General features: G+C 64.5%; 44 protein-coding genes and 1 pseudogene. 14 read left to right on the top strand and 31 right to left on the bottom strand.

What is annotated here, in order from left to right:
• The 4 genes and pseudogenes from AC50YM_RS06200 to purU form a co-directional block, all read left to right on the top strand.
• Positions 1-300: pseudogene (locus AC50YM_RS06200) on the top strand (lipoyl synthase); the annotation flags it as partial.
• Between the two features lie 19 nt (positions 301-319).
• Positions 320-1144, top strand: a complete 825-nt coding sequence (locus tag AC50YM_RS06195) for a methylenetetrahydrofolate reductase (protein WP_494956092.1) — start codon at positions 320-322, stop codon at positions 1142-1144.
• On the top strand, positions 1141-2607 hold the full coding sequence (locus tag AC50YM_RS06190) for an amino acid permease (protein WP_494956091.1): 1467 nt from the start codon (positions 1141-1143) through the stop codon (positions 2605-2607). Before AC50YM_RS06195 ends, AC50YM_RS06190 begins: the two co-directional genes overlap by 4 nt.
• Positions 2604-3518, top strand: coding sequence for a formyltetrahydrofolate deformylase (gene purU, locus AC50YM_RS06185; protein WP_494956090.1), 915 nt, complete (start codon positions 2604-2606; stop codon positions 3516-3518). Before AC50YM_RS06190 ends, purU begins: the two co-directional genes overlap by 4 nt.
• 170 nt (positions 3519-3688) lie before the next feature.
• Here purU and AC50YM_RS06180 read toward each other — a convergent pair whose 3' ends face one another.
• Both AC50YM_RS06180 and AC50YM_RS06175 read right to left on the bottom strand, forming a co-directional pair.
• A complete protein-coding gene (locus tag AC50YM_RS06180; protein ID WP_494956089.1) occupies positions 3689-4039 on the bottom strand; it encodes a DUF3846 domain-containing protein in 351 nt (116 codons plus the stop codon).
• Positions 4040-4696: 657 nt separating this feature from the next.
• Positions 4697-5731, bottom strand: a complete 1035-nt coding sequence (locus tag AC50YM_RS06175) for an Lrp/AsnC family transcriptional regulator (protein WP_494956099.1) — start codon at positions 5729-5731, stop codon at positions 4697-4699.
• A 135-nt stretch (positions 5732-5866) separates the two neighbouring features.
• Between AC50YM_RS06175 and AC50YM_RS06170 the strand changes: the two genes are divergently transcribed.
• The 5 genes from AC50YM_RS06170 (at position 5867) to AC50YM_RS06150 (ending at position 11328) form a co-directional block, all read left to right on the top strand.
• Complete coding sequence (locus AC50YM_RS06170) at positions 5867-7111, top strand: M20 metallopeptidase family protein (RefSeq protein ID WP_494956088.1); 1245 nt, start codon at positions 5867-5869, stop codon at positions 7109-7111.
• A gap of 16 nt (positions 7112-7127) precedes the next feature.
• Positions 7128-8414, top strand: coding sequence for an MFS transporter (locus AC50YM_RS06165; protein ID WP_494956087.1), 1287 nt, complete (start codon positions 7128-7130; stop codon positions 8412-8414).
• A 156-nt stretch (positions 8415-8570) separates the two neighbouring features.
• Positions 8571-8852: a hypothetical protein gene (locus tag AC50YM_RS06160; protein ID WP_494956086.1), complete on the top strand. Its 282-nt coding sequence runs from the start codon at positions 8571-8573 to the stop codon at positions 8850-8852.
• Positions 8853-9065: 213 nt separating this feature from the next.
• Positions 9066-10049, top strand: coding sequence for a hypothetical protein (locus tag AC50YM_RS06155; protein ID WP_494956085.1), 984 nt, complete (start codon positions 9066-9068; stop codon positions 10047-10049).
• 85 nt (positions 10050-10134) lie between these two features.
• A complete protein-coding gene (locus tag AC50YM_RS06150; protein WP_494956084.1) occupies positions 10135-11328 on the top strand; it encodes an LPXTG cell wall anchor domain-containing protein in 1194 nt (397 codons plus the stop codon).
• 122 nt (positions 11329-11450) lie between these two features.
• Here the strand turns inward: AC50YM_RS06150 and AC50YM_RS06145 are convergent, their stop codons facing one another.
• Positions 11451-12308 carry a cell envelope integrity TolA family protein gene (locus AC50YM_RS06145; RefSeq protein ID WP_494956083.1) on the bottom strand — a complete coding sequence of 286 codons (858 nt, stop codon included), beginning with the start codon at positions 12306-12308 and terminating at the stop codon, positions 11451-11453.
• A 114-nt stretch (positions 12309-12422) separates the two neighbouring features.
• Positions 12423-12773 carry a DUF3846 domain-containing protein gene (locus tag AC50YM_RS06140; RefSeq protein WP_494956082.1) on the bottom strand — a complete coding sequence of 117 codons (351 nt, stop codon included), beginning with the start codon at positions 12771-12773 and terminating at the stop codon, positions 12423-12425.
• A gap of 207 nt (positions 12774-12980) precedes the next feature.
• Between AC50YM_RS06140 and AC50YM_RS06135 the strand changes: the two genes are divergently transcribed.
• On the top strand, positions 12981-15650 hold the full coding sequence (locus AC50YM_RS06135; protein ID WP_494956081.1) for a PEP/pyruvate-binding domain-containing protein: 2670 nt from the start codon (positions 12981-12983) through the stop codon (positions 15648-15650).
• Between the two features lie 13 nt (positions 15651-15663).
• On the opposite strand, the gene AC50YM_RS06130 is transcribed toward AC50YM_RS06135, so the two are convergent.
• Both AC50YM_RS06130 and AC50YM_RS06125 read right to left on the bottom strand, forming a co-directional pair.
• The gene (locus AC50YM_RS06130; protein ID WP_494956080.1) at positions 15664-16152 is read right to left on the bottom strand and encodes a GNAT family N-acetyltransferase; all 489 of its coding nucleotides are present in this window, start codon (positions 16150-16152) and stop codon (positions 15664-15666) included.
• Positions 16153-16287: 135 nt separating this feature from the next.
• Positions 16288-16545 carry a hypothetical protein gene (locus AC50YM_RS06125; protein WP_494956079.1) on the bottom strand — a complete coding sequence of 86 codons (258 nt, stop codon included), beginning with the start codon at positions 16543-16545 and terminating at the stop codon, positions 16288-16290.
• A 221-nt stretch (positions 16546-16766) separates the two neighbouring features.
• Here AC50YM_RS06125 and AC50YM_RS06120 point away from each other — a divergent pair, with 221 nt between their 5' ends.
• Positions 16767-17054 carry an NAD(+)--rifampin ADP-ribosyltransferase gene (locus AC50YM_RS06120; RefSeq protein WP_494956098.1) on the top strand — a complete coding sequence of 96 codons (288 nt, stop codon included), beginning with the start codon at positions 16767-16769 and terminating at the stop codon, positions 17052-17054.
• A 604-nt stretch (positions 17055-17658) separates the two neighbouring features.
• On the opposite strand, the gene AC50YM_RS06115 is transcribed toward AC50YM_RS06120, so the two are convergent.
• From AC50YM_RS06115 to AC50YM_RS06065, 11 genes are all read right to left on the bottom strand, one after another.
• Positions 17659-18594: a cytochrome b/b6 domain-containing protein gene (locus AC50YM_RS06115; RefSeq protein WP_494956078.1), complete on the bottom strand. Its 936-nt coding sequence runs from the start codon at positions 18592-18594 to the stop codon at positions 17659-17661.
• 71 nt (positions 18595-18665) lie between these two features.
• On the bottom strand, positions 18666-19640 hold the full coding sequence (locus AC50YM_RS06110) for an electron transfer flavoprotein subunit alpha/FixB family protein (protein ID WP_494956077.1): 975 nt from the start codon (positions 19638-19640) through the stop codon (positions 18666-18668).
• Between the two features lie 15 nt (positions 19641-19655).
• A complete protein-coding gene (locus AC50YM_RS06105) occupies positions 19656-20429 on the bottom strand; it encodes an electron transfer flavoprotein subunit beta/FixA family protein (RefSeq protein WP_494956076.1) in 774 nt (257 codons plus the stop codon).
• A 163-nt stretch (positions 20430-20592) separates the two neighbouring features.
• Positions 20593-21276: a FadR/GntR family transcriptional regulator gene (locus AC50YM_RS06100; protein WP_494956075.1), complete on the bottom strand. Its 684-nt coding sequence runs from the start codon at positions 21274-21276 to the stop codon at positions 20593-20595.
• A gap of 34 nt (positions 21277-21310) precedes the next feature.
• Positions 21311-22126 carry an HpcH/HpaI aldolase/citrate lyase family protein gene (locus AC50YM_RS06095; RefSeq protein ID WP_494956074.1) on the bottom strand — a complete coding sequence of 272 codons (816 nt, stop codon included), beginning with the start codon at positions 22124-22126 and terminating at the stop codon, positions 21311-21313.
• 34 nt (positions 22127-22160) lie between these two features.
• Positions 22161-23534, bottom strand: a complete 1374-nt coding sequence (locus AC50YM_RS06090) for an MmgE/PrpD family protein (RefSeq protein WP_494956073.1) — start codon at positions 23532-23534, stop codon at positions 22161-22163.
• Positions 23535-23547: 13 nt separating this feature from the next.
• A complete protein-coding gene (locus tag AC50YM_RS06085; protein WP_494956072.1) occupies positions 23548-24702 on the bottom strand; it encodes an acyl-CoA dehydrogenase family protein in 1155 nt (384 codons plus the stop codon).
• On the bottom strand, positions 24695-25870 hold the full coding sequence (locus tag AC50YM_RS06080; RefSeq protein WP_494956071.1) for a CaiB/BaiF CoA transferase family protein: 1176 nt from the start codon (positions 25868-25870) through the stop codon (positions 24695-24697). Before AC50YM_RS06080 ends, AC50YM_RS06085 begins: the two co-directional genes overlap by 8 nt.
• 64 nt (positions 25871-25934) lie before the next feature.
• Complete coding sequence (locus AC50YM_RS06075; RefSeq protein ID WP_494956070.1) at positions 25935-26465, bottom strand: MaoC family dehydratase; 531 nt, start codon at positions 26463-26465, stop codon at positions 25935-25937.
• A gap of 93 nt (positions 26466-26558) precedes the next feature.
• Positions 26559-27923 (bottom strand): MFS transporter, encoded by a 1365-nt coding sequence (locus AC50YM_RS06070; RefSeq protein WP_494956069.1) that lies wholly within the window; start codon positions 27921-27923, stop codon positions 26559-26561.
• Complete coding sequence (locus tag AC50YM_RS06065) at positions 27920-29377, bottom strand: amidase (RefSeq protein WP_494956068.1); 1458 nt, start codon at positions 29375-29377, stop codon at positions 27920-27922. Before AC50YM_RS06065 ends, AC50YM_RS06070 begins: the two co-directional genes overlap by 4 nt.
• Positions 29378-29821: 444 nt before the next feature.
• Between AC50YM_RS06065 and AC50YM_RS06060 the strand changes: the two genes are divergently transcribed.
• Positions 29822-30874: an MBL fold metallo-hydrolase gene (locus tag AC50YM_RS06060; protein WP_494956067.1), complete on the top strand. Its 1053-nt coding sequence runs from the start codon at positions 29822-29824 to the stop codon at positions 30872-30874.
• Positions 30875-31064: 190 nt separating this feature from the next.
• Positions 31065-32225 carry an MFS transporter gene (locus AC50YM_RS06055; RefSeq protein WP_494956097.1) on the top strand — a complete coding sequence of 387 codons (1161 nt, stop codon included), beginning with the start codon at positions 31065-31067 and terminating at the stop codon, positions 32223-32225.
• Between the two features lie 140 nt (positions 32226-32365).
• Here the strand turns inward: AC50YM_RS06055 and AC50YM_RS06050 are convergent, their stop codons facing one another.
• The 13 genes from AC50YM_RS06050 to AC50YM_RS05990 form a co-directional block, all read right to left on the bottom strand.
• The gene (locus AC50YM_RS06050; RefSeq protein ID WP_494956066.1) at positions 32366-32656 is read right to left on the bottom strand and encodes a PDDEXK nuclease domain-containing protein; all 291 of its coding nucleotides are present in this window, start codon (positions 32654-32656) and stop codon (positions 32366-32368) included.
• A 210-nt stretch (positions 32657-32866) separates the two neighbouring features.
• Positions 32867-33199 carry a DUF1016 N-terminal domain-containing protein gene (locus tag AC50YM_RS06045; RefSeq protein ID WP_494956096.1) on the bottom strand — a complete coding sequence of 111 codons (333 nt, stop codon included), beginning with the start codon at positions 33197-33199 and terminating at the stop codon, positions 32867-32869.
• Between the two features lie 151 nt (positions 33200-33350).
• Positions 33351-35717 (bottom strand): ATP-binding cassette domain-containing protein, encoded by a 2367-nt coding sequence (locus AC50YM_RS06040; RefSeq protein ID WP_494956065.1) that lies wholly within the window; start codon positions 35715-35717, stop codon positions 33351-33353.
• Positions 35718-35793: 76 nt separating this feature from the next.
• Positions 35794-36477, bottom strand: coding sequence for a TetR/AcrR family transcriptional regulator (locus AC50YM_RS06035; protein WP_494956064.1), 684 nt, complete (start codon positions 36475-36477; stop codon positions 35794-35796).
• Complete coding sequence (locus AC50YM_RS06030) at positions 36461-37660, bottom strand: acetyl-CoA C-acetyltransferase (protein ID WP_494956063.1); 1200 nt, start codon at positions 37658-37660, stop codon at positions 36461-36463. Before AC50YM_RS06030 ends, AC50YM_RS06035 begins: the two co-directional genes overlap by 17 nt.
• Positions 37657-39291, bottom strand: a complete 1635-nt coding sequence (locus AC50YM_RS06025) for an AMP-binding protein (protein WP_494956062.1) — start codon at positions 39289-39291, stop codon at positions 37657-37659. Before AC50YM_RS06025 ends, AC50YM_RS06030 begins: the two co-directional genes overlap by 4 nt.
• Before the next feature lie 10 nt (positions 39292-39301).
• Positions 39302-40492, bottom strand: a complete 1191-nt coding sequence (locus AC50YM_RS06020) for an acyl-CoA dehydrogenase family protein (protein ID WP_494956061.1) — start codon at positions 40490-40492, stop codon at positions 39302-39304.
• Between the two features lie 59 nt (positions 40493-40551).
• Complete coding sequence (locus tag AC50YM_RS06015) at positions 40552-41811, bottom strand: 3-hydroxyacyl-CoA dehydrogenase family protein (protein ID WP_494956060.1); 1260 nt, start codon at positions 41809-41811, stop codon at positions 40552-40554.
• A 256-nt stretch (positions 41812-42067) separates the two neighbouring features.
• Positions 42068-42307 (bottom strand): lipoprotein, encoded by a 240-nt coding sequence (locus tag AC50YM_RS06010; RefSeq protein ID WP_494956059.1) that lies wholly within the window; start codon positions 42305-42307, stop codon positions 42068-42070.
• Positions 42308-42467: 160 nt separating this feature from the next.
• Entirely contained in the window at positions 42468-43205 is a 738-nt protein-coding gene (locus AC50YM_RS06005) for a hypothetical protein (RefSeq protein WP_494956058.1), read from the bottom strand.
• A gap of 272 nt (positions 43206-43477) precedes the next feature.
• Positions 43478-44167, bottom strand: coding sequence for an HD domain-containing protein (locus tag AC50YM_RS06000; RefSeq protein ID WP_494956057.1), 690 nt, complete (start codon positions 44165-44167; stop codon positions 43478-43480).
• Between the two features lie 103 nt (positions 44168-44270).
• Positions 44271-44711, bottom strand: a complete 441-nt coding sequence (locus tag AC50YM_RS05995; protein WP_494956056.1) for a hypothetical protein — start codon at positions 44709-44711, stop codon at positions 44271-44273.
• A gap of 422 nt (positions 44712-45133) precedes the next feature.
• On the bottom strand, positions 45134-46177 hold the full coding sequence (locus AC50YM_RS05990) for an NAD(P)-dependent alcohol dehydrogenase (protein WP_494956055.1): 1044 nt from the start codon (positions 46175-46177) through the stop codon (positions 45134-45136).
• 189 nt (positions 46178-46366) lie between these two features.
• On the opposite strand from AC50YM_RS05990, the gene AC50YM_RS05985 reads away from it, so the two are divergent.
• Positions 46367-47245, top strand: coding sequence for a helix-turn-helix transcriptional regulator (locus tag AC50YM_RS05985; protein ID WP_494956054.1), 879 nt, complete (start codon positions 46367-46369; stop codon positions 47243-47245).
• A gap of 136 nt (positions 47246-47381) precedes the next feature.
• On the opposite strand, the gene AC50YM_RS05980 is transcribed toward AC50YM_RS05985, so the two are convergent.
• Positions 47382-48518, bottom strand: coding sequence for an acyl-CoA dehydrogenase family protein (locus tag AC50YM_RS05980; protein ID WP_494956053.1), 1137 nt, complete (start codon positions 48516-48518; stop codon positions 47382-47384).
• Positions 48519-48588: the final 70 nt, after the last annotated feature.

Here is a 48588-nt window from a genome sequence, read left to right as displayed (position 1 = left end):
GCAGGCTGTGACCTGATCACCATCACCCAGTACCTGCGCCCCTCCGAACGGCACCTCCCGGTGGACCGCTGGGTCAAGCCGCAGGAATTCGTGGACCTCCAGCACGAGGCCGACGAAATCGGCTTCCTCGGCGTCATGTCCGGACCGCTCGTGCGCTCCTCCTACCGCGCCGGCCGGCTCTGGGCCACCGCCATGCGCAAAAAAGGCCGCGAAATCCCGCCCCAGCTCGCCCATATCGAAAGCTCCGGCACCACCCGCCAGGAAGCCAGCTCACTCCTCGCCGCACATGCCGGCGTCTGACACCCGTAAAGGACCAACGATGTTCCCCACACGACTTGAAATCATCCCTTCCGAGGGAATCGTGGAAAAGGTCACCGCGGCCGTGCCGCCGGGCACCACACTGACCATCACCTGCCTGCCGCACCACGGCATCGGGCGCACCATGCGCGTCGCAGTCCAGCTCGCGGAGCTGGGCTACACGGTGGTCCCGCACCTCGCGGCCCGCGCCCTGCAGCAGCGCGCCCAGCTAGTCGAGATCCTGCGGGACTGCGACGCGGCCGGGATCCGGGAAGTCTTCGCCATCGGCGGTGACTCCACCCGGGCCGCCGGACCCTACGACACGGCGGCCGCGCTGATGGACGACATCGCCCAGTACTCCGGCGGCGGCATCTCCATCGGTGTCGCCGGCTACCCCGAGGGCCACCCCTCCGTCGCCGGGCTCGACCTGCTGGACGCCCTGCTGGCCAAGCAGCACCTGGCAAGCCACGTGGTCACGCAAATGTGCTTCTCCGCCCCGAAGATCGTCGACTATGTCGGCCTGCTGCGCCGCGAAGGCGTGGAGCTGCCGGTCTGGGCGGGGGTCGCCGGTCCCGTGCCGAGAACCAGGCTGGTCGCGCTGGGCACCCAGATCGGCGTCGGCGCCTCGCTGAAATTCCTGAGCCGCAAAGGCCCGCTCGCCCGCAGGCTGCTGAGCGGGGAACGGTACCAGCCGGCGTCGCTGATCTCCGAGCTGGCCGAACACCCGGACAGGGTCGCAGGCATCCACTTTTACACTTTTAACCAACTGAACGCCGAGACGGGCGAGGCAACAACACCGTCGAGCCCCGCAACCACCAAACTCGTGACCATTCGAGGAGCAGAATGAAAACCCAGACCGAAACCGCGGCGCAAGCCCCGCACCTTGAGCGACAGCTCAGCAACCGGCACATCCAGCTGATCGCAATTGGCGGCGCCATCGGCACCGGCCTGTTCATGGGCTCCGGCAAAACGATCTCGGCGGCCGGACCCTCCGTCATCTTCGTGTACGCGATCATCGGCTTTATGCTGTTCTTCGTCATGCGGGCGATGGGCGAGCTGCTGCTGAGCAACCTGAACTACAAGTCCTTCAGCGACTTCGCCGCGGACCTGCTGGGGCCCTGGGCCGGGTTCTTCACCGGCTGGACCTACTGGTTCTGCTGGGTCATCACCGGCATCGCGGATGTTATAGCCATCGCCGGCTACTCCAAGGAACTCTGGCCCGGCCTGCCGCTCTGGATCCCCGGCCTGGTGACCATCGCGATCCTCCTGCTGCTGAACCTGACCACGGTGCGGGCCTTCGGCGAGACGGAATTCTGGTTCGCGCTGATCAAGATCATCGCCATCGCGGCCCTGATCGTAGTCGGCCTGTTCATGATCTTCAGCGGCTTCAGCTCCGACGCCGGACCGGCCACCTTCAGCAACCTCTGGAGCCACGGCGGCTTCTTCCCGAACGAATTCATGGGCTTCGTCGCCGGTTTCCAGATCGCAGTGTTCGCTTTTGTTGGCATTGAACTGGTCGGCACCACGGCCGCGGAGGCCAAGGACCCGGAGAAGAACCTGCCCCGGGCCATCAACTCCATCCCGATCCGTGTGCTGCTCTTCTACGTGGGCGCCCTGATCATCCTGATGTCCGTCACCCCCTGGACCCAGTTCGCCGCCGGGCACAGCCCGTTCATCGCCATGTTCTCCCTGGCCGGACTGGGAGCCGCCGCCACAGTGGTCAACCTGGTGGTGCTGAGCTCGGCAATGTCCTCGGCCAACTCCGGTATCTACTCCACCTCCCGCATGGTCTACGGGCTGGCCCAGGAGGGCGACGCCCCCCGCATGTTCGGCGCGCTCTCCGGCCGCAAAGTGCCCCGGAACGCCCTCTTCCTGACCTGCATTCTGCTGCTCTCCGGCGTCGTGCTGATGTACGCGGGACAGGACATCGGCAAGGCTTTTGACATGGTCACCACGGTGTCCGCGGTCTGCTTCGTTTTCGTCTGGTCGATCATCCTGGCCAGCTACATTGCCTTCCGGAAGCGCCGCCAGCAGCTCCATGATGCGTCCAAGTTCAAGATGCCCGGCGGCGTCCCCATGGTCTGGGTTGTCTTCGCGTTCTTCGCCTTTGTGATCTGGACCCTGACCACGCAGCCGGATACGCTGCTGGCCCTGATGGTCACGCCGGTCTGGTTCATCCTCCTCGGCATCGCCTGGGCCATCCTGCGCCGCCGCCCGGCGCACCTGGCCCGCTACGCCACATTCCAGGCCGAGCTCGCCCAGGACATGGAACCGAACGCTGACGCGGACCTGGAAAGGCTGAAGCGATGAAAGCCACAACGACGACGGCTCCCACCCAGGAGCCGGTGGAGCCGGCGGAGCCGGCCGTAACGGCCGAGCACGTGCTCACCCTCGACTGCGCGGAATCCCCCGGGATTGTGCACGCGATCTCGGGATTCCTGCTGGAGCACGGCTGCGACATCATCGACAACAAGCAGTACGGAGACCGCGGGGAAGGGCACTTCTTTATGCGGGTCCATTTCTCCTCCGCCCCGGAGTCGTTCAGCACGGAGCAGCTGCGCGCAGACTTCACGGCCCTGGCGGATAAGTGGCAGATGAACTGGCAACTGGAACCGCATGGCCGCAAACGCCGGGTCCTGGTCATGGTGTCCAAGATGGGCCACTGCCTCAACGACCTGTTGTTTCGGGCGCGGACCGGCGATATCCCGGTGGAAATCGTCGCGGTCGTCTCGAACCACCGCGACCAGGAGGGCTTGGTGCAGTGGCACGGGATCCCGTTCTTCCATCTGCCGGTGACCAAGGACTCCAAGCCGGAGGCTGAGGCCCGGCTGCTGGAAATCGTGGACGAACTCGACGTGGAACTCGTGGTCCTGGCCCGCTACATGCAGGTCCTCAGCGACGGGCTCTCCGCGAAGCTGGCGGGACGGACCATCAACATCCACCATTCCTTCCTGCCCAGCTTCAAGGGCGCCAAGCCCTACCACCAGGCCTACGACCGCGGCGTCAAGACCGTGGGCGCCACTGCCCACTACGTCAACGCGGAACTGGATGAGGGCCCGATCATCTCGCAGCAGGTCATTGATGTGGACCACACCTACACCGCCGACGATCTGGTGGCGGTGGGCCGGGACGCCGAGTGCGCGGCCCTGCGAAACGCCGTGCGCTGGCACTGCGAGGGACGGATTCTGCTGCTCGGCAACCGGACGGTCATCCTGCGGTAGGCAGGCCGCCCTCCGACACATATGCACGACGCCGACGACGCCGACCGGGCACCTGAACAGGTGACCGGCCGGCGTCGTCGTTTCCAAATGTCCATCGATTGCTCCGCAAGTGCCCTTATCAGCCCCCCACAAAGGGCGTCTACGGAGCAGCCGATGTGCGGTAACCGGAGCTAGGCTGCCAGTGCGGTGTCGAAGAGCCGTTCGGCGAGCCGGATCAGGTGTCCGGGCGCGTCCGCTCTGTTGACGTGCCGTCCGTGGCCCAGGAACACGGCTGTTCCGTTAAACGTGTCCTCCAGATAAACACCGGCTTCCCGGATCAGCACTTCGGCCCGGCCGTTCCCGGGCAGATTGATGGCGTTTCCCTCGTCGTTCAGGTAAACGTGCCAGTCGCTGCTGGTGATTGCCTCGACGTTGCCTTCCACCAACTCCTGCAGGGTGGTCAGGGTCGGGTCGATGGTCTCGACGCGCACTGGCTGGCTGAGCCGGGCCGGCACAATCAGGGCTGCACAGGTGGTGCGCACGCGCTGTCCTTTCCGGAGTCGCAGGTGGCCGGGGACCAGGTGAGATCCTGCCCGCCGATCACCGACAATTTGTCAGCGCTGGTTTTTGCGCGGCTTCGCGAAGAGGTCATTTGTTTCTGATTTTGCTTTTTTATCTGCCCTTTTTTCGAGAATTGACTTCCCCGTTTTTTTGACACTGCCACTTTTAGGAGACTTTCCTGACAACGGAATCACTGCCTTTCTAGGATCGATCTTTCCAATACCATACAGACTTATATTTTTAATGCCAGTTATGGGATCCAAGTCGCATTGTGCGCCTGTCCCTGCGACGGGCACGATGACTGGCTCACCCGGATAGCCCGGGCCCTGACCGCCCGCGGACGCGCCCTGTCCTCCGGAACCGGGACCGCTCCCAGCCCGTCCCCGTCCCGTCCCCGCACCCACCCGGCCCTCCCGAAAAATTGCAGCGGATCGCATTCGGTCGAGCCGGCCTCCCTCGTCCCGATTCCGAAGGAAATAGGTTTATTTATGGGGTGTTCGCCAGTAAATTTTCCGCGGGCTTTCAGGCTCCGAACTTCCTCCGCAGAAAAAGAGATCTTTCCTCACCCACACACCGCCAGGCAAGCACAGAAATTTCCGCTTCAACGGAATGGAGCTCGAACTGCGGGACCGTGCGGCTCAGGCCGTCGGCGCCAGCTCGGCAACGGGCACGACGACGGCGCCGGTCGCCGTCGAGTCCGGGTTCAGCATCCAGCCGACCCGTTTGGCGGTGTTGAGCACCACCACGCTTTCCACCAGCTCGATGCCGGGGATCCGCAGCTGGAGCGCCTGTTCTGCGTTCATAACGTCCGCCAGGGAATGCAGCCACATCAGGATCACGAAGTTGGTGCGGCCGGTAGTGGAGGCACTGAGCCGGACGTTGCGGAAGCTGCGCAGTTCGGCGGCGGCGGCCTCATGCTGGCCCGGCGGGACGTTGGCGAACCACTGGCAGCTGACCGGATAGCCCGAGTACTTCTGCGCAATTTCGCAGCGGAAGGAGAGCATCCTGCTGGCCAGCACACGGTTCAGCTGCCGTTGGACCGTGGCTGGGTTCCGTCCCAGGGTGCGGGCAATATCCGCGGCCGCCGCGCGCCCGTCCTTGGCCAGGAAAGGGATCAGGTCCAGGTGGCTCTGCGGCAGCGGCGGTCCCTGGCTGCCGGCAGCTGCGGGGCCGGAAGCCTCGGGCCCGGCGAGCGCCTGAAGCGCGGCCATCTGCGACTTGTCCAGGACGTTCAGCCGCCACGCGTACCCGCCCGAGTGCAACCGCGTGCACAACGATGTCTGGTACTTGGTGAGCCCCGGGATCTCTTTGAGCTGCGCCAGCACGACGTCGCTGAACTGCGCAAGCGTGGGTGTAATGACGGTGAGCATGAGGTCGCGGTTGCTGGCGGCCTCCTCCACGGTGACCACTTCCGGGATGGCCGCCAGCGCGGCCGTGACGCCGGCGCGCGACGCCATCTCGCAGTCCACATCCACAAGCGCCAGGCACATCTGCTTCGGATCGCCCATCGAATGCGCCGTGCTCCAGGCGACACCGGAGGCTCTCAGCCGTTCCCAGCGGGCGGCCAGCGTGGTGGCGTGGGCACCCAGGATGCCGGCGGCGTCGGACCAGCTGATCCGTGGTGCGATCTGGAGCGCGTTGACCAGCTGAAGGTCTTCTTCACTGACTTCCATCAGGATCTCCCTTCGCTGCATGAATCCTGTGTTCTCAGCATAGAACTGCATTTTTCCAGCGATTCAAAGGCCTGTGACTCCAGTCACTTCACAATTGGGGGAAGCACTTACCAAACGTTCGGGAAGCGGGACCATATGTCGGTTACAGCAGATGCCAGGGAGTTGCACGGCGACATCGCCCGGCTGCGCCGCGAACTTCACCAGGAACCCGAGATCGGCCTCCAACTCCCCCGCACCCAGGCGAAAGTCCTTAAAGCACTCGACGGCCTGCCGTATGAGATCACCCTCGGTGAATCGACGACGTCGGTCACTGCAGTTCTGCGCGGCGGCGCAGCGCACGCCTCCGCGGACAAACCGATCGTCCTGCTGCGCGCGGACATGGACGGCCTTCCCGTCCAGGAGCGCACCGGCGTGGACTACTCCTCCAGGACCGACGGCGCCATGCACGCCTGCGGCCACGATCTTCACACCTCGATGCTGGCCGGGGCGGCCACGCTGCTAGCCGAACGCCGCGAACAACTTGCCGGCGACGTCGTCCTGATGTTCCAGCCGGGCGAGGAGGGTTACGACGGCGCCGGCCACATGATCCGTGAAGGGGTGCTGGACGCCGCCGGCCGGCGCGCGGACGCCGCTTACGGCATGCACGTCTTCTCCTCGCTGGAGCCGTACGGCCAGTTCGCCACCAAGCCGGGCGTGATGATGAGCGCCTCGGACGGGCTGTTCGTCACGATTCTCGGCGCCGGCGGCCACGGCTCCGCGCCGCACAAGGCCAAGGACCCCGTCACGGCAGCCGCCGAGATGGTGACCGCGCTGCAGGTCATGATCACGCGGCAGTTCAACATGTTCGACCCGGTAGTCCTGACCGTCGGCGTTCTGCACGCGGGCACCACAAAAAATGTCATCCCCGAATCAGCGCGCATCGAAGCTACCGTCCGGACGTTCTCGCATGCTTCCCGCGAACGGATGATGTCCGCAGTCCCGATGCTCCTGAAGGGCATCGCCAGTGCCCACGGCCTGGACGTCGACGTCGAATACCGCGCCGAATACCCGTTGAGCATCACGGACGAGAACGAGACCCTCACCGCGGAGAAAGCCATCAAGAACCTGTTCGGCGACGCCAGGTTGACCCGCTGGGCCACCCCGCTCAGCGGATCCGAGGACTTCTCCCGGGTGATGGAAGAGGTGCCCGGGACCTTCATCGGGCTCAGTGCCGTCGCCCCGGGAGCGGACCACACCGCCACCGCATTCAACCACTCCCCCTACGCCATGTTCGACGACGGCGTCCTCGCCGACGGTGCAGCCCTCTACGCAGAGCTTGCCATTGCCCGCATCGCGACCCTCGCCGCGGTCACTCCCACGTCCCCCGCTTCCCAGCCCTAACTTTCCGGAGAAAATCATGACCACCATCGTTGACCCGCAGCGCGCCAGCCGGGCGGCCACCCGGAAGACCCTCCTCGGTACCGGTATCGGAAACGCCGTCGAGTGGTATGACTGGGCGATCTACGCCACGTTCACGCCCTTCATTGCCGGCCAGCTGTTCAGCAAGGCGGATCCGGCGTCGGCAGTGCTGGCCACGCTGGCGATCTTCGCCGTCGGGTTCGTGGCACGTCCGGTCGGCGGATTCCTCTTCGGCTGGATCGGCGACCGCATTGGCCGCAAGACCTCCATGACGCTCGCCGTCGGCCTCGCGTCGCTGGGCAGCCTGATGATCGGCGTCGCGCCGTCCTTCGCCGCCGTCGGGGTCTGGGCGTCGCTGACGCTCCTGGTCGCCCGGCTGGTCCAGGGCCTGGCCCACGGTGGCGAGCTGCCGTCGTCGCAGACGTACCTCTCCGAAGTGGCCCCGAAGGAGAAGCGCGGCCTGTGGGCCACCCTGATCTACACCTCGGGCACGGCCGGAATCCTGGCCGGCACCCTGCTGGGCGCGATCCTGAATATGACCCTGAGCGCCGAGGCCATGAATGCCTGGGGCTGGCGCGTACCGTTCCTGGTCGGCGCCGTGCTGGGCCTGTACGCCCTGATCATGCGCTCCAAGCTGCACGAGACCGAAGCTTTCGAAGGCGAAACGACCACCGAGAAGCGCGCGCCGATCTGGCCTCAGATTGTGAAGCACCGCAAGCAGGCCCTCCAGGTCGTCGGGCTGACCGTGGGCCTCACAGTGATCTATTACATCTGGGGCGTTGTGGCGCCGAGTTACGCCGCCACCGTCTTGAAGATCGACCGCGGCGAAACCCTCTGGGCCAGCGTCGTCGCCAACATCGTGTTCATTGCCGCCCTGCCTTTCTGGGGCAAACTGTCCGACCGGATCGGCCGCAAGAAGGTGCTCTGGGCCGGAGCCATCGGCAGCGCCGTCATGCACTTCCCGATGACCTGGCTGCTGAAGGATTCGGCCTGGCAGCTGGCCGTGGGCATGTCCGTGATGCTGATCTTCATCGCCGCCAGCGCCGCGATCGTCCCGGCCGTGTACGCGGAACTGTTCCCGACCAGCATCCGGACCATCGGCGTCGGCGTCCCGTATTCCATCTGCGTGGCCGTGTTCGGCGGGACCGCACCGTACCTGCAGACCTGGCTGGGCACCATCGGCCTCTCCAACGTGTTCAACGTGTACGCCGTGGTCCTGCTGATCGTCAGCGCGCTGTTCGTCTTCACCATCCCGGAGACCAAGGGCAAGGACCTGACGCACTAGCCGAGGTTTCCCCGGGGCATAGGGTCCCGGTCAAATGATTCCCGGCGGTATGCCTCAGAATCGCCTCCCGAGTCCGGGCGACACCTTGCGGGGTGTCGCCCGGACTCGGTACGTTACGAAATGCACGACGGCGACGTCCCATGGAAGGTTCCCCAAATGTCAGATCCTGAACTCCCGGCCCTGCGGGAACAAGCCGCCCGCGGTGACCTCGACGCCGTCGCGGAACTGATCGAACGCGCCGCCGAGCGGGAGGACTTTGACGAGCTGCGCCGCCTCGCCGACGGCGGCAGCAGCGACGCCGCGGACCAGCTCGTTGAACTTGCCGCCGAAAAGGGCGATCTCGAGGAACTCCGGCGGCTGGCCGCCGGCGGCAACACTGACGCGGCGGACATTCTGGCCGAGCTTCGCGACGAAGGCGATGCCGGGAACGTGGAGTAGTTCCACCCTCCCGACGCCCTCTCAAGGCTGGCAGGGCCTCCCCACAGGAGGCCCCGGTTGGGGTCACGGGTGGTCAGCAAGGATGCCCAAGGGGCGTGGGTTAATTATCAATTCGGCGTACTTTCTCACCGGGAACCTCTGGACTTGCTCTCTGGAGTGGGTCTAGGGTGGGGCCAATTGCTGGTTCGGCGAGCTTGGGGGGAGGCGTTCTGAATGGAAGCTCCACGTTCCGTCTGGCGTTCACTCCGCCCCATCCTGCTCGCCGGCGCGGCCGCGACAACCTGGCTGGCATTCTCGGCCCCTGCCGCCACCGCCTCTTCCGACACGGGCGCCCTGACCACCCTCACCTCGTCGGTGACGGCGCTGGAGGCCGCCGCCGCGGACCCGGTGGGGGACATCCTGCTTCCGGCCACCGGTGATGCTCCCCGGAGTGCCGGCGAAGCCCCCGTTACCGCCGTAACTTCTTTTTCAGCCCCTGCTCTGAGCCCCGTCACCAGCGAAGTGACCCGCGCCGCAGACGGTCTTTTGCAGGGCGTTCCCGTCGTGACGGTTCTCGTCCCTGCGGAATCGCTGCCGCAACTGACGGAGCCCGTCGTGAATATCGCCGACGTAGTTGTTGCCGACACGGCAAACGGCCTTCTTGGCGGGTCCGGCGTCGTTCCTGAAATCGTGGACCCCGCACTTAAACCGGTCATCGACCTGGTGGAGGCCCCGGGCACCTCCCCCGTTCCTGGCACCGCCCTCGAACTACCCGTGGGAGTCGACGTCGGCGGCAAGATCAGCTCCTTGGTTTCGGCCAACGCAGATCCATCCGGCGGCGAGAACGAACCGCTGACGGCACTTGACGACTCCGATTTCGACGCGGACGTTAGCCGGGCAATGTTCTTGGCCCTTCCCCTCGCCGGCGTGTTTTCCTCGTCCGCACCTTGGGGGACGCTGCAGCCGCGTGCCTCTGCCGATGTTGTTCCGCCGACAAACCCCGATGGCGGCCCACTGGACGCCCTGCCCGATGTCCTGCCTGCCATGCCCGGTTCCGGATCGGCCGGAGGCAACGGCCCCGGCTCTGGACCTTCGACGCCGGCATGGTTGGCGGCACAAGCTTTTGAACTCCCTCGGACAACTGAGCTGCCCATCCTGGGTGCCCTGCTCCGGTCCCCCTCCCCGGTGTCGTTTGACCCCGGTTCATCCCCTGACTAGTTGCGCCCCGTCCGCGCCACGGCGTGGAACTTCGGCCCTCGGGTAGCTTCAGGCGCCCGCCAACAACTTTTTCAGGAGATTCATCATGCATCAAAATATCCGCAGAGGGCTGCTCGGCACCCTCTTTGCCGGAGGCCTGCTGGCCCTCGGATGCACTGCTGCCAACGCGGCCGACAACACGTCCGGCTCTGACGGGCTGCTCTCCGGCACCCAGGCTGTGGCACCGGTAACGGCCCCAATCAGTCTTGGCGCCACGTCGTTGGGTCTGCTCGGTGACTCAACGGCCACGACCAACAACACGGGCGGAACCGCGGGCAACCCCGGTTCCTCCCCCTCCGCCGGATCCACCACTTCCGGCTCTGACGGAATCCTTTCGGGCACGCAGGTGATGGCACCGGTAACGGCCCCGATCACCCTGGGCGCCACGTCGCTGGGTCTGCTCGGCGACTCAACCGCCACGGCGAACAAAACCGGCGGAACCGCGGGCCATTCCGCGAATGCCCCGGCCACTACCGGATCCACCACTTCCGGCTCTGACGGAATCCTGTCGGGCACCCAGGTGGTGGCGCCGGTAACGGCCCCGATCACCCTGGGCGCCATGTCGCTGGGTCTGCTGGGGGACTCAACGGCCACCACCCACAACAGCGCGAACACCGGCACGACCGAAACCGCGGGCGACCCCGCTACGGGGTCCACGACTTCCGGCGCTCACGGAATCCTCTCCGGTACCCAGATCGTAGCGCCGGTAACCGCCCCAATCACCCTCGGCAGCACCTCAGTTGGCGTACTCGGTGACTCGACGGCCACGACCAACACCACCGGCGGAACCGCGAACAACACCACATCTGCACCCGCCGCCGGATCGACCACAACCGGCTCTGACGGCACCCTTTCCGGCACCCAGATCGTAGCGCCCGTAACGGCCCCGATCACCCTCGGCACCACCTCAGTTGGCGTACTTGGCGACTCAACTGCCACGACCAACACCACCGGCGGCACCAGCGGCACGACCGAAATCGCGGGCAACCCCGCGGCCGCCGCCGGGTCGACTCCGAACGGCTCTGACGCAGTTCTCTCCGGCGCGCAGATCCTCGCACCTGTCTCCGCTCCCCTCTCTCTGGGTGCAGCATCGGTGGGCGTTTCAGGCAAGTCGACGGCCACCGTGGCTACGCCCAGGCTCGCCAAGACGGGCGCCGATACGAACCTGCTTATGGTGGCGTTCCTCTTCCTTGGAGTCGGTCTGTTCATGATGCTGGTGGCCCGCAGGAGGAAGGCCTAGTTACGCAACGGCGTTCCGACAGAACATGTACGGCAAATAGATGCCGTGCATTGCAGGTTCCCGGACTCTGTGAGTCCGGGAACCTGCAAGTCCCAAAGGCACTCCAGACCCATGAAGTGGCATTAGTATCTCCGGCGAAACCTGAAGTGGTGAAGGACCCGAAGGAATTCGTCGGCTGACAGTCCTTCGAGGGTTAGCCCGAAAACGCCCCCGCGTCCGACGAAGAGCTTCGCGACGAGTTCCGGATCGGATGGCGTTTCAGTTAGGAGCCAGTGGGCGAAATTGGGAGTCAGGTGCTGGAGATGTCGACATCGTTCGTGCATCTCATCCCCTGCGCTATAACCGGTGCCGACCACCAGGCCGTGCTGCCGACCCCGCTGGACCGAACGGAGAGTCTCCCCGATGAGCAGGAGATCCTCGACCGCTTGCAGTGAGTACCACTCAGTGGCCAAATCGGTCAGGCCTGCGGGGTTGTGCAGTCCGAGCGCCCCGTAGGCATCGAGAATAATCTCGTGGTTTTTGGGCCTGAATGCCAGGAAATCCCAGATGAACCGCTCCCCGGAAAATTTGGTCTGGAAGCGGCGCACAAAGCCCTCGGTGGCCCCGTGAGGATAAGTGGGACTCGGGTTCGGTTTGCCGTCACGCAGGCTGATGCCCATCTCTGCGGAGAATGGTCCGTCGGACTGAAGGTCGTCGTCGAAGGCCGTCAGCGCTGCCGTAGAGAATGTGCCAAAGAATTGGAGTCCTTTCGCTATGCAGGCGCTCTCGTGGGCGCGTTCCTGTTCCTTTTGCAGCGCTATTGACTGACGGGCCGCACGGCGGCGTTCCGCTACTTCGGGAGCCAAAGGTGCCTTCTCCCGAGCGGCTGACCGCTCGGCCGCCAGCCGGTCCGCGACCTCCTTTTTCAGCCGGTGGTCCTCCCACGCGCGTTCCGCCAGCCCGGCCAGGATCCGGCTCCGCTCCCCATCAAGTTCCCCCATGGCCATGATCCTAGAGGCCCTCCAGTTCTTCGTCCACCGGCCGCACGGCCGGCAAGTCCGCCGACGGCAGCGGAGCCGGACACGCTGGTGTGGCAAGCAACTCTGGGTCCCGCGTCAGGCAACCAGCTTGGTCTCCCAGAGGTCTTCTGCAAGCCGGATCAGGTGCGAAGGGACGTCGGCTTCCTCGCCATGATCGCCGTGGCCGAAGAAGACCGCGGTGCCCCGCGCCACGCCCGTAAGGTCCAGCCCGCAGTCGCGGATCAGCTGGGCGGCGCGCAGGTTGGGCGGAAGGTTGGTGATCACACCTTCGGCGTTGAGGTAGACACGCCAGTCACCGCGGGTGACGGCTTCAATGTCTCCGTCGACCAGACCCTGCAGGGTGTGCAGATCCGGTGAGACTGTCTCGACCCGGGCGGGTTCGCTGATCCGGGCCGGAATTATGAGTGCTTTGCATGTGGTTCGCATTTTAGGTCTATTACTTATAACAACAGTGCAATTTCGAGTGTTCCCGCCAGGGCACAGGGGCCCATGGAAGCGAGCAGGCGGTAGCGGCGGCGACCGCAGCCGGGCCCCCCGCCTCCGGAGTAGCTCTGGCATCTTGCCCCCGGCAGTGCCAGCATGTTGGGCATCAGGCTCACAGCGCCCCAACTCCGGGCAGAAGGAGGCACGGTCATGACCTACATCAGGAACTTCCGCGATGTGGGACCGGACGCTCTCGCCCTGGCCGGCGGCAAGGGCGTTGGACTGGGCGGGCTGGTTCAGGCCGGGATGCCTGTCCCTCCGGGGTTTGTGCTGACCACCGCCGCCTACGCGGATTTTGTCGAGGCCAACCACCTCGGGGCCGGCATCCGGGAGCTCGCCGCGAGGTCTCCGCAGGCCACGCCGCAGGACTATGAGGACGCCTCGAAACGGATCCGCGTCCTGTTCTCCGGCGGAACCATGCCGGCAGCGATCGCAACAGAACTCGACGCCGCCTACCGCCACCTCGGCGACGGCGACGGCGACGGCGACACCGCCGTGGCGGTGCGCTCCTCCGCCACCGCCGAGGACCTCGCCTCGGCCAGCTTCGCCGGGCAACAGGACAGCTACCTCAACATCCGCGGGCCCGAAGCCCTGGCAGTGGTCGTGAAAGACTGCTGGGCTTCGCTGTGGACGGCACGTGCCATGGCCTACCGCAACCGCGAAGGCATCGCACCGGACACGGTCCGCCTCGCCGTCGTGGTCCAGCGCATGGCCGACGCCGAGGCAGCCGGGGTGATGTTCACCGCCAATCCGGCCAACGGCCGACGCGACCAGCTCGCGATCAGTGCCGCGTGGGGCCTGGGCGAGTCCGTGGTCAGCGGCACGGTGAGCACTGACGACCTCGTCGTCGAAGCAGGGACGGGCAGGGTGCTCTCGCGCCGGACAGCAGACAAGGAGGTTATGACTGTCTACGCGGATCACGGCACCCGGGAGCAGCCGGTGCCGGCGGGCCGCCGTCGGGAGCCCGTCCTGGACGACCGCGCGGCGGCCGAGCTGGCCGGCTACGGAACACGGATTGCGGAACATTTCGGGGCGCCGCAGGACGTCGAGTGGGCGCGGGACGGCGGCGGGTTCTTCATCCTGCAGTCCCGGCCCGTCACCGCGCTGCCCGAACCGGCCGCCGACACCCCGGATACCTGGCCGGTGCCCTACCCGCACGGGCTGTACTTCCGGGCGAGCATTGTCGAGCAGTTGCCTGACCCGCTCTCGCCGCTGTTTGCCGACCTGATTGACGGCTCGGTGTCCCGGTCGCTGCGCGCCCTGCTGGCCGAGGCCGTCGGCAAGAACGTCATCCGGGACGACGACGTCGGGCTGCCCACCGTCAACGGGTACGCCTATTACTACTACCGCACCTCGGGAATGTGGCGGGTGATGGGCAAGTCGCTGAACGCGGTCCGTGCGCTGATCCGGGGCGAGGCGCACATGGGGGTGGCCGGGTGGCGGGACTTTTCGCACCCCCGCTACGAGGCGGTGATCAAGGACTGGTCGGCCACGCCGGTCGCGGAGCTTAGCGGTGCGGAACTGCTGGAGGGGGTACAAAAGCTGCTGGACGCCGGCACGGTGTACTACACGGCGGTTCAGTCGATCATTCCGCTCGCCGCAACAAGCGAAATCACGTTCCGGACCTACTACGACAAGTTCGTCCGCCGCGACGGCGATCCTCCCGCCCAAACGTTCCTGCTCGGCTACGACAGCGAACCCATCCGCGCGGAGAAGTCGCTGTACGACCTCGCGGTCTGGGCCCGGGAACTCCCGGGACTGGCCGCGGCGATCCTTGATGCGTCCACCCCGGCGCTGGTGGAGTCGCAGCGCACCGGATTCCCGCCCGCCGGGATGGCCCCGGCGCCCTGGACGCAATGGCAGGCCCGCCTGCAGGACCACCTCGACCGGTTCGGCCATGCGGTCTACAACCTGGACTTCGTCAGCCCGGTGCCGGCCGACGATCCCTCGGCACTGCTGGAGACGGTGAAGTTTTACCTGCGCGGGCAGGGCAACGACCCGCACGAGCGCCAGCGGCACTCGGCCGCCCGCCGGGAGGAAGAAACCAGCCGCGCGGCCGACCGGCTCGGCCCGCGCCGCCGGGCCGCGTTCCTTCGACTGCTCCGCTGGGCGCAGCGTGCGGCCCCCATCCGCGAGGATGCGCTGGCCGACGTCGGGCTGGCCTGGCCGCTGCTGCGGCGGATGCTGTTCGAGCTCGGACAACGGCTGGTGGACTCCGGTGTTATCGCCGGGCCCGCCGACGTGTTCTGGCTGCGCCACCGGGAGCTGCAAAGCGCCGTCGAGTTCGGCCTCGCCGCCCCGGGCGCGACGGCAGCCGTCACCATTACCGGGGCGGACCGGCCCGTCCGCGCCACCGCCGTCGAGGAGCGCAAGATGCTGTGGCGGGGCCAGGCCAGGGCCGCCGCGCCGCAACTGCTGCCGGAAAGCCGGTGGATGGAGCGGTCCTTCGGGGCCATGATGCCGGCGCGCCCGCAGGAGAAGACCGGCGACGTCATCAAGGGGGTCGGCGCCAGCTCGGGGCAGGTCACCGCGGCCGCCTGCGTCCTGACCGGGCCGCAGGATTTTGGCCGGATGGTGCCCGGTGACGTCCTGGTCGCGCGCATCACGACGCCGGCCTGGACCTCGCTGTTCGCGATGGCCTCCGCCGTGGTCACCGACGTCGGCGGCCCGTTGAGCCACAGCTCGATCGTGGCGCGGGAGTACGGCATCCCGGCCGTGCTCGGCACCGGCGTGGCCACCCAACGGATCACCAGCGGCCAGCGGATCCGCGTGGACGGCGACGCCGGCACCGTCACGATCGAGCGGCCGGACGTTCCCTAGGATGGACGCTTCCCTAGAGTGCGAGTTTGAAGCCCACGTGGGACGCTGCGAAGCCGAGGCGCTGATAGAACCGGTGTGCAGCGGCCCGGGACTCATCCGACGTGAGCTGGATGAGGGTTGCCCCGCGTCGGCGACCCTCGCTGATCGCCCACGTGATCATGGCGCCGCCAAGACCGTTGCCCCGAAGATCCGACCGAACGCGCACGGCTTCAATCTGCATTCTTGTGGCTCCACCTCGGGCGAGGCCGGGGATGAACGTCAGCTGCATGGTCGCAACGACTGCGTTGTCGCTGGAAACAACGGCGACCAGGAGTTGGGCAGGATCCGCGTCGATTGACTGAAATGCGAGGTCGTAGGGGCGCCGGTCCTCGATCGCAAGCGACTCGACGGCGGCTCTGAGCAGGTCGGCCGCCAGGAGCCCAACAATTGACCCGACATCGGAGGCTTCGGCTTTCCGTAGAGTGAAAGTGCCTCCGGGGAGCTCCAGTTTGGTGAGAGTCATGTCCCGAGTATTCCAGCCCGCGCTACGCCGGCCCGAGGGTGACCCGGCAGCCCGCCGTCCTCAGCGCCGCTGCCGGAGGCGAGCGCTAGCCCGATTGGCCCGGGCCATCCGGCAGGCTGGCATCGACCGGGAAGGTCATGAACGCCGGCGTCTCGTACGGGTGCACGGGTAAATGGCCTCGATCCGGGTTTCCGCCACTACCTCGGGGGAATTGATAACGCCGACGGCGGGGCTGGCGCCCGGCAGCGGCGTGAAGCGCCCGGTGCCTTCGAGGCTGAACGAGCAGTGCGAGTAGTTGCCCAGCCGGCCCGCCCCGGCGTTGCCAATGGCCTCCCGGACAGCCTGCGCCGCTTCGGTGGGAACGTAAATGACCAGACAATCAAATGGCTCCATGGCAGAAGTCTGCCACGGAGCGGTTGCGCGCAACGCCGGCGGTCGGCGAGCTTCAGTGGGAGCCCCCTTCGAGGAGGGGTGTGCGTGGAGACCCAACCGCCGTCGTCCAGGGCCAAAGATCACCGGACGTTCTACCACGGCACGAAGGCTGACCTGAGGCCCGTGGACTTGCTAAACCCGGCTAAAGCTCGAATTTCGGGGAGAGAAAGACGGCGAACTTCATCAACCTGACGGCGACTCTGGATGCGGCTACTTGGGAAAGCGGAACTCGGAGCGGGCGAGGGGCCAGGCAGTATCTACCGCGTGGAACCCACAGGCCCTTTGAGGACGACCCCAATCTGACGGACAAGAAGTTCCCGGGAAACTCGACGAGGTCCTACCGCACCCGGGCGCCGCTGAGACTAATCGACGAGGTCCTGGATTGGCAGCCACACTCCCCCGAGGTCCTTCAGACCATGCGGAACCACCTCGAAGAACTCAAGCAGCTGGGCATCGACGCAATCAACTAAACTCCCCGCGGACGTCTACGCCTTGGGAAAGGGGTCAAGCAGCGGGATCCCGGCCGCCGGCTCCGGGCCCCGCCGAACTAAGGCTCAGCAGCCCTACCAGTCCTTCTTATCGGAGGGGGAATGCCGATAAGGGCCGTTACGTCAGCCCCGGACCTTTTGGGGATTCTGGCCCGTTCGCAATTGCCGCTGGACGGCCTGGGCTACGCTCTTGCGGTGTACGGACTGGATCTCCGCCGATGCACCGATGAGGATTGTAGAGACCGACACAGTTGCGGGACTGCCCGCACCGGCCGCCAGAGATTTCCTGCGCCGGGTCAGAGTCACAGACTTTGATGAAGAATGGGCGCTATCCCTTTTGGAAACACTCGGTGCCAAGGACCCAAGATCTACTTTGGACAGTTTCGAAGGCGACCGGTACATCGAACGGGCGGATCGCTCCCCCGCCGGGTGCCGCTGGTGGGCGACGACAACTCTGGGCAATCCCTCGCAATGGCCAGCTTCGGGGAGCCAAGCACCCGGAAGACAGCGGATCGGCTGATCACTGACATGCTGGACCGGGCCCCGCTCCCGGCTATTACGAACCCCAGGTCTCGAACTACCGCCGTTACTTGCTGACTTTGCCGGTGAGTGAGGCGACGGGTCGCAGGAACAGCGGGCGAGCCAGCAACCCCGCTGCAACCATGACGGCCACTGAGGCGGCGAAGATCCAGAACCCGGTCCACCCGGCGCCGTCGTTGGAGGCGTACATATGGTTCAGATTGTGCAGCGCGCCTGTGGTGAACACGAGTGCCACGTGCACGATCACGAAGCAGACGAAGTACAGCATGACCGGGAAGTGGATCGCCCGGGCCACCTCTACCGGGTAGACACGATTCAGCGTTGTGGCATCCTTTGGCCACGCCCCACTCATTCGTAAGCCAGTGGCGAGGGCCAGCGGCGACGCGATGAACACAATCGAGAAATAGGCCAACACTTGCAGAGAGTTGTAGTTAACCCAGCCGTTCTCAGTCGGCCAGTTCAGCGACGCGTACTGGACGGCGGTAGAGAGGGCGTTCGGAATGACTTCCCAACGGGTCGGGACGATCCGCATCCATTGCCCGGTGGCCAGTAGCAAAATGACGAAGATAATCCCGTTGAGAACCCACAGCGCGTCCAGGGTTAGGTGAAACCATAGATTCAGGCTGATCTTCGCAGGCTTTCCCTTGGTCTTGATCAGCCCGGTGTTGTTCCGGGTCCAGTGCTCCTTGGGCCTCGCCGTGGTCCGCACCAACCACCCGGATCGTATGATCAGCAATAGGAAGAACGCGTTGAGGAAGTGCTGCCAGCCTAGCCAGGCCGGCAGGCCCACGGGGGCGGTCGCGGGCAGTTCGACCTGTCCCGGGTAGGTGGTCAGGAAGTCCTGGATCGCAGGGAGTGTCCGCATCCACTGGGCGAAGAGCACGACAGCCGCCAGTGCCACCACGGCTATGGTGATCGCCGCGGCCAGTCTGGCCCGCTTGTTCCCGGGCTTCGTTGGCGTGGTGCTGGTAGTCGTCGACATGACGGGTTGTCCTTTCCTGAGCGCGGGGGCTCCGCTGCTGTCCCGGCCCATGGCAATGCCATGGGGAGAGGTTAGTTGGAGCGGGCCTGGATGGCTTCGATCAGCTGGGGAACTACGGTGAACACGTCGCCCACGATGCCGAAGTCGGCGACGTCGAAGATGGGGGCGTCCTCGTCCTTGTTGATGGCCACGATGGTCTTGGCGGTCTGCATGCCCGCCCGGTGCTGGATGGCCCCGGAGATTCCCAGTGCGACGTAGAGCTGCGGGGAGACGGTGATGCCGGTCTGGCCGACCTGGGAGTTTTGTTCGATGTAGCCGGCGTCGACGGCGGCGCGGGAGGCGCCGACGGCGGCGCCGAGCGCGTCGGCGAGCTGTTCGACGAGCACGAAGTTCTCTTTGGAGCCCAGGCCGCGCCCGCCGGAGACCACACTGGTCGCCCCCCGCAGCGCCGGCCGTCCCGAACCGGAGCCCGCGGCGTGCACCGTGTCGATCCTGGCGGCGTTCCCGGCGTCGATGTCCAGCGCGACGGTCGTGACCGTGGGGGTTGCTGCGGCCGCGCGCTCATCCAGCGCGCCCTGGCGCATGGTGATGACGGCCGGGCCGGACGGCACCGTCGCTTCAACGGTGTAGGCGCCGCCGAAGACTGAATGGACACCGACGGCGGACCCGTCCCCGCCCGCCCGGACATCCACGACATCTGCCAGCAACCCGGCGCCGGTACGGACCGCAAACCGGGCCGCGACCTCACGGCTTTCAACCGAGTTCGCCACGATGACGGCGGACGGTTCCAGCGTCCGGGCCGCGGACGTGAGCGCCTCGACCTGGGCTGCCGCCAGCAGCCGGCCCACCTGTTCGCTCTCGGCGAGGTACACCTGATGCGCGCCGAGGGCCCCGAGCTGGGCAACCAGGGCGGCGCCCTCGCTTGGCTGCGTGGCCACGACAGCCACGGGCGTGCCGAGCTTGGCGGCCGCGGCAATCAGGGCCGATGCGCTGGTGGCGATGGCGCCCGCGGGCGAGATTTCAATCAGTGCCAGTACGTTGGACATGTCAGTCTCCTCGGGTCAGACCAGGCGACCGGCGACCAGGAACTCGGCGAGCTCCCGGGCTGCGGTTCCGTCATCGACGATTTTCTTGCCGGCAGTGCGTGCCGGTCGCTCGGAAATAGTGAGCACGGTTGACGTGCGACCGGCCACGCTCGGGTCCAAGCTCAGGTCCGCCAGGGACAGGGTGGCCAGGGGCTTGCGCTTGGCAGTCATGATGCCCTTGAAGTTCGGGAAGCGTGCCTCGGCGGACCGCTCCGTCACCGACACAATGGCCGGCAGTGCCGCGCTCACGGCTAGGCTCCCGGACTCCGCGGTGACCTCGCCGGCCACCGTGCCCGCAGTGAGCTCCACGGCGTTCAGCGAGGAAAGCAGCGGTAGCCCGAGGTGCTCGGCCATCATGGCCGGCACCACGCCGCCGCGGCCGTCGGTCGATTCGTTGCCGGCGACGACCAGGTCAAAGCCGGTCCGCTGCACGGCGGCGGCCAGGACGGCGGCCGTCGTGGCGATGTCGGCGCTTTCCAGGCGGTCGTCCTCCACGTGCACCGCGGAGTCCGCCCCCATGGACAGGGCCTTGCGCAGGGCCTGCGTCGCGGAGGCCGGGCCCATGGTCAGCACCACGACCTCGCTTCCCTTGTTCGCGTCCTTGTGGCGCAGCGCCACCTCGAGGGCACGCTCGTTGATTTCGTCCGCGACGCTGTCACCGGCATCTCGGTCCAGCCGACCCGTCGAGGGGTCGAGCCTGCGCTCTTCCTCGGTGTCGGGCACCTGCTTCACCAGAACAATGATCTTCACGGGACTTTCCTCCTGTATTCGCGTACTGCACTCAAACTGGACTGGACTGGACTGGACTGGACATGCTTAGTGGATTCCTGCACAGCGCCTGTGATATTTCGAGCGTGGCGGGCACCATTAAGCTCAACTGTTCACTTCAGCTGATCGTGATCGCGGTATCCCATCACTCGAAGCCCTTGTAATAGTCCGTGACGAACTCAAGGTGCCTGCGCATTAGCCGCATCGCGGCCATCGAGTCCCGATCAATGATTGCGTCAAGGATCTCAGCATGATCCTTGCCGACATCGGTGCCGATATTCGCTGCGGCGTTCGACTTTCCGACGATTCTGTGAAGAGCATTGAAAAGCGGAACTGTCATGACCTCTAGCAACGGGTTGTGGGCCGCTTTGATGATCAGCAGATGGAAATTCGAATGGCTCGTAAAGGATGACATCTTGCAGTCGACTCCGGGATCGGCCTCCCTGAGTTGTTCGATGTCGTTGTCTGTGCGTCGCGACGCCGCATACCCTGCAGCGGGGACCTCGGTGATGTGTCGGATCTCCATGAGGTCGTTGATGGAGATCGAGTCCGCAGCAGCCAAGAGCGTCATGCCGACTTCGAGCTGAGTGCCCATGTGGCCAATCGTAGGAATCGTCACGAACGTTCCGCCGTTGACGCCGCGGACGCTTTTGACCAGGTGCTCGCTTGCGAGGGTTCTCAGCGCCTCCCGGACGGTGCTCTGGCCAACGCCGTACTCCTCACGGAGCTCCGGATCCGATGGCAGCCTCGAACCAGGCGTGAAAGTTCCGTCGAGGATACGGAACCGAAGCTCGTCAGCTACTGCCTCGTATGCAGTTTTCACTTCCATTATTTCTTCCTCCTGATGCCCGTACTGTTGGCGTTCAATGCGCCCGTTCCAAGATTAGGTGTGTGCGCTTGACGATGGCCTCGTCGATCAGCTCACCGTCGAGGACGAAAGCGCCCTCACCCCGCGCTTCAGCTTCTGCCAGCACCTTCTTCGCCCAAGCGAGCTCTTGCGGGCTGGATGCAAATGCCGTACGGATGATCTTCATCTGGCTGGGGTGGATGGCAAGCTTTCCATCGAAACCCTTCGCAACCGCCGACTCCGTCTCCTTCGCCAACCCTTCTTCGTCGCGGACGGCAGTCCACACCGAGTCGACGACGCGCTTGCCATGCGCCCTCGCCCCGTAGAGAATCTGCGTTCGGGCATGGTCGATGAGTTCGCGGACTCGCTCGACGGACGCCTCCGTCATTCTCACGTGGAGATCGGCCATGAGGTCGGCCGATCCGAGCGCTAGCGCTGCAACCAGGGGAACCGCAGAGATCTGCTCGGCATCAAGCACTCCCCGGGCTGTCTCGATCAGCGCAACGACGGATAGACCTTCGAGCATCTCGAACGGCTGGTCTGAGTGCGCCTTCGGCAGTACGACGTTCGTCACCCCTATGCTCCGAACCGCTTCGAGGTCCCTGTCGATGTGTCCGCTGTCGAACCCGTTGACCCTCACGCAAACACGTGCCGGATCGACGTTTGACGACGCCAGCATCTCCCGCGCAGCATCCTTGGCATCAGCGCGGACGGCATCCTCGAGATCGATGATTGTCAGGTCGGACGCAGCGATCGCCTTCTCATACCTTTCAGGTCGGTCGGCTGGAACAAAGAGCCAGCCAGGACCGGAGTCTACGATCGAAGTGGGCATCGTATGCCTTTCCCTTTGTGCGTTGAAAGCCATCTCAGCCACGGAAGGTAGCGATTATCTCGGAAGCTGGGCGTGCGAGGTCGGAGTCGAGGATCGCCGACCGGATTAGCGCGGTCTTCTCAGAGCCAACAACGGGCACTGCGCAGTCCGCGAACTTGGTCACGACCTCCTCGTTGGCCAGCGGTCGGGATGCGTGGCCGCGGTTGACTTTCTCCACCTCCTGGAACGTCGTGCCGTCTTTGAGGCGGACAGCTAGTGCCCCGGAGTACGCCTTAGGGTAAAGACTTTCCGGATCGTGGGCTACCTTGACCTGCGCGGCCACGGCGAGCAACTCTTCGTCTCCGCGCGCCTCCTCACCCAGTTCCTCGTAGGTGATCTTTCCGTGCTTGAGCGCAGCGGCTGCGAGGTACGGCAGGCTGAACTTAGTGTCGTATTCGTTGCGTGGGCGCAGTTTGTCCTCGACCGGCTCACAGACGACTTTGGATGGTACGTCGTGGATCAATGCTTCAATGCTGTCGATCTGCGAGAAGTCAAAGTTTGGCTCCTCTCGGATGCGCAGGGCGATGTCGATGAAGGCGTGGGTGAAGTGGCAGACCGGGAACGGCTTGACCGCCACATTTGCGACCTCCCAAACTTCGCCGAGGTCTGCGAAGAAGTCTGAGCTCGACGGTTCGGCATCCTGGATGTGGGTGCGGTAGAGGCCGAAGCGACCCTCGTAGATCTCCGCCGGACCGTCAAATCCGGCAGCGGCCAGGCTAACGGCATGCAGGCCGGCGTTGGCCGCCCAACCCGGATGTAGGCGCTTGGTCGGCGATCCTTCGTCGAGGAACTGAAGAAGACCGGAGGCGAACGAGCCCACGATGCCCTGTGCGGCGACGATCTGCTCGGATGTCAGTTTATGGATCACGCTCACACCCACTGCCGAGCCGAATGCACCGAGAACGCCGGTTGGGTGGAAGCCCTTGTCGTGGAACCGTCCGTCGGCGGCCATGCCGAGCCTGGCGTTTACCTCGATCGCAACAATGTAGCCGAGTAGCAGCTGTCCGAACGAGATCTCCTTCGAATCGGCCGTAGCGCTGATTACAGCTGCAAGCGAGGAAGCGCTCACGTGAGAGACTGCCGCGATGTGCGTGTCATCGAAGTCGTGGCCGTGGATCATCAGGCCGTTGGCGATGCAGGCCCCTGTCTTGCTCAGCGTCTCCTTCCGACCAATGACCGGGATGAAGCCCGGGTCCAACGGTGCCAGTCCGCTGATCGTGATGTCGGCGAATTCTGTCGCGCTGGCGGAGATGCCAACTCCGACGGAGTCAAGGAGTAAGTGGCGAGCTCGGAGCACCACGTCCTGTGGAATGCTCGCGAGGTCGATTTTCGAAACGCGTTCTGCGATCACTTCAGAAATGCTTGCCATGTCTTCTCCTAGGTCAGATCTTCGTGCGGCCGGCGAAGATCGACTTCGCGATCACGGTGTTGAGAATGTCGTTAGTGCCTTCGCCAATGCTCATGAGTGGCGCATCGCGGTAGAGGCGCTCGATCTCGTACTCTGTCGAGTAGCCGTATCCACCATGGATCGACATCGCGTCGATCGATGTCTCAAGAGCTACCTCCGAGCAGAAGACCTTCGCCATGCCGGTCTCGCCGTCGGCACGGCCTTTCAGGACGCTTTGCGCAGACCAATACATCAGCTGGCGAGCAGCCTGGACGCGGGTGGCCATTTTGCCGACTCGCAGCTGGATGGCCTGGAACTCCGAGATCGCCTGTCCGAACGACTCACGTTCCTGTGCGTAGGCGACGGACAGCTCGAGCGCGCGCTGAGCGATTCCGACCGAGCGGCCGGCGATGTTGATGCGGCCCCACTGGAGTGCTGACAGGACCTGTTGCAGTCCGTGACCCTCGACGCCGCCGAGGAGCGCGCTCTCGTCGACTTCACAGTCTTGGAACAACACCTCGCACGTCTCGGGTCCCTTGTACCCGAGCTTCGGTATGTCCCTAATGACCTCGAATCCGGGGGTGCCCGCCTCGACGAGGAGGATGCTCATTCCAAGATGCGCAGGGGTCGTCGTGTTGTCGGTCTTGACGAGGACGGGAAGCGGGTCGGCGTGACGGGCGTTGGTAATCCACATCTTCGTGCCATTGATGACGTACTTGCCATCGACTTTCTTCGCCGTGGTCCTGATTCCCTGCAGGTCAGTTCCGGCGTCAGGCTCGCTCAGAGCGAGCGCGGTCCGCCTCTCACCTGCTGCCAACGCAGAGAGGTATTTCTGCTTCTGTTGTTCGGTTCCGTGCTCGGCGATCATCTTCGATGCCATCGTGTGGCTGCCGAAAATGCCGGCCACGCCCATCCAACCGCGCGCGAGCTCTTCGAAGACGATTCCGAACGAGACGGGGTCAATAGCGAGACCCCCGTACTCCTCGGGGATAGTCAGGCCGAAAAGGCCCAACTCCTTGAGCTTCGCGACGATTGCGGTAGGGTACTCGCCCGACGCCTCCATTTTGTTGGCGACGGGGACAACCTCCTTGTCGACAAACGAGCGTAGAGTCCGCTTCAGGTCCTGCTGCTCTTCGGTGAGCTCAAACATAAGTCTCGACTCCTCTGATCTGCTTCTTCTCGTTGAGCTCGGCCAGCAGCTCAGCTCGGTTCTCGTCCATCCTGGGTGCTGGGTTGTTCGTCGTTTGACGGTTTCCGACACGGGGTGCCGATGCGATGTTCTTGATGGTCCCCCACTTGTGGTGCCGTGTCTCGAAGACGAGGCCGCGGGCGTCAATGAGCGGATCATGAAGCGCATCGGAAACGCTCTGGACTTTTGCGACGGGAATCCCGGCAGCGCCTAGTCGCCCGACCCATTCGTCGGCGGTATGTTCGAGGAACGCAGCGTCTAGGATCGCGAGGATTCCTGCTTTGTTTTCTAGGCGCCGCTCAAAGGTGGAGTATTCCTCAGCCGCCAAGCGGTCGTCGCCCAGGACATCCACTAGTCGTTGGTAGAACTTCTCCTTCGCGCAGCCCACCGTGAACCATCCGTCGCTCGCTTCGAACGCTTGGAATGGCACGAGCGACGGATGGGATGACTTTTCCGTCCTTACCGGCTCGAAGCCCTCGTTCAGATGCCAGCTGCCAACGTAGTTGAGCATCGACACAGCGGTGTCGAAGAGGCTGACGTCGCAGTCCATTCCGACGCCGTCGCGACGGGCTGCATGGACCCCAGCGAGTATCGAAATCGCCGCCACGAGTCCACCGCTGAAGTCGACGAGAGAGAGTCCGGTCTTGGTCGGCGGCCCTTGGGGGTCGCCGGTGATGTCCATCCAGCCGGCAGCGGCCTGCAGCATGTAGTCGTAGCCTGGTCTCTTGGCCGCCTCGCCGTCGGAGCCGTAACCCGACAGCGTGCAGCACACGATGCGGGGGTTAAGCTTGCGCAGCGATTCGTAGGTGATGCCCAGCTTCGCCGGAACGTCGCCTCGCAGGTTCGAGAACACGACGTCCGCTGTCGCGACCAAGTCGTTGAACACTTCTCGGTCTTCGGCGTCCTTGAGGTTCAGTGCAATGCTTCGCTTGTTCCTATTGAACGACTCGTAAAAGAGGGAATCGGTTCCGTCGCGGTACGGAGGGACGTAACGTCCGACGTCGCCGCCGGTTGTGGGGTCTTCGATCTTGATGACATCGGCGCCGAGATCGGCGAGTTGCATTGATCCCCAGGGGCCTGCCCCGTACTGCTCTACTGCGATGATACGCAGATCTTGTAGCGGTTTCATTTTCGTACTCACCTTAATAATTGGTTCACTCGATCCGTTTCCTCCGACGCGGGGTGCGGAACGGTCAGTCGAGGAAGTCGGTGACCGATTCGGGCGAGTCGGGAAAGTAGTTCTGGCCGATTCCACTCTCGCGGGTTGCGACCATCACCGACCGCTTCCACGTCACGACGGTTTTGCCTTCCTGGTTGACTCCACGGGTGGCCATTGAGACGATTCCCGCGTAATCGCGGGACTTGGATCGACGAGCTCCTGTGCACACGCTTTCGGCGTAGATGGTGTCGCCGACGTACACCGGGTGGCGGAACATAATGTCGGTGAACGCTAGGTTCGAGATCGCATTCTGGCTCATGTCGAACACTGAAAGGCCCAGGACGAGCGCTACTGTCAGACCGGAATTGACGATTATCTTGCCGTCGGTGATCGGGTTTTGCGACGCGAAGTGCCCGTTGAAGTGATTTTGGTTGGTGTTCAGTGTCAGGTTGCTTAGCCAGACGTTGTCGGCCTCGCCGATAGTTCGGCCGAACGGATGCTTGTATACATCGTCGACAACGTAGTCTTCGAAAAAGCGTCCGATCACTGCCTCATGAGTTGTCACTTCTGTCGTTCTCCTTCTTTGTTGCTTTCACTACCCAAGATCTGAGCCGAGTGGGTCGCAGCCGGCGCATCACTTAATGTGCATCTGGACTGGTCAGGCGATCTCTTCGAGGCTGCGGTTGCGGGTTTCGACGGGGATGGCGATGACCACGGCGACCATGCAGACTGCCACGGCACAGACGAAGCCAATCGGACCCATGATTCCGAACTGCAGGAACAGGCCGGACATTACGAACGGGACTCCGATCGAGGCCCCGCGGGCGAACGTGTATGAGATGCCGGTCCCGCGGAGTCGGTACTTCGTCGGGTATAGCTCTGGCATGTAGGTATAGAGCACGAACGTCACAAGAGCGTAGATCGCTGTCACGAGGACCACGCCGACGCTGATTACCATCACGATCGAATGCGACGCCGCGTACGCGAGACCCAGGGGGATGATGATGATCGAGAAAAGCAGGATCGCCCTTCGCCTGTTAATTCTGTTGACTAGTAGGAGGCAGAGGACGCCGCCTGCGGGAGCGCCGATAGCCATAAGCGCGGTGTAGGCAAGCGAGTCAGAGACCTTGATGCCCTGTGCGACGAAGAACGTGGGCATCCACGAGATCAGGCCGTAGACGAACATGTTGACGCCGACAGTCACGACGGATCCGAGCAGCACAAGCTGCCAGAAGGGCCTCTTGATGGTCTCCTTGGTCGCTGGCTTCTCCTCGCCAAGCGTCGCCGGAGCGTCTCCAAGGGTGGTTTCCGAGTGCCTCTCAAACTGCTCAACGACCTTTATCGCCTCGTCGAGGCGGCCCTGGGTGGCCAGCCAGCGCGGGGATTCAGGACAGTTGGTGCGGGCGATCCAGACAATGACTGCTGAAACCGCACCGATTACGAACATCCAGCGCCAGCCAAAGTTGGAGATGACTATGGCTCCGATGGCTGTGGAAATCAGCAGGCCAGAATTGACGAGGATGCCGAGGAACGCCGCCCACCTGCCGCGGTTTTCCGGGGGAATGAACTCGCTGAGGATGGCCCCCGCGAGAACGAGCTCAGCGCCGAGCCCTATGCCCATTACCAGGCGGGCGGCGACAAGGAGTTCGAAGGTCGGCGCGAGCGCGGCGGCGACGCCGGAGACGGCGAAAATAAGTAGGTTGAACTGGTAACTGAAGCGGCGGCCGTAGCGGTCGCCGATAAAACCGGCAGTGGCCGCACCGATCACCATCCCGACGAAGGTCATCGACATGAAGATCGCTATTTGGTTGATTCCTGCGAACCCGGAGGCAACGAGTGCTGCCGCGACTCCGGCCATGAGGTAGACGTCGTACGCATCGATCATTGCTCCTGCGCCGATATAGCCGAAGAGTTTCTTGTGTTCCCTGTTGATGGTGAGCGCATTCATCCGAGCACCGATTCTCACGTTCTCGGTGATGATATTCACAGACATCTTTGTCCTGCCCTTCTGATTGGATTTCAACCGCTGACGGTTTCAGTCACTGTCTTCGCGAACTCCAACAGTGCGCGGTCGTCGAAGGGCCTGCCCAGGATCTGAAGTGCAGGCACCAGAGACTCTTCCTCACCGGGGAGGGGAATCGTGACTGCGGGCAGGCCGAGATAGTTGGTGAAACGGGTGAACTCGCTAACCCGCATGTAGTTTCGGCGAACCGATTCGCTTGCCTGGTCGCTGACATTCGTCATCTTTGGAGCGAGGGTCGGTGCCGTTGGCATGAGGAGGAAGCGCGAGTCCTCTAGGTTCCTTTCCAGGAAGCCGCGGATAGCTTCCGGCCTCTCATTGACGGCATCGGCGTATTCGAGGGCCGTTACGGCGGTTCCGCGGATGACGCGGGATAGGACTTGATCTCCCAGCAGGTTCCAGTTCCACGCCAGCACACGGCCGACATTTCGGGCAGCTTCGACGCTGACCACGACCACAGATCTGCGCTCGAGCTCCGAAAAATCAATCTCGACGCCCGGGGAATCGGCGCGTCCGAGGGTTAGGAGAGCAGCCTCGTAGGCTCGCGCAACCGGCTCGTCGCACCTGTGGGTCACCGTGTCGACGGAGATGTGCGCGAAGCTTGATCCCTTTTCCGCACGGTTCTCCTCGAGTCTGCTGCGCATCTCGGAGCTCACGGCGGCCTCGTTGTCGAAGAGCGCCGCCGCCGTTGCGAGCAGGTGCTCGAACTCGCGAGAAATCAGCCCGATTGTGTCGAGCGTCTCCGAAAGCGGGTAGAGGCCAGTGTGCGAGAAGAGTCCGTTGGTTGGCTTATATCCGAAGAGGCCGCAGAAGGCGGCCGGCAGTCGGACCGAGCCTCCGGTGTCGGTGCCAAACGACACGTCGCATGCTCCGCGCGCTACCGCGATGGCGGAGCCGCTGGACGATCCTCCAGCAAAATGCGCCTCGTTGAGAGGGTTCACTCCGTCGCCGAGCCACTGATTGTGGCCTGTCGGGCTCATCGCGAACTCGGCCATGTGGTTCGAGCCTACAATCGTGCCACCAGCTGATTCGACAGCCGACAGAAGTGGCGATGTGACAGCCGACCGCCGATTGCGGAGCGAAGGATTACCCATTGTGATGGGGTAGCCCTTAACTCCTATGTTGTCTTTGTGCGAGTACCTTATGCCGGAGAGAGCATCACCCGTGGTCCTGGCACCGGTGACCCGCTCGAGAAGATAGTTGCGCATGATTCCAGTGTGAGCGGCCATTTGTTCGTCACTGGTCCACAGCACAGGCTGCTGCGCACCGCTGGCCTCAGCGAGGACAATCCAGTCGCATGGTTCGGGGGCGGTGAATGCCGCGTCTACTTCAGCTGCAGCTCGCTCGACGAGGTCGGCCGCCTTCTCAAAACGAGAAGCGCCCAGCAGGTCGTTGACGGCAACGCTAATGCACTTCGAGGGGCTGGATATTGAGTCATCGCTGTTCAAACTGTTCATTTGGTCCCGTCTCGCGTCGAATGCCAGCCGCGGCATAGTTCATCGAAATTCGCAGGCACTCCCAGTGGGGAAAAGTATGACCTGCAACACTTTTAGAAAGTGTAAACCTCTGATGTGGAGGGGGTCAAGGAGTCAGATAGGTGACTTTTGGTCGGATTTGCTGCATATTCATATGATGTTATGTAGATTCAGTCCGAGGGTCAGGCTGCGTTTGGTGACCCGGTTCCCGGTCTCCACGAACCAGCAGGATGCCTGTTTCACCCGCATTGATGCGTACATGTGAGCGCCAAAGCAGTCCCAAGCGATGTGACCTATACAAAAGTGCATCTGCGCAATGGCCAGAAATGCCTATGCGGCCGTTGGGTTCCCGGAACGGCTATCGAATGGCCGCCTCCGGAACCCGGCTGAGGTCCGTCCCATGTTTTATGTACCTGAGAGGAACTGATGAGCCTGCAGCCGATTACCGTCACCGGTCACGTCCAGAAGGAAGCGTGGCAAAACAATGTGCTGCCACCCGTGGAGCAACTCGGCACGGATGTGTGGTCCATCCCCGTACCGTTCCCGGACAATCCCATGCGTTACACTCTGAGCTACCTGCTCCTGGGGGCCGGCGACGCTGTCCTGATCGATCCGGGCTGGGACAGCGACACGGGCATGGAGCATCTGGCCGCCGGCCTGCGGCAGGCCGGACTGGGGCTTACCGACCTGACGGGGATCGTCGCGACCCATTTCCACTCAGACCATCTGGGGATGGCCGCCCGCTTGCGGACGGCAACCGGGGCGTGGGTGGCCCTGGGCGACCGGGAAGCGGGCCCGATCACCGCCAATGAGGACCCGGAGCTCTTCCTCCGCACTCACCGAGAGGAGCTGATGCTGTGGGGCGTTCCGGCGCACAGACTTGCCGAGGTGGCCATGGGCCATGGAGCAGTCGCCCGGCTGCAGAACCTCGCGGATCCGGACGTCCTCCTCGCAGACGGCGGTCGGGTGCCCGCCAAAGGGCTCAACCTGCGAGTGGTCACCACCCCCGGTCACTCGCCGGGGCATATCTGCCTGATCGATGAACCGCACGGCCTGATCTTCAGCGGGGACCATGTCCTGCCGCGCATCTCCCCGCACATCGCCCTGGATCTGCCCGGGCTGGCCAACCCGCTGGCGGAATACTACGAATCTCTGGACCTGATCGGGTTCGAGGACGAGATGGAGGTCTGCCCTGCACACGAGTACCGGTTCAGCGGCATGCAGCGGCGGGTTGCACAGCTGATCGAGCACAACCGCGAACGCTCCTCCGAGGTCCTCCGGGTGCTGGAGGCGCACCGGCCCGACACCGTGTGGGGCATCGCCCCGCACCTGAGCTGGTCCCGCGGCTGGGATTCCCTGCAAGCCAACTCGCTGCGCCTGGCACTCTCCGAAACAGCCAGCCACGTGGTGTACCTGCGCTCCCAGGGCCACGACATCGACGTGCCCGTCACGGAACAACGCCCGGCTGTGTCTCGGTGACAGCAGTCTGCCGGACAAGCTCTGGATCTGGGGCGACCGACAGATGAGACCACCGAGCACCCCTGTCCAGGATCTGATACCAGGGCATCAGTATCACCTCGGCAGTTAGAGACAGATTAATTCTGGCTGCCGAATACCAAAAGGGGGACCTCATGGCACCTTAGGAATCAGGACAGGGACGGTGAAGCTCATGCAAAGCGGACGATCAGCGGTAGCGCTTGCATCCGGGACAACGATCAGTGGGGGGTTTGTTGTATTTCTCTTCGCGGCCCTTTTCCTGGAGATTCAAAAAGATGTAGACCTCCCTGACTGGTTCCTCGGTTGCGCCGTAGCAACATACTGGGCGGGTTCCGCGGCCTCGTCTCTGACGGCTGGTCGCCTAGCCGTATCTCTAGGTGTCCGATACACGATGACTTTAGGAGTGTGCCTCGCTGCCACATCGATGGTTGGGATGGCGCTGCCGTACAGCCAGTGGTGGTCCCTTCTAGCATGGTCCTTCATAGGAGGCGCCGCGAACAGCCTTGGTCACCCAGCTTCGAATCAGCTTGTGGGGAAGTGGGTACGTCAGAGCCGGCTGGGGCTCGCGTTCGGAGTCAAGCAGGCAGCCAACCCGTTAGCAGCAGCGCTGGCCGGCATCAGCGTCCCCCTCATAGCGTTGACGTGGGGATGGCAGGCGGCACTCCTAGGGTTTGCCGTCGTCACCTTTGTATTCGGAATCTGGATCCTAGGTAAGGGACCACGTTTGAAGAAAAGCGCTGCGAAGAAGTATGCCAGTTCAGGCTTGTCTCCCCAACAAGTGAAGTGGTTCTTCTGGCTTGCAGTCGCAACGTTCCTCGCGTCGACGGCAGCCGTGACAGCCGCAACCTATGTTGTAGTCGCGGGCGTCGAAGCTGGTTTGTCTCACAGTCAAGGCGCTCTTCTACTAGCCGCGGGAAGTATCAGTGGGGCGGTCAGTCGGGTTGTTGTGGGCCGCTTGTCCGACAATGCCTCAGAGCAGTTTGCCCTCAGAACGACGGTGGTCTTGCTTATGGGAGGCAGTATCGGACTTGTGCTGGCTGGCACAGCAAACGGAACTGTCTTTTCCATAGGAATTGTCCTAGCGCTAGGTCTCGGATGGGGATGGCCCGGGCTAACCCATCTTTCAGTAACGAAAATTGCGGGGGCAGCAACTCCCGAGGCGACGGGTCTTGTTCAGACGGGATCCTACTTGGGAAACTGCCTTGGGCCCCTTACTTTCGGCTTGCTGACCCAGATCTTTCCAATGACAGTGCTTTGGTCAATGCTTGGTCTTTGTATGCTTGCCGCCAGTGGCATAGTCATCGTGTTGCGTCGGCGACTCCCAATGCATTAATAAAGCGGCGGCGACCATTTAATCCGGGGTGTGGCTTCGCCTGCGCCCTGGCCTCCAGCTGACTTCTTAGCGCAAGAATTCGCCAGGACGCCCCCAGCCGGCTGAACCGACTTACGGAACGCAGGGCGACGTCCTAATTCTTATACGTTGAGTGGACTCGCGGGGTCGTGCCCGAGTGCTGGCTGCCTGGGCAGCCGAAGCATGTCGTTTACGGCTGCGACGTAGACGTTCAGCTGACCCTGATGCTCAGGATTGAATTTGTCTGCTTTCAGTTCCACAACAACATAGCGGTCAGAAGGTACGTGGTAGAGCAAGAGGTCAACGAAGAAATCATCTCCATCGACTTCAAGGTGGTACCGGCGCCCGACGAAAGCGAAGCCCGGACCGAACTCAGCCAGGGTTTGGACCAGACGCAGCGTCATGGCTTCCACAATGGCCTGTTCCTGGGCTTCTTCGGTCAGCCCCAGGAAGTCCGGGACTAAAGGGTCTTAAGCAACCTCCCGTGCCAAGTCCGTGCCCTCGCCCGGCAGCCTGGCCTCGAGGTTGTTCGGGGCAGCACCGGCGCGGGCGTGGAGGGAAGTGAGAATCTGGTGTTCCAGTGTGGCCACTAACCAACCCTGTTGGACGGCTTTTGACGTGTATCATCGACGCAGCTCATGGTCGTCCAGCTTGTTCAGGAGCACGACGTTGTGGCTCCAGCTCAATTGTCCAGACGGCGTCTGGACAATTGGTTCCGGACCGTTCCATGCTGGGGCGAAGGCGCGAAGATTGTACACGTTGGTTCGGGAGAACCCGCAGATCGCGTGCGAGCCGGTCAAGGACTTACTCCCCCATGGCTCGTTCACCTGCCGGTCCAGAATGGTCCGGCCGATGTTCCAGTAGAGATCGATCGTGGCGGTATTTACGACGGCTGCGCGCGGTGTTGGGCCTCCCGTACGAAACTTTTCAGGGTCGCGAGTGCAATGTCGCCACACTCCTGGTCCGTCACTGCTCCCTCCTCGGCGCAGAGGCTCAGCGAGCAGTGCCACACATCCGCCGGCTTGTAGCCGTTCTCGACCCGTTCCTTTTTCGGCGTCCCAGCAGAAGTCCTTTTGAAGAACCACGCCGCGGCGGCGGCGAGCCCGGTCAGCTGCCGACGTAGGCCGCGAGGTGCTCGCCGGTGAGGGTGGATCGGCCGGCGACGAGGTCCGCCGGGGTGCCCTCGAAGACGATCCGGCCGCCGTCGTGCCCCGCTCCCGGACCGAGGTCGATGATCCAGTCGGCGTGCGCCATGACGGCCTGGTGGTGCTCGATGACGACGACGGACTTGCCGGAGTCGACGAGCCGGTCGAGCAGGCCCAGCAGGTTCCGGACATCGGCAAGGTGCAGGCCGGTGGTGGGTTCGTCGAGGACGTAGACGTCACCCTTCTCCGCCATCTGGGTGGCCAGCTTGACGCGCTGCCGCTCACCGCCGGACAGGGTGGTGAGCGGCTGGCCGAGGGTGAGGTAGCCGAGCCCGACGTCGACCAGCCGGTCCAGGATCTTGTGCGCCGCCGGCGTCCGGGCCTCCCCGTCTGAAAAGAACCCCTCGGCCTCGGTCATCGACATGGCCAGCACCTCGGCGATGTTGCGGCCGGCCAGCTTGTATTCCAGCACGGACGCCAGGAACCTCCGGCCCTCGCAGTCCTCGCAGGTGGACTCGACGGTGGCCATCACACCGAGTTCGGTGAAGATGACACCCGCGCCGTTGCAGGTGGGGCAGGCGCCTTCGGAGTTGGAGCTGAACAGCGCCGGCTTCACGCCGTTGGCCTTCGCGAACGCCTTGCGGATCGGCTCGAGCAGGCCCGTATATGTCGCAGGGTTGCTGCGCCGCGAGCCCTTGATGGCACCCTGGTCGATGACCACCACACCGTCCCGGCCGGCCACGGAGCCCTGGATCAGCGAGCTCTTGCCGGATCCGGCCACACCGGTGAGCACACACAGCACACCGAGCGGGATGTCGACGTCGACGTTCCGGAGGTTGTTGGTCGACGCACCCCGCACCTCAAGCGCGCCCGACGGCGTACGCACCGTCTCCCTGACCGTGGCCCGGTCCTCGAAGTGGTGGCCGGTGATGGTGTCGCTGACCCGCAGGCCCTCCACACTTCCCTCGAAGCAGACGCTGCCGCCCTCGGTGCCAGCACCGGGACCGAGGTCAACGACGTGGTCGGCGATGACGATGGTCTCCGGCTTGTGCTCGACGACGAGCACGGTGTTGCCCTTGTCCCGGAGCTGGAGCAGGAGCTGGTTCATCCGCTCGATGTCATGCGGGTGCAGGCCGATCGTCGGCTCGTCGAAGACGTAGGTGATGTCCGTCAGGGATGAGCCCAGGTGCCGGATCATCTTGGTTCGCTGGGCCTCTCCCCCGGACAGGGTGCCCGCCGGCCGGTCCAGCGAGAGGTAGCCCAGCCCGATTTCGGCGAAGGACTCGAGCAGATGCCGCAGGCCTTTGAGCAGCGGCGCGACCGACGGCTCGTTGAGCCCGCGGACCCAGAGGGCCAGGTCGCTGATCTGCATCTGGCACAGCTCGGCGATGTTCTTGCCCTGGATTTTCGAGGACCTGGCCTCGGGGCTGAGCCGGGTGCCGTTGCACTCGGGGCAGGCCTGGAAGGTGATGGCGCGGTCGACGAAGGCCCGGATGTGGGGCTGCATCGCCTCGACGTCCTTGGAGAGCATCGATTTCTGGATCTTTGGGATCAGGCCCTCGTAGGTGAGGTTGATGCCCTCGACCTTGATCTTGGTTGGCTCCTTGTAGAGCAGGTCGTTCATTTCCTTTTTGGTGTATTTCGCAATCGGCTTGTCCATGTCGAAGCCGGCGCCGCTGAAGATGCGGCCATACCAGCCGTCCATGCTGTAGCCGGGGATCGTCAGGGCACCGTCTGCGAGTGACTTGCTGTCGTCGTAGAGCGCGGTGAGGTCGAAATCGGAGACTGAGCCCATGCCCTCGCACCGCGGGCACATGCCGCCCAGGTAGACGGCGTTCTGGACGACGCTTTTTTCCACCCTGCCGCTCTTCTCGGTGCTCATCACCCCGCTCGCCTTCCGCGTCGGGACGTTGAAGGAGAACGCCGTGGGCGGCCCCACGTGCGGGGATCCGAGCCGGCTGAAGAGGATCCGGAACATGGCGTTGGCGTCGGTGGCCGTGCCCACGGTGGAGCGGGGGTTCGCGCCCAACCGCTCCTGGTCGACGATGATCGCCGTCGTCAGCCCCTCGAGGAAGTCGACGTCGGGCCGTGCCAGGTTGGGCATGAAGCCCTGCACGAAGGCGCTGTAGGTTTCGTTGATCATCCGCTGAGACTCCGCGGCGATGGTGGCGAACACGAGCGAGCTTTTGCCCGAGCCGGAGACGCCCGTGAACACCGTCAGACGGCGTTTCGGGATCTCGATGCTGACGTCCTTGAGGTTGTTCTCGCGCGCGCCCTGCACGCGGATCAGATCGTGGCTGTCGGCAACATGCGGCTCGGTGTTTCCCATGACGGTCATGCTAGCAGCGGCCCGGGCGGCGCCGGGTTTGACGGCGCCAGGTGGCCTGGCCGGCAAAACGTCCCAGCTAGGCGGAGCGCCCGTCGAGCGTGTCCTGGATGCGGCGCGCCACTTCGGCGGTGGGGGTGGATCGGGGAAAAACGGCCACTACGAGGTCATCGCTGGCGGGGGCGGCGGATGTGTCACCCGGGGACAGTACGCCGAAGATGCGGCGAACCGTCCGCAGTTCGTTTTTCAGGTTCTGGAGGGAACCGCGGGGGGAATCCAGCATCATTTCGCGCAGCACGTAGTTGTGCGTGGCGGTGACCGCTGCGGCGAACCGGATCGCGTCAAGTGTCGCCAGGCTTGGGAGGGACTGCCGGAGGTAGTCCGAAAAAAGACGCTCGTAGCGGGACACCATGATCGTTTCCCGGTCCCGGAGCGCGGGCACCGCCTGCACCACTTGGTAGCGTTTCTGGGCTATTTCCCGGCGTTCAGAAAACCTTCCAAAGACAAGTGCCGCGGCCTGGCATACCGCTTCCCAGGGATCGGGATGCCTCCGGGCCAGATAGCTGCCCAGCTCATCGAGCAAGGCCTCGTGGTCGGCAAAGATCACGTCTTCTTTGGCGCGGAACTGGCGGAAGAAGGTGCTCCGGGAGATTCCGGCAGCCTGGGCAATTTCTTCGACGCTGGTCGGGTCGTAGCCGTTGGCGGTGAACAGATCCAGGGCGGCCTCGGCCACCTCGGAACGGAAATTACCCACTGATGCCATCCCGGTACAGTAGCAGCGCATCGCCCTGTCCTCCGCCGCCGCAGAGTGCGACGGCGGCTTTGCCGCTGCCGCGGCGCACCAGCTCATGGACGGCCGAGACGACGAGCCGCGCTCCGGAGGCGCCGATTGGATGTCCGATGGCGATGGCACCGCCGTTGACGTTCACCTTGTCCAAACCGACACCCAGGTCGGCCGCGGAGTGCGCAACCACCGACGCGAAGGCCTCGTTGATCTCCACGAAGTCCAGGTCAGCGGGCGTCCAGCCCGCGCGGGCCAGTGCCGCGGTGATGGCCTGCGCCGGTTTGTCGGGCAGCGTTGTGTCCGGCCCGGCAATCTGCCCGGCGGGCCCGACGACGGCGAGCACCCCGAGTCCGTTGGCGTCAGCGTACCCGCGGCTCACTAGCACGACGGCCGCGGCCCCGTCGCTTAACGGCGAGGCATTTCCGGCGGTGACGGTCCCGGTGGCTGTGAAGGCTGGCTTCAGCCCGGCCAACACCTCGAGCGTGGACTGCGGGCGGACCCCTTCGTCGATGCTCACCAACGTGGGTGAGCTGCGCTTCTGCGGCACCGCAACGGGGGCTATCTCGGCGTCGAACAGCCCTTCTGCCTGGGCCGCGGCCGCACGCTGGTGCGACAGCGCCGCGATCCGGTCCTGCGCCGCGCGGGAGAGCTGAAGCTCCGCATTGGCGCGGTCTGTGGCAAGTCCCATCAGTTCGTCGTCGAAGGCATCGGTCAGTCCATCGTGACTGGCTGAGTCCAGGGCCGTGACATTGCCGTAGAGATAACCGGCGCGCGAGCGGGCCAGCAGGTGCGGCGCCTGGCTCATGGATTCCTGGCCGCCGGCCACGACGACATCCGCCTCGCCCAGTCGCAGCAGCCGGACGCCTTCGATGATGGCCGTCAACCCGGAGAGGCACACCTTGTTTACCGTGACGGCGGGGGTTTTGAGCGGTATGCCTGCCGCCACAGAGCTTTGGCGTGCAGGGTTCTGGCCCGCGCCGGCGGTCAGCACCTGGCCCAGGATGACGGCGTCGACGGCCGCCGGATCGATTCCGGAGCGTTCCAGGGCCGCTGCGATGGCGGCGGCGCCAAGCTGCACGGCGCTCAGGGCGGCCAGTTGGCCCATCAGTTTTCCCTGCGGCGTGCGGGCCGCGCCCACAATGACGATGTCCTGCTGGCTCATTTGGCGGCTTCCTGGCTGGAGGCCGTGGAGCTGATGCCCAGGGCGCGGAGCTGGGACTTCAGGACTTTTCCGGTGGAGTTGTGCGGGAGTTCGTCGGGGAAAATGACCCGGTCCGGCACCTTGAAGCCCGAGAGCAGGCCCTGGACGTGCAAGCGGATTTCCTCGGCTGTGACCGGGGTGGAGTTGCTGCGGATGACAAAGGCCACCGGGCGTTCGCCCCATTTCTCGTGCGGGACGCCGATCACGGCGACGTTTAATACTGCAGGGTGGCTGCTGATGGCTTGCTCCACCTCAATGGTGGAGATGTTCTCTCCGCCGGAGATGATGATGTCCTTGGCCCGGTCCTTGAGCTGGATGTAGCCGTCCGGATGCATCACGCCGAGATCTCCGGTGTGGAACCAGCCACCGGCGAAAGCTTCGGCCGTGGCCTCGGGATCCTTGAAATATCCCAGCATGACGTTGTTGCCCCGCAGCACGATTTCCCCCAGCGTGGTGCCGTCCGCCGGGACGTCGAGCATGTCCAGGTCCACGATGCGCGCCGTCTCGGCCTGCAGCATCCCCACCCCCTGCCGTGAGATCTTCACGGCCCGCTCCTGCGGGGACAGCTCATCCCACTCGGGCTGGTCCTCGCAGATGGTGTAGGGGCCGTACACCTCGGTCAGCCCGTAGACGTGGACCACGCTGATCCCGAGTGAGTCCAGGGAAGTAATGATCGCGGGCGACGGCGGGGCGCCCGCCGTCGTGATCCGCAGCGGCGCGGTGAGCCCGTGTGCCTGGGGCGCTTCGGCAATGATGCTGCATACCGTGGGGGCGCCGCAGAGGTTGGTGACGCCGAGTGTGTCGATAGCGTCCCAGACTGCATCAGCGCGCACGGCACGCAGGCAGATGTGGACCCCCGCCACCGCGGTGACAGCCCACGTCGTGCACCAGCCGTTGCAGTGGAACATCGGAAGCGTCCACAGATAGCGGGTGTCGCCGGTGAATTGGTTGTGGATGGTTTCCCCGAGTGAGTTCAGGTAAGCCCCGCGATGTGAATACAGCACGCCTTTGGGCTTGCCCGTTGTCCCTGAGGTGTAGTTCAGCGTGATGGGGGTGCGTTCGTCCTGGACTCCCCACGGGAGATCTGTCTCCCGGCCAGCAGGGGCAGCGAGGAAATCCGCATAAAGGGAGGCGCCGATCCCCGCCGGGACCTCCGGACAGGGGATGGTGCTGTCGGGCACTTCGATCACGCCGGCCAGCTGCGTCGGGCCAAGGTCCAGTCCCGCAACGGTGCCCAGCAGCTCCGAATCGGCAAACAGCAGCCTGGCTTCGGAATGCTCCAGGATGTACTGGAGTTCCCGGGCGGTCATCCGCGTGTTCAGTGCCACGAGGACGCCCCCGGCGAGCGGAACGGCGTAGTGGGCGATCAGCAGTTCAGGCACATTGGGACACAGGAAGGCCACCCGGTCCCCCGGCTGGATCCTGGCCCTGATCGCCTTGGCCAGCTGTTGGGCTTCGGCGGCGAATTCGGCATAAGTGTAGGAGCGGTCGCCGTGGATGATCGCTGTCTTCTGCCCGAAGACCTCGGCGGAGCGCTGGAGGAAGCGCAGGGGGCTCAGCGGGGTTTCGTTGGGAAGCTCGGTTGTGGTCATGGCGGGTCCTTTAGGCGAAGGCGCTGTGTCCGGTGACATCGCGGCCGATCAATAGGGTCTGAATGCTTTGCGTGCCTTCATAGGTATGAATGGATTCGATGTCCAACAGGTGCCGGACCACGTGGTTTTCCAGCAGGATGCCGTTGCCGCCGAGCATGTCCCGGGCGATGGAGGCCAGCTCGCGGGCCTTGCGGGTGTTGTGGTACTTCGCCATGGCAGCTTGGGTGGGGCGCATCAGGCCGGCGGCATCAAGGCCCGCGAGGTGGAAACAGTGCAGCTGCATGCTGGTCAGCTCCGAGAGCATGTAGGTCAGCCGTTCCTGGACCAGTTGGAACTTTGCCAGCGGCTTGCCGAACTGTGTCCGCTGCGTGGCGTAGTTCAGCGCAGCTTCGTAGACGGCGGTGGCGTGGCCCAAGGCCGACCAGGCCACGCCGAGCCGGGTGGCGACCAGGACCCGGGAGGTGTCCTTGAAGGTACGCGCGCCGGGGAGCAGGTTGGCCTTGGGGATGCGGACGTTGTTCAGCCTGATCCGGGCCTGGTGGATGGCGCGGAGCGACGCCTTTCCGGTGATGGTCTCGGCTTCGTAGCCCTCCCGGTCCTGCTCCACCAGGAAGCCGCGGACATCGCCGTCGTCATCGCGTGCCCAGACCACGGTGACATCGCCCACCGAGCCGTTGCCGATCCACTTCTTCTCGCCGTTGAGGACGTACTCGCCGCCGTCGAGCGTGGCGGTGGTTTCCAGTGCCACGGAGTCCGAGCCGTGGTCGGGTTCCGTCAGGGCGAAGGCGCCGAGCTTTTCGCCCCGGCCCAGCGGACCCAGCCAGCTGGCGCGCTGGGCATCCGAACCGAACATGGCGATCGAGCGCATTGCCAGGCCGCCCTGGACCGCGATCACGGTACCCAGGGAGCCGTCCCCGCGGGAGACTTCCATGTTGACCAGTCCGGCGCCCAGTGGCGTCATCCGGTCCAGGCCTTCGACGTCAATGCCGTCGGCCAGCAGGTTCAGGCCGCCCATCCGCTTGGCCAGGTGGGCGGGGAACTCGGCGCGCTCCCAGTAGTCGTTCATCTGCGGCAGGGCCTCCGCGGTGAAGGCCCTGGCGCGGTCCCAGACTTCACGGTCGGCGCCAGGGATATTCGCGAAGACAGAATAGTAGTCAGTGTCGAGTGGTTCGGAGACGTCATAGTCGGGCATGGCTTGCATCCTTAGCGGAGGAGTAGGGGAAAAGGGACGGGAACTGCTTGCTTGGACGGTCCGCGTGGTTATTGGGCGAATCCGGGGCCGAAGTGGAATTCCTGTCCCCACACGCGCCGGGAGGCGCCGCTGAGGTCAAGCACCGGCGTGAGGCCGCCCTGGTGCGCCGGGAAGTTGGCGCCGAGCAGCATGCACAGATCCACTTCCGCCGGTCCGGCCACCACGTGTTCGGCGAGCATCAGCCCCACCTCCTCCGCCAGGGCCTCCAGGATCCGTGCCCTGATGGCCTCCGCATTCTGTGCCGGAGCGCCGACGTCGGCATCCGGCAGCAGGGCGGCCGTCTCGGGAAGCAGGGTGCCCGTTTTGTCGAGATAGCCGCGCAGGCCCGCCTTCGCCAGGGCGGCGAGGCTGGTGCTGACGTAGAAGCGGTCCGGGTAGGCGGCGTGCATGGTCTCGCAGATATGCAGCTGGACGGCGGGTCCGATGAAACCCAGCAGGGTCAGCGGCGTCATGGGCAGGCCCAGCGGATCCAGGGCGTGGTCGGCCAGTTGGAGATCGGCGCCGTCGTCAATGATCCGGAGAAGTTCGCAGAAGAGCCGGCTCAGGATCCGGTTCACCACAAAGCCCGGTGTGTCCGTGACCAGGACCGCCGTCTTGCCCAGAAGCCGGGCGAGCGAACAGGCAGTGGCGACGCTGACGCCGTCGTTGTCGTCGGTGTTGATGATTTCCACCAGCGGCAGCACAGCCACCGGATTGAAGAAGTGCAGTCCCACGAGGCGTTCCGGATTGGCCAGGCCTTGACCAATCGCTGCCACGGAAAGCGACGAGGTGTTCGTCAGCAGCAGCGCATCTGCGCGCAGCAGGGGCTCGATCTCAGCGAAGACGGCGCGCTTGACGCTCAGCTCCTCGTACACGGCCTCAATGACCACGTCGCAGTTCCGGTATTCGCGCTTATCCACCGTTCCGCGGACCAGACTGCCAAGTTCCCGCGCCGCCGTTTCAGTGAGCTGATTGCGCAGAACCTGTTTGTCCAGATGTCCGGCGATCCAGCTGAGGGCCGCATCCACCTTTTCCTGGGACAGGTCGGTGAGCAGGACCGGGACACCAAGCTGCTTGGCGAAGAGCAAGGCCAGCTGGCTGGCCATAAGCCCGGCGCCGAGGACACCAACGCTGCGGACAGGTCGCGGGTCCGCGCCGGGCGCACCCTGCGGCGTTTGGCGGTCAGCGGCCAGGAGGGCCGCCGCGTACGCGCTGGGCGACATCTCAGGAACCGGGGAGAAAGCGGTGCCCGCGGGCGTGGCAGTTTCAACGACGTTGTCAGGAACCATGTCACCGTTTTATCGTGAAACTGCGTGTCACGTCAAGTGATACTGAGTTTCATTTGTCGCAACAACCCCGGCCGAAACGTTTACTTGCCGAGGTACTGCCGGTAACTGGTCAAAGACCCGGTCCCGGAATACCCAAGATCCCCGGGCGACACCGCCGAAGCTCCATCCGCAGAAATTACCTGGATCGCCAGGTTGACTTCAGGATCGCCGGCGGCGGCGTCCACAATCGCCGGAAAAGCATCCCGCAGGACTCCCATCATGGTTTCCGGTCCGCCGTGTCGGCGTGCAGAAAGACATCCCCGCTCCGGCCCCCGCCGCCGGAGGACTTGTAGCTGGCGTCCACCCTGGCCACATGCGCCAGCGGCTGGACCGATGCTTTGTACTTGGCGGCGAAATCAGTGTCCGAGGTTCCCGGTTTTTGTCCGCAACCCGCCAGGACGGTGGCCAGCAGACCCACCATCAGCACGGTGATGATTTTTTGCATGTTGTGACTCACTTCTCCCCGCCTACACCGGAGGTTGCTGACCCAGAGGAAGATCCCTCCAAGGGTACTGGGCAGGCAGTTCGGGGCTTCCCGGGACACGTCGGCCCGCTGCAGCACCGCTCGCCTGTGGACTTTGGCGCGCTTTGGCGGCTGCGCCAGCACAGGGTGGCAGTCAGTTGAATGTGAACAGGGATCGTTCCCGCAGGTCAATCATGGCTTCCTGCAGCTGCGGGGTATCCCGCCACGACGGCAGAGCATCCCGGATACCGGAGCCCACGAACTCCATCATCTCGTTCGGAGTGAACAGCCCCACGCCCTGCGGTGACCACCTCACCTCCGCCGGGATCGGCTCATCCCGGTCGTACATCACGAACAATGGCACGACCCGCTCTATCCCCGGGAGCACAGCGAATCTGCGGGCACCGTCCACGAGCCCCTCATGCCTGTGGCTCCAGCGCGGCGGATGACCGATCCCGTACCGGCTGTTGGACTTCTGCACCCACTCCAGGGACAGCGACTTCCAGTAAGTGATGGTGGGGTCTATCAGGTACACGGTGGAGCCGTGGAGCACGGCATGCTCGATGGGGAACCTCGTGTTCAAGGTGATCCTCGGCGTGCCCGGGGCCCTCAGCCGATGGAAGACGGTCACGCCTGGGATCCGGGTGAGCAGGTTAAGGAGGGCTGCGGTCAGCCAGATTTCGCTGACGGTGGTTCCTTCGCTGCCAGATCCCCTGCCGTGCGCTGAGGTGACCTGGGTGCCGAAGACGCGCTGGCCTGCCCGTGAGGCATCGGACTCCCGGCCCGGGTATCCGCTGTAGTCGGCCCCGAACCACGAGTAGGACTCCGGGTTGATGCTGCGCTGCCGGAGCTGGTTTTCGAGGCTGTACTGGTCGGTCTCTCGCATGGGCATGCTTTGACTTTCGGTGTAGTGGCGGCGTGACCGAAAGCCTCTTGTGGCGGGCCCTCTGCCGTTCTGAACTGGTTGGTCAAAGGCGCCTGCGTCTGGGAGCCCCAACTCTCATGCAGAACTATAGCCGGGCTCTCGGCTTTGGCAGTGCTGTGCGACGACCGGGCCTTCTCTGTGGCGCCTTGGCCCCTTTGGGGAGCTGCTGCCGCGCAGGCCGGAGGAGTACCCCGGCCGTGCACCTGGCAGGGTTTCAGTTTCGCTTCGGCGGCGGGCGGTCAGGCTCTGCCGCCGGCCAGCGCCTGCCGCTGCGGCCACAGCGTCACGGACTCCAGCGCGGACAGTGCCCGGGCCACGGCTTGGGCCTCCGCCGTGAACAGATGCCCGTGGACCCGCTGGCTGCACAGCCTGAGTGCCTGGCCGCGATCCAGGCCGAACCAGTCCATCACCGTGTCGATGCCGTGCGGGCTGAGCCGCCAGGTCTTGTCCGCGTCCTTAACAATCGCGTCCTCGATCGAAATCGCCTCGCGCCGGGAATCGTGGCCGTCGATGATGTCCAGGATTGCAGGCACCTTTCCGGCGTCGTACCCGGCCTGGGAAAGAATCCCGGCGGCGAGCCGGGCGCCTTCCTTCTCGTGCAGCAGCACCAGATCCGGTCTGCCGCCGCCGGGCGCTATGGCCTGGAGGACCTCCGCGGGCGGCACCTGGGACCAGCCGATGTCATGCAGCATGATGGCGGGGAGGACGACGGCGGCGTCCGCCTCCGGGTGCGCCTCGAGCAGGGCCCGGGCCAGCCCGAGCGCATAGAGCGTGTGGGCGTCGTTGTCGCGGACCTTCAGATACGGCGCCGCAAGAGTCCAGATCGCCGCCAGTTGCGGGTCGAGGGCGATGACGCCGTCCGGTTCCGCCTCGATCCCGGCCGAGATGTCCAGTCCGGAAAAGTTGGCCTCGGGCCGCAGTTTGGTCATCCTGCCAGCGTGCCCGCCGAACCGGCCGCGGGCAAGGAAAACTTTCCGCCCAGCGGAAGCGGTACGGCAGGACGGCCAGCACTGAAACTACCCAGCAGGCCGCTTATTCCTCAGCTACAAGATAGACGTGGACAATGACCACTTGGGTCTTCTTGGTGCTGTCGAAGCGGAGGTCATAGTTCACGCCTAGCCCTGTAACGACGCCGGGCGGGAGTGAGTGATCGCTCTTGAACTCCGGACCTCTCTCAGCGGAGTCGATCCAGCGTTCCGCGGCGTCCTTTTCGATCCCGTACCGTGCCACGCCGTCGCGGATGAGAGCGAAATAGTCCTCGCGGGAGTCCGTGGTCAGGAAATACGTGACCTCGCTGAAGTCCGGCCGAGTATCCACGGTGTTGAAGCGGATTCTGTCCGTTTCACCGCTGACTTCTCCGGCAGGTCCGACAATCGTGAGGCTGATCTTGCCGGAATCCCTGGTGTTGATCTCCGGTCCGTAGCTGTTCCGGGCTACGTGCACGCCGTTCTTGAGCAGTGTGCCAGAGCTCATGTCCAGCCGTGCAGTCTTTGTCGCACGGATCTGCGCCACACCGCGTGCATCGAGCGTGGAGAAAGCACCGGCCGGCAGCGTCTCAGTCTGCACTTGGCCGGGCGACGGTGAAACCGTACATCCAGTCAGGAGCGCCACGGTGACCAGCACGGCCGTGACCCTTCCTCTTCCCTGCCAGACTGTCCAGAACAACCTTCGGCGTCTCCTGTGCATGGCCACGATGTTCATTCAACCCCCCGATGGTTTAGAACCACAGGGTATGCCACCCGGCGTCCGGGTCCGGGTCCGGACCGAGGGTGGCCCAGAAGCGTTACGACGCCGCCGCCGCGCCACCGATCGGGACCTGAGCGGCGATGCGGAGACAGGCCCGGGCGGATCAACCCGGCCGGGCCCCCCACCTAACTCGTTGCCGCCGCGTGGAGTTAAACCAGCGTGGCGGTGTCGATCACGAAGCGGTACCGCACATCCGATGCCAGCACCCGCTCGTACGCCTCGTTGATCTTGCCGGCGGGGATGACCTCGATCTCGGCGCCGAGGTGGTGCTCGGCGCAGAAGTCGAGCATTTCCTGCGTCTGGCGGATGCCGCCGATCATGGAACCGGCGAAGGAGCGGCGTCCGGCGATCAGGGCGAACGCGTTCACGGGCAGCGGTTCGGCCGGGGCGCCGACGTTCACCAGGGCGCCGTCGAGAGTCAACAACTGCAGGTAGGAGCTGATGTCGATCGAGGCGCTGACCGTGTTGATGATCAGGTCGAAGCTGCCAGCGAGGTCGGCGAAGGTGTTCTCGTCGCTCGTGGCGAAGTAGTGGTCCGCGCCGAGGCGCAGGCCGTCTTCCTGCTTCTTCAGCGACTGCGAGAGGACAGTGACCTCGGCGCCCATGGCGTGGGCGATCTTGACGGCCATGTGTCCCAGGCCGCCGAGTCCGACGACGGCGACCTTCTTGCCGGGTCCGGCGTTCCAGTGGCGCAGCGGCGAGTAGGTGGTGATCCCGGCGCACAGCAGGGGTGCGGCGACGTCGAGCTCGATGCCCTCGGGGATGGTGACGACGAAGTCTTCGGTCACGACGACGTGGGTGGAGTAGCCGCCCTGGGTGATGGTGCCGTCGCGGTCGACGGCGCCGTAGGTGCCGGTGTTGCCCTTGAGGCAGTACTGCTCCTCGCCGGCCTGGCAGTTGACGCATTCGCGGCATGAGTTGACCATGCAGCCGACGCCGACGCGGTCGCCCACCTTGTGTTTCGTGACGGCGGAGCCGACTTCGGTGACGATGCCGGCAATTTCGTGGCCCGGAGCCAGCGGGTAGGACTGCGGTCCCCAGTCGCCGCGGACGGTGTGGATGTCCGAGTGGCAGATGCCGGCGAACTTGATGTCGATCAGGACGTCGTGTGCGCCAACGTCGCGGCGTTCGATGGTGGTGGGGATGAGGGGTTCCGTCGCGGAGGTGGCGGCATAAGCATTAACGGTAAGCATGGATCTCCTGCTTGTGGATGGTTTTAGGGGGGTGCCCCGGCGTCGCACCGGTAGGTGCGGCCTTTCGGCCCGGACGTCATCGGGGGCACTATCCATCAAACACCATTGCGCTGCCGGAGAGGGAGGCCCTGCTGAAAGGGGTACTGACAGGGACTCCCTCCAGGGCCCGCACCCTCTAACGTTGAAAGTATGGACAACCAGAGCGAGACCCGGGACTTCCTTGCCACCCGGCCGGCGAAAATAACCCCCGAACAGGCGGGCCTGCCGGTCTACGGCGGCAACCGCCGCGTCCCCGGACTGCGCCGCGGGGAGGTGGCGATGCTGGCCGGTGTCAGTGTCGAGTATTACACCCGGCTGGAGCGCGGAAACCTCTCCGGCGTGTCCGAAGGCGTGCTGGAAGCCCTGGCGAGGGCGCTGCAGCTGGATGAGGCGGAGCAGGCGCACCTTTTCGACCTGGCCCGGGCCGCCAGTAGCAGCCGCAGACCGCAGCGCCGGTGGCCCACCACGCAGCCGGTCCGCGCGGGCGTCCAAATAATGCTTGACGCGATCAGCAACGCCCCGGCGTTCGTGCGGAATGGGCGGATGGACATCCTTGCTGCCAACCGGCTCGGCTTCGCCCTGTATTCGGAGATGTACGTCAGCCCGGTCCGGCCGGCCAACCACGCCCGGTTCGTCTTCCTGGACGACCGTTCCCACGGGTTTTACCCGGACTGGGAGCGCGCCGCGAATGACACGGTGGCGATCCTGCGCACCGAGGCCGGCCGGGACCCCTACGACCGCGGCCTGACCGACCTGGTCGGTGAACTGTCCACCCGCAGCGAGGAGTTCCGGACCCGGTGGGCGGCCCACAACGTGCGCCTGCATTACACCGGCCTCAAGCACCTCCGGCACCCGGTGGTCGGGGACCTCCACCTCATGTATGAGGCCCTGGATCTCTCGGCCGACGCCGGGCTGTCCCTGCTCGTCTACACCGCCGAGCCCGGTTCAACCACCGAGGATGCCGTGCGGCTCCTGGCCAGCTGGGCCGCGACGCAACATGCGGCTCAGCGACCGCTGAAGCACGGCTAACGGGCAGCCAGCCGTCGGAGGGCGCCCAGCTGACCGTCAGTGGCAGACAACCCTCACCCGGGACCTGTTTGTCACCACGTTGAAGGAATTGTCCAAGCGGACGAAATCATCCTCGCCAATGTAGTCGTTTCCAGGGCTAGGTGCCGGCCACGAGACGGCCGATGATCAGGCGCATGATCTCGTTGCTCCCTTCGAGGATCTGGTGGACCCGCAGGTCCCGCGCGATCTTTTCCAGTCCGTACTCGGAGAGGTAGCCGTAGCCGCCGTGGAGCTGGATGGCGCTGTTGGCGACGTTGAACCCGGCATCCGTGGCGACCCTCTTGGCCATCGCGCAGAGCTTGACGGCGTCGGGCGCGCCGCGGTCCAGCGCGTCCGCTGCCCGCCAGAGCAGCGTCCGGGCGGTGACGAGCTCGGTTTCCATGTCGGCCAGCTGGAACAGCAGTGCTTGCTGGTTGATCAGCGGCCCGCCGAACGCCTCGCGTTCCTTGAGGTACGCCACCGACTTATCCAGTGCGGTCTGGCCGCCGCCCAGGGAACAGGCGCCCATGTTGATGCGGCCCCCGTTGAGCCCCTTCATCGCGATCCCAAAACCGCTGCCTTCCTCTCCGAGGCGGTTGGCAACCGGAACCCGGACATTCTCGAAAATAACCTGGCGGGTCGGCTGGGCGTTCCATCCCATCTTCTTCTCGTTCGGACCGAACGACAGACCCGGCGCGTCCGCCGGGACCACAATGGCGGTGATGCCGCGGTTTCCGGTGTCGGCGGTGCGCGCCATCACGATGTAGAAGCTCGACGACCCGGCCCCCGAGATGAACTGTTTGACGCCGTTCAGCACGTAGTCCCCGCCGTCGCGCACCGCCTTGGTGCTCAGCGCCGCAGCGTCGGAGCCGGCGCCGGGCTCGGTCAGGCAGTAACTGCCCAGCGCCTCCATCGAAGCGAGCTGCGGCACCCACGCGGCGCGCTGCTCATCGTTGCCGAACGAGTCGATCATCCACACCACCATGTTGTGGATGGAGATGTACGCAGCAATCGTCGGATCCGCCTTGGCCAGCTCCTCGAAGATCAGCACCGCATCGCTGCGCGTGAGCCCGGAGCCGCCGAACTGCTCCTGGACATAAATGCCGCCCATCCCCAGGGCGCCGGCTTCCCGCAGCACGTCCACGGGGAAGTGTTTGGTCTCGTCCCACTTCGCGGCGTTGGGGGCCAGAGCCTCGTTGGCGAAGTCACGCACCATCGCAACCAGCGACTGCTGGTCCTCGTTGAGTTCAAACATACCCAGTCCTCCGAAGTGTAGATTTTGACCCAATGTAGTACGACGGGCCAATAATTACTAGGACTTCCTA

The sequence above is a fragment of the Pseudarthrobacter sp. RHLT1-30-1 genome (assembly GCF_059383415.1).
The sequence above is the reverse complement of the archived record's forward strand: the minus strand, read 5'-3'. Positions and strand labels throughout refer to the sequence as shown.

Bases quoted from the DNA above. Each gene is read 5' to 3' on its own strand.
- AC50YM_RS06195 (WP_494956092.1), top strand. From the start codon at position 320: ATGTTCCCCACACGACTTGAAATCATCCCTTCCGAGGGAATCGTGGAA.
- AC50YM_RS06190 (WP_494956091.1), top strand. From the start codon at position 1,141: ATGAAAACCCAGACCGAAACCGCGGCGCAAGCCCCGCACCTTGAGCGA.
- purU (WP_494956090.1), top strand. From the start codon at position 2,604: ATGAAAGCCACAACGACGACGGCTCCCACCCAGGAGCCGGTGGAGCCG.
- AC50YM_RS06175 (WP_494956099.1), bottom strand. From the start codon at position 5,731: ATGGAAGTCAGTGAAGAAGACCTTCAGCTGGTCAACGCGCTCCAGATC.
- AC50YM_RS06170 (WP_494956088.1), top strand. From the start codon at position 5,867: ATGTCGGTTACAGCAGATGCCAGGGAGTTGCACGGCGACATCGCCCGG.
- AC50YM_RS06165 (WP_494956087.1), top strand. From the start codon at position 7,128: ATGACCACCATCGTTGACCCGCAGCGCGCCAGCCGGGCGGCCACCCGG.
- AC50YM_RS06160 (WP_494956086.1), top strand. From the start codon at position 8,571: ATGTCAGATCCTGAACTCCCGGCCCTGCGGGAACAAGCCGCCCGCGGT.
- AC50YM_RS06155 (WP_494956085.1), top strand. From the start codon at position 9,066: ATGGAAGCTCCACGTTCCGTCTGGCGTTCACTCCGCCCCATCCTGCTC.
- AC50YM_RS06150 (WP_494956084.1), top strand. From the start codon at position 10,135: ATGCATCAAAATATCCGCAGAGGGCTGCTCGGCACCCTCTTTGCCGGA.
- AC50YM_RS06145 (WP_494956083.1), bottom strand. From the start codon at position 12,308: ATGGGGGAACTTGATGGGGAGCGGAGCCGGATCCTGGCCGGGCTGGCG.
- AC50YM_RS06140 (WP_494956082.1), bottom strand. From the start codon at position 12,773: ATGCGAACCACATGCAAAGCACTCATAATTCCGGCCCGGATCAGCGAA.
- AC50YM_RS06135 (WP_494956081.1), top strand. From the start codon at position 12,981: ATGACCTACATCAGGAACTTCCGCGATGTGGGACCGGACGCTCTCGCC.
- AC50YM_RS06130 (WP_494956080.1), bottom strand. From the start codon at position 16,152: ATGACTCTCACCAAACTGGAGCTCCCCGGAGGCACTTTCACTCTACGG.
- AC50YM_RS06125 (WP_494956079.1), bottom strand. From the start codon at position 16,545: ATGGAGCCATTTGATTGTCTGGTCATTTACGTTCCCACCGAAGCGGCG.
- AC50YM_RS06115 (WP_494956078.1), bottom strand. From the start codon at position 18,594: ATGTCGACGACTACCAGCACCACGCCAACGAAGCCCGGGAACAAGCGG.
- AC50YM_RS06110 (WP_494956077.1), bottom strand. From the start codon at position 19,640: ATGTCCAACGTACTGGCACTGATTGAAATCTCGCCCGCGGGCGCCATC.
- AC50YM_RS06100 (WP_494956075.1), bottom strand. From the start codon at position 21,276: ATGGAAGTGAAAACTGCATACGAGGCAGTAGCTGACGAGCTTCGGTTC.
- AC50YM_RS06095 (WP_494956074.1), bottom strand. From the start codon at position 22,126: ATGCCCACTTCGATCGTAGACTCCGGTCCTGGCTGGCTCTTTGTTCCA.
- AC50YM_RS06090 (WP_494956073.1), bottom strand. From the start codon at position 23,534: ATGGCAAGCATTTCTGAAGTGATCGCAGAACGCGTTTCGAAAATCGAC.
- AC50YM_RS06085 (WP_494956072.1), bottom strand. From the start codon at position 24,702: ATGTTTGAGCTCACCGAAGAGCAGCAGGACCTGAAGCGGACTCTACGC.
- AC50YM_RS06080 (WP_494956071.1), bottom strand. From the start codon at position 25,870: ATGAAACCGCTACAAGATCTGCGTATCATCGCAGTAGAGCAGTACGGG.
- AC50YM_RS06065 (WP_494956068.1), bottom strand. From the start codon at position 29,377: ATGAACAGTTTGAACAGCGATGACTCAATATCCAGCCCCTCGAAGTGC.
- AC50YM_RS06060 (WP_494956067.1), top strand. From the start codon at position 29,822: ATGAGCCTGCAGCCGATTACCGTCACCGGTCACGTCCAGAAGGAAGCG.
- AC50YM_RS06055 (WP_494956097.1), top strand. From the start codon at position 31,065: ATGCAAAGCGGACGATCAGCGGTAGCGCTTGCATCCGGGACAACGATC.
- AC50YM_RS06040 (WP_494956065.1), bottom strand. From the start codon at position 35,717: ATGGGAAACACCGAGCCGCATGTTGCCGACAGCCACGATCTGATCCGC.
- AC50YM_RS06035 (WP_494956064.1), bottom strand. From the start codon at position 36,477: ATGGCATCAGTGGGTAATTTCCGTTCCGAGGTGGCCGAGGCCGCCCTG.
- AC50YM_RS06030 (WP_494956063.1), bottom strand. From the start codon at position 37,660: ATGAGCCAGCAGGACATCGTCATTGTGGGCGCGGCCCGCACGCCGCAG.
- AC50YM_RS06025 (WP_494956062.1), bottom strand. From the start codon at position 39,291: ATGACCACAACCGAGCTTCCCAACGAAACCCCGCTGAGCCCCCTGCGC.
- AC50YM_RS06020 (WP_494956061.1), bottom strand. From the start codon at position 40,492: ATGCAAGCCATGCCCGACTATGACGTCTCCGAACCACTCGACACTGAC.
- AC50YM_RS06015 (WP_494956060.1), bottom strand. From the start codon at position 41,811: ATGGTTCCTGACAACGTCGTTGAAACTGCCACGCCCGCGGGCACCGCT.
- AC50YM_RS06005 (WP_494956058.1), bottom strand. From the start codon at position 43,205: ATGCCCATGCGAGAGACCGACCAGTACAGCCTCGAAAACCAGCTCCGG.
- AC50YM_RS06000 (WP_494956057.1), bottom strand. From the start codon at position 44,167: ATGACCAAACTGCGGCCCGAGGCCAACTTTTCCGGACTGGACATCTCG.
- AC50YM_RS05995 (WP_494956056.1), bottom strand. From the start codon at position 44,711: ATGAGCTCTGGCACACTGCTCAAGAACGGCGTGCACGTAGCCCGGAAC.
- AC50YM_RS05990 (WP_494956055.1), bottom strand. From the start codon at position 46,177: ATGCTTACCGTTAATGCTTATGCCGCCACCTCCGCGACGGAACCCCTC.
- AC50YM_RS05985 (WP_494956054.1), top strand. From the start codon at position 46,367: ATGGACAACCAGAGCGAGACCCGGGACTTCCTTGCCACCCGGCCGGCG.
- AC50YM_RS05980 (WP_494956053.1), bottom strand. From the start codon at position 48,518: ATGTTTGAACTCAACGAGGACCAGCAGTCGCTGGTTGCGATGGTGCGT.